This is a genomic window from Vibrio sp. A37, from assembly GCF_059777565.1.
Map to the genome: position 1 here is coordinate 1 of NZ_JBLNLI010000012.1, position 57,671 is coordinate 57,671.

58 protein-coding genes (1 of these 58 running past the window's edge) are annotated in these 57,671 nt (G+C 42.2%); 47 read left to right on the forward strand and 11 right to left on the reverse strand.

Translation table 11 applies throughout. The features are described 5' to 3' along the window. The 13 genes from ACM2FC_RS17830 to ACM2FC_RS17890 form a co-directional block, all read left to right on the forward strand. A partial coding sequence (locus ACM2FC_RS17830) for a FimV/HubP family polar landmark protein (RefSeq protein WP_498482337.1) occupies nt 1-1,574 on the forward strand: 1,574 nt, incomplete at its 5' end. 147 nt (nt 1,575-1,721) lie between these two features. Next, on the forward strand, nt 1,722-2,510 hold the full coding sequence (gene truA / locus ACM2FC_RS17835; protein WP_498482338.1) for a tRNA pseudouridine(38-40) synthase TruA: 789 nt from the start codon (nt 1,722-1,724) through the stop codon (nt 2,508-2,510). A gap of 298 nt (nt 2,511-2,808) precedes the next feature. Beyond that, nucleotides 2,809-3,735 carry an acetyl-CoA carboxylase, carboxyltransferase subunit beta gene (accD, locus tag ACM2FC_RS17840; protein ID WP_498482339.1) on the forward strand — a complete coding sequence of 309 codons (927 nt, stop codon included), beginning with the start codon at nt 2,809-2,811 and terminating at the stop codon, nt 3,733-3,735. Between the two features lie 46 nt (nt 3,736-3,781). Beyond that, on the forward strand, nt 3,782-5,047 hold the full coding sequence (gene folC, locus ACM2FC_RS17845; protein ID WP_498482341.1) for a bifunctional tetrahydrofolate synthase/dihydrofolate synthase: 1,266 nt from the start codon (nt 3,782-3,784) through the stop codon (nt 5,045-5,047). Next, the gene (locus tag ACM2FC_RS17850) at nt 5,048-5,596 is read left to right on the forward strand and encodes an SPOR domain-containing protein (protein ID WP_498482342.1); all 549 of its coding nucleotides are present in this window, start codon (nt 5,048-5,050) and stop codon (nt 5,594-5,596) included. A 60-nt stretch (nt 5,597-5,656) separates the two neighbouring features. Further along, the gene (locus tag ACM2FC_RS17855) at nt 5,657-6,148 is read left to right on the forward strand and encodes a CvpA family protein (RefSeq protein WP_498482343.1); all 492 of its coding nucleotides are present in this window, start codon (nt 5,657-5,659) and stop codon (nt 6,146-6,148) included. A gap of 36 nt (nt 6,149-6,184) precedes the next feature. Continuing rightward, entirely contained in the window at nt 6,185-7,699 is a 1,515-nt protein-coding gene (purF, locus tag ACM2FC_RS17860; protein WP_498482344.1) for an amidophosphoribosyltransferase, read from the forward strand. Nucleotides 7,700-7,937: 238 nt separating this feature from the next. Next, nucleotides 7,938-8,168: a FeoA family protein gene (locus ACM2FC_RS17865; protein WP_498482345.1), complete on the forward strand. Its 231-nt coding sequence runs from the start codon at nt 7,938-7,940 to the stop codon at nt 8,166-8,168. Next, nucleotides 8,165-10,438: a Fe(2+) transporter permease subunit FeoB gene (feoB, locus tag ACM2FC_RS17870; RefSeq protein WP_498482346.1), complete on the forward strand. Its 2,274-nt coding sequence runs from the start codon at nt 8,165-8,167 to the stop codon at nt 10,436-10,438. The genes ACM2FC_RS17865 and feoB (ACM2FC_RS17870) overlap by 4 nt, the downstream gene beginning before the upstream one ends. After that, a complete protein-coding gene (locus tag ACM2FC_RS17875; RefSeq protein ID WP_498482347.1) occupies nt 10,435-10,665 on the forward strand; it encodes a FeoC-like transcriptional regulator in 231 nt (76 codons plus the stop codon). Before feoB (ACM2FC_RS17870) ends, ACM2FC_RS17875 begins: the two co-directional genes overlap by 4 nt. Before the next feature lie 557 nt (nt 10,666-11,222). Next, nucleotides 11,223-11,453, forward strand: a complete 231-nt coding sequence (locus tag ACM2FC_RS17880; RefSeq protein ID WP_498482348.1) for a FeoA domain-containing protein — start codon at nt 11,223-11,225, stop codon at nt 11,451-11,453. A 2-nt stretch (nt 11,454-11,455) separates the two neighbouring features. Continuing rightward, entirely contained in the window at nt 11,456-13,780 is a 2,325-nt protein-coding gene (gene feoB, locus ACM2FC_RS17885; RefSeq protein ID WP_498482349.1) for a Fe(2+) transporter permease subunit FeoB, read from the forward strand. Between the two features lie 9 nt (nt 13,781-13,789). Then, nucleotides 13,790-14,050, forward strand: a complete 261-nt coding sequence (locus ACM2FC_RS17890; RefSeq protein ID WP_498482350.1) for a FeoC-like transcriptional regulator — start codon at nt 13,790-13,792, stop codon at nt 14,048-14,050. Between the two features lie 480 nt (nt 14,051-14,530). Here ACM2FC_RS17890 and ACM2FC_RS17895 read toward each other — a convergent pair whose 3' ends face one another. The 3 genes from ACM2FC_RS17895 to ACM2FC_RS17905 all read right to left on the reverse strand — a co-directional run bounded on the left by ACM2FC_RS17895 (nt 14,531) and on the right by ACM2FC_RS17905 (nt 16,215). Then, nucleotides 14,531-14,698, reverse strand: coding sequence for a hypothetical protein (locus ACM2FC_RS17895; RefSeq protein WP_498482351.1), 168 nt, complete (start codon nt 14,696-14,698; stop codon nt 14,531-14,533). A 646-nt stretch (nt 14,699-15,344) separates the two neighbouring features. Beyond that, complete coding sequence (locus tag ACM2FC_RS17900; RefSeq protein WP_498482352.1) at nt 15,345-15,725, reverse strand: VOC family protein; 381 nt, start codon at nt 15,723-15,725, stop codon at nt 15,345-15,347. Nucleotides 15,726-15,792: 67 nt separating this feature from the next. Further along, nucleotides 15,793-16,215 (reverse strand): PACE efflux transporter, encoded by a 423-nt coding sequence (locus ACM2FC_RS17905; RefSeq protein WP_498482353.1) that lies wholly within the window; start codon nt 16,213-16,215, stop codon nt 15,793-15,795. A gap of 84 nt (nt 16,216-16,299) precedes the next feature. Between ACM2FC_RS17905 and ACM2FC_RS17910 the strand changes: the two genes are divergently transcribed. Then, the gene (locus tag ACM2FC_RS17910; protein ID WP_498482354.1) at nt 16,300-17,175 is read left to right on the forward strand and encodes a LysR family transcriptional regulator; all 876 of its coding nucleotides are present in this window, start codon (nt 16,300-16,302) and stop codon (nt 17,173-17,175) included. Between the two features lie 393 nt (nt 17,176-17,568). Here the strand turns inward: ACM2FC_RS17910 and ACM2FC_RS17915 are convergent, their stop codons facing one another. Then, a complete protein-coding gene (locus ACM2FC_RS17915; protein WP_498482355.1) occupies nt 17,569-17,946 on the reverse strand; it encodes a carboxymuconolactone decarboxylase family protein in 378 nt (125 codons plus the stop codon). A gap of 116 nt (nt 17,947-18,062) precedes the next feature. Between ACM2FC_RS17915 and ACM2FC_RS17920 the strand changes: the two genes are divergently transcribed. From ACM2FC_RS17920 to fabA, 4 genes are all read left to right on the forward strand, one after another. Beyond that, entirely contained in the window at nt 18,063-18,947 is an 885-nt protein-coding gene (locus ACM2FC_RS17920; protein WP_498482356.1) for a LysR family transcriptional regulator, read from the forward strand. Between the two features lie 277 nt (nt 18,948-19,224). Further along, entirely contained in the window at nt 19,225-19,485 is a 261-nt protein-coding gene (locus ACM2FC_RS17925; RefSeq protein WP_498482357.1) for a hypothetical protein, read from the forward strand. 105 nt (nt 19,486-19,590) lie between these two features. Further along, on the forward strand, nt 19,591-20,040 hold the full coding sequence (locus ACM2FC_RS17930; RefSeq protein ID WP_498482444.1) for a helix-turn-helix domain-containing protein: 450 nt from the start codon (nt 19,591-19,593) through the stop codon (nt 20,038-20,040). A gap of 42 nt (nt 20,041-20,082) precedes the next feature. Next, nucleotides 20,083-20,568: a bifunctional 3-hydroxydecanoyl-ACP dehydratase/trans-2-decenoyl-ACP isomerase gene (gene fabA, locus ACM2FC_RS17935; protein WP_498482358.1), complete on the forward strand. Its 486-nt coding sequence runs from the start codon at nt 20,083-20,085 to the stop codon at nt 20,566-20,568. 470 nt (nt 20,569-21,038) lie between these two features. On the opposite strand, the gene ACM2FC_RS17940 is transcribed toward fabA, so the two are convergent. Then, nucleotides 21,039-21,623: a TetR/AcrR family transcriptional regulator gene (locus ACM2FC_RS17940; RefSeq protein ID WP_498482359.1), complete on the reverse strand. Its 585-nt coding sequence runs from the start codon at nt 21,621-21,623 to the stop codon at nt 21,039-21,041. 148 nt (nt 21,624-21,771) lie between these two features. Here ACM2FC_RS17940 and ACM2FC_RS17945 point away from each other — a divergent pair, with 148 nt between their 5' ends. The 5 genes from ACM2FC_RS17945 (at nt 21,772) to ACM2FC_RS17965 (ending at nt 27,221) form a co-directional block, all read left to right on the forward strand. After that, a complete protein-coding gene (locus ACM2FC_RS17945) occupies nt 21,772-22,809 on the forward strand; it encodes an alkene reductase (RefSeq protein WP_498482360.1) in 1,038 nt (345 codons plus the stop codon). Nucleotides 22,810-22,908: 99 nt separating this feature from the next. Beyond that, nucleotides 22,909-24,135 carry a multidrug effflux MFS transporter gene (locus ACM2FC_RS17950; protein WP_498482361.1) on the forward strand — a complete coding sequence of 409 codons (1,227 nt, stop codon included), beginning with the start codon at nt 22,909-22,911 and terminating at the stop codon, nt 24,133-24,135. A gap of 51 nt (nt 24,136-24,186) precedes the next feature. Then, nucleotides 24,187-25,086: an alpha/beta hydrolase gene (locus ACM2FC_RS17955; protein WP_498482362.1), complete on the forward strand. Its 900-nt coding sequence runs from the start codon at nt 24,187-24,189 to the stop codon at nt 25,084-25,086. Nucleotides 25,087-25,786: 700 nt separating this feature from the next. Next, nucleotides 25,787-26,788, forward strand: a complete 1,002-nt coding sequence (kdgT, locus tag ACM2FC_RS17960; RefSeq protein ID WP_498482363.1) for a 2-keto-3-deoxygluconate transporter — start codon at nt 25,787-25,789, stop codon at nt 26,786-26,788. Continuing rightward, on the forward strand, nt 26,781-27,221 hold the full coding sequence (locus ACM2FC_RS17965; protein WP_498482364.1) for a hypothetical protein: 441 nt from the start codon (nt 26,781-26,783) through the stop codon (nt 27,219-27,221). Before kdgT ends, ACM2FC_RS17965 begins: the two co-directional genes overlap by 8 nt. A gap of 65 nt (nt 27,222-27,286) precedes the next feature. On the opposite strand, the gene argS is transcribed toward ACM2FC_RS17965, so the two are convergent. Further along, the gene (gene argS / locus ACM2FC_RS17970) at nt 27,287-29,020 is read right to left on the reverse strand and encodes an arginine--tRNA ligase (RefSeq protein WP_498482366.1); all 1,734 of its coding nucleotides are present in this window, start codon (nt 29,018-29,020) and stop codon (nt 27,287-27,289) included. Nucleotides 29,021-29,214: 194 nt separating this feature from the next. Between argS and ACM2FC_RS17975 the strand changes: the two genes are divergently transcribed. Then, nucleotides 29,215-29,811, forward strand: a complete 597-nt coding sequence (locus ACM2FC_RS17975) for a VOC family protein (RefSeq protein ID WP_498482367.1) — start codon at nt 29,215-29,217, stop codon at nt 29,809-29,811. A 14-nt stretch (nt 29,812-29,825) separates the two neighbouring features. On the opposite strand, the gene ACM2FC_RS17980 is transcribed toward ACM2FC_RS17975, so the two are convergent. Beyond that, entirely contained in the window at nt 29,826-32,600 is a 2,775-nt protein-coding gene (locus ACM2FC_RS17980; RefSeq protein ID WP_498482368.1) for an insulinase family protein, read from the reverse strand. Between the two features lie 243 nt (nt 32,601-32,843). Here ACM2FC_RS17980 and sixA point away from each other — a divergent pair, with 243 nt between their 5' ends. The 23 genes from sixA (at nt 32,844) to ACM2FC_RS18095 (ending at nt 54,378) form a co-directional block, all read left to right on the forward strand. After that, complete coding sequence (gene sixA, locus ACM2FC_RS17985; protein ID WP_498482369.1) at nt 32,844-33,308, forward strand: phosphohistidine phosphatase SixA; 465 nt, start codon at nt 32,844-32,846, stop codon at nt 33,306-33,308. A gap of 137 nt (nt 33,309-33,445) precedes the next feature. Further along, nucleotides 33,446-35,539: a flagellar biosynthesis protein FlhA gene (flhA, locus tag ACM2FC_RS17990; protein ID WP_498482370.1), complete on the forward strand. Its 2,094-nt coding sequence runs from the start codon at nt 33,446-33,448 to the stop codon at nt 35,537-35,539. A 53-nt stretch (nt 35,540-35,592) separates the two neighbouring features. Then, nucleotides 35,593-37,104, forward strand: coding sequence for a flagellar biosynthesis GTPase FlhF (gene flhF / locus ACM2FC_RS17995; RefSeq protein ID WP_498482371.1), 1,512 nt, complete (start codon nt 35,593-35,595; stop codon nt 37,102-37,104). Nucleotides 37,105-37,117: 13 nt separating this feature from the next. Next, complete coding sequence (locus ACM2FC_RS18000) at nt 37,118-38,005, forward strand: MinD/ParA family protein (protein ID WP_498482372.1); 888 nt, start codon at nt 37,118-37,120, stop codon at nt 38,003-38,005. Next, nucleotides 37,998-38,732, forward strand: coding sequence for an RNA polymerase sigma factor FliA (locus tag ACM2FC_RS18005; protein ID WP_498482373.1), 735 nt, complete (start codon nt 37,998-38,000; stop codon nt 38,730-38,732). Before ACM2FC_RS18000 ends, ACM2FC_RS18005 begins: the two co-directional genes overlap by 8 nt. 44 nt (nt 38,733-38,776) lie before the next feature. Beyond that, nucleotides 38,777-39,145, forward strand: coding sequence for a chemotaxis response regulator CheY (gene cheY / locus ACM2FC_RS18010; protein WP_237363578.1), 369 nt, complete (start codon nt 38,777-38,779; stop codon nt 39,143-39,145). A gap of 51 nt (nt 39,146-39,196) precedes the next feature. After that, a complete protein-coding gene (locus tag ACM2FC_RS18015) occupies nt 39,197-39,916 on the forward strand; it encodes a protein phosphatase CheZ (protein WP_498482374.1) in 720 nt (239 codons plus the stop codon). Nucleotides 39,917-39,925: 9 nt separating this feature from the next. Beyond that, nucleotides 39,926-42,211: a chemotaxis protein CheA gene (locus ACM2FC_RS18020; RefSeq protein ID WP_498482375.1), complete on the forward strand. Its 2,286-nt coding sequence runs from the start codon at nt 39,926-39,928 to the stop codon at nt 42,209-42,211. A gap of 34 nt (nt 42,212-42,245) precedes the next feature. Continuing rightward, a complete protein-coding gene (locus tag ACM2FC_RS18025) occupies nt 42,246-43,364 on the forward strand; it encodes a protein-glutamate methylesterase/protein-glutamine glutaminase (protein ID WP_498482376.1) in 1,119 nt (372 codons plus the stop codon). A 10-nt stretch (nt 43,365-43,374) separates the two neighbouring features. Continuing rightward, entirely contained in the window at nt 43,375-44,154 is a 780-nt protein-coding gene (locus ACM2FC_RS18030; protein ID WP_498482377.1) for a ParA family protein, read from the forward strand. After that, entirely contained in the window at nt 44,144-45,190 is a 1,047-nt protein-coding gene (locus ACM2FC_RS18035) for a chemotaxis protein CheW (RefSeq protein WP_498482378.1), read from the forward strand. Before ACM2FC_RS18030 ends, ACM2FC_RS18035 begins: the two co-directional genes overlap by 11 nt. Before the next feature lie 33 nt (nt 45,191-45,223). Beyond that, nucleotides 45,224-45,718, forward strand: a complete 495-nt coding sequence (locus ACM2FC_RS18040; RefSeq protein WP_498482379.1) for a chemotaxis protein CheW — start codon at nt 45,224-45,226, stop codon at nt 45,716-45,718. Then, the gene (locus ACM2FC_RS18045; protein ID WP_498482380.1) at nt 45,718-46,212 is read left to right on the forward strand and encodes a DUF2802 domain-containing protein; all 495 of its coding nucleotides are present in this window, start codon (nt 45,718-45,720) and stop codon (nt 46,210-46,212) included. Before ACM2FC_RS18040 ends, ACM2FC_RS18045 begins: the two co-directional genes overlap by 1 nt. A gap of 184 nt (nt 46,213-46,396) precedes the next feature. Continuing rightward, nucleotides 46,397-47,017: a cytochrome c biogenesis heme-transporting ATPase CcmA gene (gene ccmA / locus ACM2FC_RS18050; RefSeq protein ID WP_498482381.1), complete on the forward strand. Its 621-nt coding sequence runs from the start codon at nt 46,397-46,399 to the stop codon at nt 47,015-47,017. Between the two features lie 2 nt (nt 47,018-47,019). Beyond that, nucleotides 47,020-47,688, forward strand: a complete 669-nt coding sequence (gene ccmB, locus ACM2FC_RS18055; RefSeq protein ID WP_498482382.1) for a heme exporter protein CcmB — start codon at nt 47,020-47,022, stop codon at nt 47,686-47,688. Nucleotides 47,689-47,825: 137 nt separating this feature from the next. Then, nucleotides 47,826-48,581, forward strand: coding sequence for a heme ABC transporter permease (locus ACM2FC_RS18060; protein ID WP_498482383.1), 756 nt, complete (start codon nt 47,826-47,828; stop codon nt 48,579-48,581). Further along, a complete protein-coding gene (ccmD, locus tag ACM2FC_RS18065) occupies nt 48,581-48,787 on the forward strand; it encodes a heme exporter protein CcmD (protein WP_498482384.1) in 207 nt (68 codons plus the stop codon). The genes ACM2FC_RS18060 and ccmD overlap by 1 nt, the downstream gene beginning before the upstream one ends. Beyond that, nucleotides 48,784-49,269: a cytochrome c maturation protein CcmE gene (ccmE, locus tag ACM2FC_RS18070; protein WP_498482385.1), complete on the forward strand. Its 486-nt coding sequence runs from the start codon at nt 48,784-48,786 to the stop codon at nt 49,267-49,269. The genes ccmD and ccmE overlap by 4 nt, the downstream gene beginning before the upstream one ends. Continuing rightward, nucleotides 49,266-51,239, forward strand: a complete 1,974-nt coding sequence (locus ACM2FC_RS18075; protein WP_498482386.1) for a heme lyase CcmF/NrfE family subunit — start codon at nt 49,266-49,268, stop codon at nt 51,237-51,239. The genes ccmE and ACM2FC_RS18075 overlap by 4 nt, the downstream gene beginning before the upstream one ends. A 3-nt stretch (nt 51,240-51,242) precedes the next feature. Continuing rightward, the gene (locus tag ACM2FC_RS18080; RefSeq protein ID WP_498482388.1) at nt 51,243-51,797 is read left to right on the forward strand and encodes a DsbE family thiol:disulfide interchange protein; all 555 of its coding nucleotides are present in this window, start codon (nt 51,243-51,245) and stop codon (nt 51,795-51,797) included. Then, entirely contained in the window at nt 51,794-52,270 is a 477-nt protein-coding gene (locus tag ACM2FC_RS18085; RefSeq protein ID WP_498482389.1) for a cytochrome c-type biogenesis protein, read from the forward strand. Before ACM2FC_RS18080 ends, ACM2FC_RS18085 begins: the two co-directional genes overlap by 4 nt. Next, on the forward strand, nt 52,270-53,493 hold the full coding sequence (gene ccmI, locus ACM2FC_RS18090) for a c-type cytochrome biogenesis protein CcmI (protein WP_498482390.1): 1,224 nt from the start codon (nt 52,270-52,272) through the stop codon (nt 53,491-53,493). The genes ACM2FC_RS18085 and ccmI overlap by 1 nt, the downstream gene beginning before the upstream one ends. Nucleotides 53,494-53,586: 93 nt before the next feature. Beyond that, nucleotides 53,587-54,378 (forward strand): MlaA family lipoprotein, encoded by a 792-nt coding sequence (locus ACM2FC_RS18095; protein ID WP_498482391.1) that lies wholly within the window; start codon nt 53,587-53,589, stop codon nt 54,376-54,378. A gap of 65 nt (nt 54,379-54,443) precedes the next feature. Here ACM2FC_RS18095 and ACM2FC_RS18100 read toward each other — a convergent pair whose 3' ends face one another. The 4 genes from ACM2FC_RS18100 to ACM2FC_RS18115 form a co-directional block, all read right to left on the reverse strand. Further along, nucleotides 54,444-55,694, reverse strand: coding sequence for an outer membrane protein transport protein (locus tag ACM2FC_RS18100; RefSeq protein WP_498482392.1), 1,251 nt, complete (start codon nt 55,692-55,694; stop codon nt 54,444-54,446). A gap of 242 nt (nt 55,695-55,936) precedes the next feature. Beyond that, complete coding sequence (locus ACM2FC_RS18105) at nt 55,937-56,665, reverse strand: DUF3379 domain-containing protein (RefSeq protein WP_498482393.1); 729 nt, start codon at nt 56,663-56,665, stop codon at nt 55,937-55,939. After that, nucleotides 56,658-57,230 carry a sigma-70 family RNA polymerase sigma factor gene (locus ACM2FC_RS18110; RefSeq protein WP_498482394.1) on the reverse strand — a complete coding sequence of 191 codons (573 nt, stop codon included), beginning with the start codon at nt 57,228-57,230 and terminating at the stop codon, nt 56,658-56,660. The genes ACM2FC_RS18105 and ACM2FC_RS18110 overlap by 8 nt, the downstream gene beginning before the upstream one ends. 439 nt (nt 57,231-57,669) lie before the next feature. Continuing rightward, nucleotides 57,670-57,671: a 2-nt sliver of a hypothetical protein gene (locus tag ACM2FC_RS18115; protein WP_498482395.1), read on the reverse strand. 529 nt of this gene lie beyond the right edge of the window; a 2-nt sliver of its 531-nt coding sequence is all that appears in the window; its start codon lies beyond the right edge, outside the window; the stop codon is cut by the window's right edge — 2 of its three bases fall inside, at nt 57,670-57,671.

Genomic DNA, 57,671 nt, shown 5'->3' on the forward strand with positions numbered 1-57,671 from the left:
CAAGCCTTTCGATGGAAGAGCCTTTAAGCGACGAGTTGTCAGAAGAGGATGTGTCCGAGCTGGATGCTCCTATTATTGACGAAGAAGTAGCGCTCGAGCCAGAAACCGAAGAAGGGTTAAATCTAGACGATATTGACGCTGACGATCTTCAACAACCAGAAGTGGGTGAAATTGACGTCGATGAAGCTGACTTCGATTCACCGGAGTTGGATGAAACTGGTGACATAGAATCTGAGTTATCAATTGAAGAGCCTTCGGGTGAAGAGCTCACAGATGAAGATTTGATTGCTGAATTTGAGTCATCTGTCTCTGGTGAAGATGCGCCAATAGAGCCTGAAGGTGGTAGTGATGTCGATCCTGATGTTACAAATCTAGAGCAACCTCAAGAAAGTTTTATAGAAGCTGATGAAATCGAGCCTAAATTACCAGAGTTAGACGAAACTGAGCTTCCTGAGTATAACGAAGAAGATGCGATTGCTGATGCATTTTCCGATGCTTCCAATGAGCCTGATTTAACCTCTGAAAAAGAGGAACTTTCATTACTGTCAGGTGAAGAGCCACTGCCTGAAACAACACCTATTGAGTTAGCGGAAACCGAGCTTCCAGAATATAGCGAGGAAGACGCCTTAGCAGATTCTGAACCACAAGATGATCAAGAGGTTGGAGATCTTGAAGCTGACTTTAAGTTAGAAAGTATTGAGCTTCCGGGAATGGAGGAAATAGAGCCTCCAGAACCTACACTTTCACCTGAAGAGGCATTTGAGTCAGATGTGTCTGCTTTATTGAGCGAAGGTGAGGAAGAGTTTGCGGGTGCAGTAGAACAAGGCATCGATACTGGCTCAGACAGAGCGCTGGAAGATACGATAAGAAACGCGCTTTCTGCCGAAGATACCGAGATTACAGAAAGTGAACCAAGTCGTGTAGATGTTCTTGATATTGCGTCGGCAAATGAGCTTGACGAGAAGACCCTACATGATCTGCTATCTGAACCTTCGTCAGATTCACAACAGGATTTCGCGATAGATGCTCCTGCTGACGAAGACTCAGCATATAGTGCAGGACTTGATCTCGATTCAATGTTAGAAGTTGGCGGTGAGGATTGGAATGGCTTTAGCCTCTCTGAAGAGCAGCAAGCGACTATTTCAGATGATATTCCAGATGATGAACAAAATGTTTGGGATGAGCAAAACCAACCAGAGCAAGCCAAAGCGTTAGATGAGAATTGGGAAAGTCAGCAAGAACTAGATGATCTTCCAGCTGATTCCGAAGGTTATAGAACCATTGATGAGCTGATGGCTGAAGTAGAGGAAGAAGAAAGTGCCGAGCCAGAGGACGAAGAGTTAAGTTTGCATGACGTTGGATTGAACGAATTCCCAGATGTTATCGGTGAAATAGACACGACAGACGTCGATGCAAACTCTGAAGCGGCTGGTAAATTGGATTTAGCTAAGATCTATATCGAAATGAATGATCCCAAAGGCGCTAGAAGCTTATTAGAAGAAGCGATTGTTGATGGTAGCGATGAGATTCGCCAAGAAGCGAAAAACTTAATTGACTCACTTAAAAATAGCTAGTGAATAAATATGTTAACGATGCCCAAGCAACCTAGAGGTTGTTTGGGCATAAAATTATGTATCGAATTGCAAACGAATTAAGCAAAATTGGCATCGTATGTGGTTTTAGGTATATACTTCTCGCCCTGTTTTTTATGAGTGCGCAAAATGAGAATAGCGTTGGGTATTGAGTACGATGGTACTCGTTACTTTGGATGGCAGAGGCAAAAAGAAGTCCGCAGCGTGCAGCAAGAGCTAGAAAAAGCGCTGAGCGTTGTTGCAAACCATGAAATAGAAGTTCAATGTGCAGGCCGAACAGATGCGGGTGTGCATGGTACTGGGCAGGTTGTTCACTTTGATTCGAACGCAATTCGCAAACCTGTTGCTTGGACAATGGGAGTTAATGCGAATCTACCGAGTGATATAGCCGTGCGATGGAGCACTGAAGTTCCTGATGAGTTCCATGCTCGTTTTTCAGCTACAGCTCGTCGCTATCGTTACATCATATTTAATAGCAAACTTCGTCCTGCTATTTTGGGTAGTGGAGTAAGCCATTATCATGGTGATTTAGACGCAGAAAAAATGCATTTAGCAGGTCAGTATCTGTTAGGTGAGAACGATTTTACATCTTTTAGAGCAGTGCATTGCCAGTCACGGAGTCCTTGGCGTAATATTATGCATCTTAAAGTGACTCGACATGGTCAATACGTTGTGATTGATATTAAAGCGAACGCGTTCGTTCACCATATGGTACGAAACATCGCGGGTAGCTTAATAGTAGTGGGTAAGGGAGAACAACCTGCAGAATGGATTCAATGGTTACTACAACAAAAAGATAGAAAGCTAGCTGGTGCTACTGCTAAAGCTGAAGGTCTATATCTGGTTGATGTGGATTATCCAGATGAATTCGGTTTGCCGAACGTTCCTCTTGGCCCACTATTTTTGTTAGATAATTAATCCTTAGTGTAGGTATATAAAACAGACACTTTTTGTATGGTAAATATTTCACTTTAAAAAAGTTACAATACTCCTGACACAAAGTTATTTCTGTTTTATTAAACCAAGGTTAAGCTAATCTAACCTAAAAAGAATTGCTCCATGTGAGTATGTTTGGTGCGAGACAATAAGTTTTTAACATAGGTACAACCAGTTTTTTGTCTACAGGTTGACTTATATATGCTTTAATCCTCTCCGCATTAATGTCGAATTAGTTTCTCTCGCACAGTTGCGAGAGATTTGAAAGAAAAGGTCTTCCATGAGTTGGCTTGAGAAAATTTTAGAGAAAAGTAACCTAGTTAGTTCACGTAAAGCGTCTATTCCAGAAGGTATCTGGACTAAATGTACCTCTTGTGAACAGGTTCTATACCACGCTGAGTTAGAGCGTAACCTAGAAGTGTGTCCAAAATGTGACCATCACATGCGAATGAAAGCGCGTCGTCGTTTGGAAACATTTTTAGACGAAGGTAACCGCACCGAAATCGCTGATGAACTTGAGCCAGTAGATAAGCTAAAGTTTAAAGATTCAAAACGTTACAAAGAGCGTATTGCAACTGCACAAAAGAATAGTGGTGAGAAAGATGCTCTAGTTGTAATGAAAGGCGAACTGTTAGGTTTACCTGTCGTAGCGTGTGCATTTGAATTCTCTTTTATGGGCGGTTCAATGGGCTCAGTGGTCGGCGCTCGTTTTGTTCGTGCTGTCGAAGCTGCAATTGAGAAAAACTGTGGTTTAGTTTGTTTTTCTGCAAGTGGTGGCGCTCGCATGCAAGAAGCGCTCATGTCCCTAATGCAGATGGCAAAAACCAGTGCAGCACTAGAACGTCTATCAGCGAAAGGCTTGCCATTTATTTCGGTAATGACTGACCCAACAATGGGTGGTGTATCAGCGAGCTTAGCCATGTTGGGTGATATCAACATTGGTGAGCCAAACGCATTAATTGGTTTTGCTGGCCGTCGAGTTATCGAGCAAACCGTACGCGAAGATTTGCCAGAAGGTTTCCAACGCAGTGAGTTTTTGCTTGAGCATGGTGCAATCGATATGATTGTTGATCGCCGTGAAATGCGTCAAAGAATTGGAAGCTTGCTAGCGAAAATGACCAATAAAAGGTCACCTTTGGTTGTTTCTATGAACGATGCACCAAATGAACCTTCTTATTCTGTACCAGAACCTAACGAAAAAGGGTAAAGTAGACACTAACGTATAACCTACTAAAATTTTTGGTTAAAGTTAGATGACAAACTCTTCTATTCCTAATGCCACATCGCCTCTATCGGTGTGGCTTGAATACCTATCAAATATTCACTCCAGTGCTATCGATCTTGGATTAGAGCGAGCAGAGATTGTAGCAAGACATGCCAACTTGACCCATCCAGGGAAAAAAGTCATTACCGTTGCTGGAACAAACGGCAAAGGTTCTACGTGCGCAATAATGGAAGCGATTCTATTAGAAGCAGGCTACCGAGTTGGGGTCTACAGCTCTCCTCACCTTATTCGCTATAACGAACGTGTTCGTATTGATGGCAAAGAATTACCCGATGAAGAACATGCTAGGGCCTTTGACTTCATTGAAACTCAGCGAGAGCAAGTTAGCTTGAGCTATTTTGAATATGGCACTTTAGCGGCTCTTTACCTTTTTAAAGACTATGATGTCGATGTAGTGCTTCTAGAAGTCGGCCTTGGTGGCAGACTCGACGCAACAAACGTGGTTGATCATGATGTATCAGTGATTACTAGTCTGGCTATCGACCATGTGGATTGGCTTGGCGATGACATCAACGTTATTGGGTTTGAAAAAGCCGGAATTTTTCGTTCAGGAAAACCAGCGATTTGCGGTCAGCCGAAACCGCCGGGCACAGTACCAGCTCATGCTGATGACATCGGTGCTGAATTTTATCAGGTCGAAATTCAATACGATTATAAAGTCGTCGGTGAAGGCAGATGGCGCTGGAATAGCGGCTCATTTATTATTGAAGACTTACCAATACCAAGCTTGCCTTTGCAGAATGCTGCAACCGCATTAATGGCTTTAGGTGCTTCTGAGCTAGAGATCAGTGATGTAGATGTCGTCAATGGTTTATCCAAAGCAACACTGCCAGGCAGAATGCAACTTATTAGCGAAAATCCGACCATTATATTGGATGTCGCGCACAACCCCCATTCAGCAAAATATCTCAGTGAAGAAGTTCAAAGTCGCTACCCAAATAAAACCGTTCATGTTGTCGTCGCGATGCTTGAAGACAAGGATATCTCCTCAACATTGTCTGAGCTTTCTCATGTTGCTAATAAATGGTATCCCGCGTCGCTGGAAGGGCCTCGTGCAGCAACTGCACTAGACTTGTGCCAGCATTTGTCAGAGGAAGTTGAGCGATATGACGATCCTGTGGCTGCATTTGAAGCCGCGTTGACAAAGGCAACTGCAGATGAAGTCATTATTGTTGTCGGTTCATTTTTCACTGTCGGTATGGTTTTAGAGCATTGGGAAGCAAAAGGAAAATAAATGGCTAGCAAGTTTCAAAATCGGCTGGTGGGTACAATTATACTGGTTGCTATTGGTGTCATTGTATTGCCCGATTTTTTGGATGGAAAGAAAACCCACTATCAAGATGATATTGCCAGCATTCCAATTAAGCCAACAACGAGTAGTGATAGCGAAAACTACAAAATCGTCAATCCGGTTCAAGATACAGCGAGTCTTCCAAAACAGCCTGTTGAGGTGACTGTGACCTCGAACCATACAACAGTCGTTGAAGGGAAGTCTGATTCCGTCGCTGTAGAGGTTAAACATGTTGCAGACAAAGCTAAATTTAAAGGCAATGCTTGGATAATCCAGTTGATGGCTTTAAAAAATGCTGATAATGCCGCAAATGTGGTAAAAGACCTACAAAAAAGAGGGTATCAGGCCCATAGTAAAAAGGAAAATGGATTTACAAGGGTAATTATTGGACCAAATATTTCTAAGCAAAAGCTAGAAAGAGAAATAGTAGAGCTAGAGAAGATCACTGGCTCAAAAGGTCGATTGCTTAAATTTAATCCATTAAACCCATAAGAAAACGTTTGCGTCGCGCATTTTTCTGTTAAAATGCGCGCCAACTTAAGATGAGAACTCATGAATTGGTTAGATATTGTCATTTTAAGTGTGATCGGCTTGTCGGCTGTGATCAGTTTAATACGTGGTTTCGCGAAAGAAGCGTTGTCATTAGTGATTTGGATTGGGGCTTTTTTTATTGCCAGTGAGTACTACGCAAAGTTAGCCGTTTACTTCACCAACATTCAAGACCAAGCCATTCGAAACGGCGCTGCGATAGCTGCACTATTTATTGCGACATTGATTGTCGGTGCAATAGTTAATTATGTGATCAGTCAGTTGGTTCAAAAAACAGGTTTGTCAGGAACAGATAGAGTATTAGGTGTCGTATTTGGAGCAGCAAGAGGTGTCTTAGTGGTCTCAGCGATACTATTCTTTATGGATGCTTTTACCAACGCATCACATATGGTTTGGTGGAAAGAATCGATACTTGTTCCTCAATTTAGCCATATCATTGCACCGTTTTTTGAGCATTTACAAGCGTCATCAAGTTTCTTATCTGGCGCTGCCTAGTAGCGCCAGCCATTGTCGAATATCGAGGGTTAAGACATGTGTGGTATTGTTGGAATCGTGGGTACATCGCCTGTAAACCAGTCAATTTATGATGCATTGACGGTATTACAGCATCGTGGCCAAGATGCCGCTGGTATTTGTACCATAGAAAGCAATCGTTTTCGTTTGCGTAAAGCAAACGGCTTAGTTAAGGATGTGTTTGAAGCAAAACACATGCAACGCCTCCAAGGTACCGTTGGGATCGGGCATGTTCGTTACCCAACTGCGGGTAGCTCAAGTGCTTCGGAAGCTCAACCTTTTTATGTCAACTCTCCATTTGGAATCACTCTAGCGCACAACGGTAATCTGACCAACGCTCACGAAGTTCGTGAAAAGCTGTTTGATAAGGACCGTCGCCACTTGAACACGACTTCAGATTCTGAGGTATTGCTGAACGTATTGGCTCATGAAATCGATACGGTGAAAGGCAATGTGACATCTGAAGATGTATTTAGAGCGGTAACCAATGTACATCGTGCAATTAAAGGAGCGTACGCTGTAGTTGCAATGATCATTGGTCATGGTTTGATTGCATTTCGCGATCCAAATGGTATTCGTCCACTGTGTTTGGGTAAGCGCGAAGTAGAAGGTCGCACTGAATATATGGTTGCCTCTGAGTCTGTGGCGTTAGATGCTGTTGGTTTTGATTTTGTTCGAGATGTCGCTCCAGGTGAAGCGATTTATGCGACATTTGAAGGCGAACTTTTCACCAAGCAATGCGCTGATAACCCAGCATTGAACCCATGCATATTCGAATTTGTTTACTTTGCTCGCCCAGATTCATTCATCGATAAAATTTCTGTTTATAGTGCGCGCGTCGAAATGGGTAAGAAGCTTGGTCAACGTATTCGAGATGACTTTAGCCACCTAGATATCGATGTTGTGATTCCAATTCCAGAGACATCTTGCGATATTGCGCTGCAAATTGCCCAGCTAATCGATAAGCCTTATCGCCAAGGCTTTGTAAAAAACCGTTATGTTGGTCGCACCTTTATCATGCCAGGACAGCAGCAACGTAAGAAATCAGTTAGACGCAAACTCAATGCGATTCGCTCTGAGTTTAAAGATAAGAATGTACTTCTCGTTGATGATTCTATTGTCCGTGGTACCACTTCAGAGCAAATCATTGAAATGGCAAGGGATTCGGGGGCGAAAAAGGTATTTATGGTGTCAGCTGCACCAGAAATTCGTTTCCCGAATGTTTACGGTATCGATATGCCTAGTGCAAATGAGCTGATTGCTCACGGTCGTGACAACGAACAAATCCGTAAACAGATAGGTGCTGATGAGCTGATTTTCCAATCTTTAGAAGATCTCGTCGAGGCGGTTGGTCTAGGTAACACTGAAATCAGCAAGTTTGAAACATCGGTATTTAATGGCGAGTATGTCACTGGTGATATCGATCAGAAATATTTAGAGTTCTTAGAATCTCTGCGCAATGACGATGCAAAAGTTCAAAGAGAAATCAAACAAGAGTTAGCAAATCTAGAGCTGCATAACGAAGGCTCTTAAACTTCAATTTCAATGTATTCAAACTCAAAGCTCCCTAACTGGGGGCTTTTTATTATTGCTTTATTGTAACTTAACTTAGTAGATCTCGACCTTCCTCACTTTTTGCTGCGAATTATATTTCCACTCAATCGATACCTATAAATTTTTTGATATTACGCAATACAAAGTGCGATAAGAGGGTATACTATCCGCTAATCGAAATAATAACATTTCTCATTAACAATAATATTTACCTCTTATGAAGCTATCACAATTACAGCAAGGGCAATGCGCCACAATTCAAGGATTCGATCAGTTAACTAATGAAGTTCGCAAGAAGTTAATGATCATGGGAATGCTGCCAAACACAGAAGTTACACTAGTCAGAAAGGCTCCCATGGGTGATCCACTACAAGTTGAAGTTCGAGGCGTATCTATTGCGGTACGTAATTCAATCGCAGAATCAATTTTAGTTGGGGAGCCAAAATGAAATATAACATTTTAACTGTTGGTAACCCAAATAGCGGTAAAACAACGCTTTTTAACGGCTTAACTGGCGCTAAACAGCAAGTTGGTAACTGGGCTGGCGTCACAGTAGAAAAGAAAACCGGCCGATACCACCATGCTGGTGACGATTTCTATCTCACCGATTTGCCGGGTATATATGCTCTAGACAGTGGTAATGATGCCAATAGTATGGATGAGTCTATTGCTTCCAGAGCCGTCCTTAGTCATGAAGCCGATCTTATTATCAACGTTGTGGACGCGACGAGTCTAGAGCGTAGCTTATATATGACTTTGCAGCTTCGAGAGCTAGGCCGCCCAATGGTCGTGATCCTTAATAAGATGGATGCGCTTAAAAGAGAGCGTCAAAGTGTCGATATTAAGAAATTGAGCAAGCAGCTAGGTTGTCCCGTTTACTCTTTGTCGGCAAACAATAGGCAGCAAGTCACGGCACTTAAAGAAAAATTGCACAAAGATTTGGTACAAGGCATTGCCCTAGAAGAATTTAGTTTAGACTATGGCGAGACTTTAGAAGCTGGCGTGCAAGACCTAACGCCAGTCTTTTCAGAGCAGTCATGTGTGTTGCCTAGAGCTCTAGCGATACGTGCATTAGAAAATGATAGTTTAGTGATCAATATATTAAACGAAGAGAAAAGAAATACCATTCACCGAGTTCGTTCTGCAATAGAACTCGATATTGACCTTCAGGTTGCAGATACCAAATATACTTATCTTCACCAACTGTGTTTGAAAGTGCGTAAGACAGATGGCAAGTTGAGTCGCAACTTCACTCAGAAAGCCGATAAAATTATTTTGAATAAGTGGGTCGGCATACCATTTTTCTTCTTTGTCATGTACTTGATGTTCATGTTCTCTATCAATATTGGTAGTGCGTTTATTGATTTCTTCGACATCAGCTTTGGGGCTCTGCTAGTTGATGGAGGACACCATTTACTTGATGGTGTTCTACCTGTTTGGTTAGTGACGATATTGGCGGATGGTTTAGGTGGCGGTATTCAAACAGTCGCTACTTTTATACCGGTTATTGCGTGCCTGTATTTATTCTTAGCGTGTCTAGAAAGTTCGGGGTATATGTCCCGCGCAGCATTTGTGCTTGATAAAGTGATGCAAAAAATTGGTCTGCCGGGCAAAGCGTTTGTACCATTGGTACTAGGCTTTGGCTGTAATGTTCCCGCTATTATGGCAACCAGAACGCTTGACCAAGAGCGAGAGCGCAAACTTGCAGCGTCTATGGCGCCGTTTATGTCATGTGGAGCAAGGTTGCCAGTCTACGCGTTATTCGCAGCTGCGTTTTTTCCAAGCTCTGGTCAGAATGTGGTATTTGCACTGTATTTGTTGGGTATTGTCGCGGCCGTATTTACGGGCTTAATTCTGAAAAAAACTATTTATCCGGGCTCTAGTGACACGCTAGTCATGGAAATGCCTGACTATGAGATCCCGACACTGCAAAATGTTTTGATTAAGACATGGCAAAAGCTAAAGCGTTTTGTACTCGGGGCAGGTAAAACTATCGTTGTTGTGGTTATGATTTTAAGCTTTCTAAATTCAGTGGGCACTGATGGTAGTTTCGGTAATGAAGACAGTGATAACTCTGTTTTGTCTAAAGTTGCTCAAGTGGTGACTCCTGCTTTTAAACCTATTGGTATTAACAAAGATAACTGGCAAGCAACAGTGGGTATCATCACTGGCATTTTTGCTAAGGAAGCGGTTGTGGGAACATTAAACAACCTTTACACCACCGAAAAATCTGATGATGAAGAGTATGATTTATTGGGGAGTTTAAAAGAAGCGCTTCAATCTATTCCGGATAATTTGGCGGCACTCAACTACTCTGACCCACTTGGCATTGAAGTTGGAGATCTTAAAAATGCGGATGAAGTCGCTCAGGAGCAGGAAGTAGATACCTCTATCTTTGGTAATCTTCAATCGAACTTTGTGACTGGTAGTGCTGCGTTCTCATATCTTATTTTCATTTTATTGTATACGCCGTGTGTCGCTGCAATGGGCGCTTATGTTAGAGAGTTTGGTAAAAAATACGCTCGTTTTATCGCTGTTTGGACAATGGGATTGGCTTATATGGGAGCAACTCTGTTTTACCAAGCAACCAGAGTGACTGAGCAGCCTGTAGAAAGCCTAGCTTGGATAGTAGGAATAGTGTTGGTAGGAGTGTTGGTATACCAAGCGCTCAAACGAAAAGCCAATCAGCAAAAAGCATATAGGGAAAGCCTCGCATGATATTGTCAGAGCTAATGTCATATGTAGAATCGAGTGGAACGGCAACACGCTCTCAGTTGGCCAAACACTTTGGTATGAGTGAAGACGGTGTCGATGCTATGATGAATGTCTGGGTCGAGAAGGGCAAAGTTACACGCGCTATCGATACCAACCAACATCGAAAGGTTACTAGGGTCCGTTATAGAATGGTAGATGACTGCGGAATATCGCTAAACGTGACAATGTAAGACACAGCCTTCAGTTTACATATCTCAATTAAAGCTCCCTTTTGGGAGCTTTTGTCTTTTTGGTGAGTAGTACTAGAGCAGAGCGTGTTGAACTTTTGATTGTAAATTTATTGATATCGCGCAATACGATATCGCAATGTGCATTGTAATATTTGGATACAAATAATAACGGTTCTCATTAGCATGTTTGTACGCCAAGTAGGTTAATCAAGGCGAAATATCTGAGATTTAGGAATTTTTGATATATTTTTCAATCAAATGGGCAGTTAAACCATTCTTATCAGTTATCGATATGAATGGTATTGTCAGGGAAAGGTCAACAAGAGACTTTTTTCGTGACAAAAGGTTAATGATAAGTAGAATGAGAACTGTTCTTATTAGTGGTATTTAATTGTTACATTGCGTTTTGTATTCAATGTTGTTCACACCTCACATTTAGTGCGGATTGATAATTAAAGTTGTGTTCAGCTTCACATTGAAGATTTTAATAAGGCGCATCATGTTATTCATTCTAAAGACAGCAACATATAAAGCTGTCTGACACTTCAGAGGTTGATATGTCTGCGGTACAGCCTGGTCAATATTACATTGTTGATAAATATACAAAAGAAATGAGTCTTGATTTCCGTCAGCGCCTAATGGCTATGGGGATGATTCCTGGCTCTACCTTCCAAGTTATTCGTAAGGCACCCCTAGGTGATCCGATAGAAATTGAAGTAAAAGGCTTTTTACTAAGTTTACGACAAAAAGAGTTATCGCTGCTAAACATCTCTCCAAAGGCTCAATGATCATGTCTACACCTCGAAAAATTGCATTGCTAGGGAATCCTAACAGTGGAAAAACGACTTTATTTAATTTGCTCACGGGCGCTAAGCAGCGCACAGGAAACTGGTCTGGTGTTACGGTAGATCGTAAAGAAGGCGATTTTAAAATTGACAGCCAGCCAGTGACCGCAGTTGATTTACCAGGAACCTATACCCTTGCCTCAGTAACTGCAAAAGGTGGTTTGGATGAGCGTATTGCTTGCCAGTACATTTTGAGCGAAGAAGCTGATGTTATCGTTAATATTGTTGATGCTGCTAACCTAGAAAGAAATCTTTATCTAACACTTCAACTACTGGAAATGAAAGTTCCGGTCGTTGTTGCGTTAAATATGATCGATTCTGCTAAGAAGAAAAATATCCATATTGATGCAGAAAAGTTGTCGGAAACGCTCGGCTGTCCGGTTATTCCAATGGTTACGACTCGTAAGCAAGGTATAAAGGAGCTGAAAGAAGCGATTCTCGAGCAGTGTCATACTCCTACCATTAACTCATTTGTAGTTGATTATCCGACAAAGGTAGTCCAAGCACAGAAACACCTTAGCGAAGAGATTCTGCAATGTGCTCCCAATTTACAACGTGCAAATTGGTTAAGTTTACGTATTCTGGAAAACGATCTTCTTAGCCGTGACATGATTGTGGAAGCAGACCGAAGTGGACAATTGGAAAACCTGACTTCTCAATATGTTCAATCTTTCGAGGATGCAGATCTCGAAGTCGCGGACGCTCGATATCAGGCTATCAGCCAAATTTACCAACAATCGGTAGAAAATCGAGTTGCGACAAAAGATAAGCTGACTCAAGTTGTGGATAGTATCGTCTTAAATAAATATTTAGGCTTACCGATATTTTTATTGGTGATGTACTTCATGTTTGTCGTCTCTATCAATATAGGCGGCGGCCTGCAACCTATATTCGATGAAGGCTCTGCCGCTATCTTTATCAACGGCACAACGTGGCTTGGTCATTTCATCGGTTTGCCTGCAGCGTTAACCGCGATTCTTGCTCAAGGTATCGGTGGTGGTATCAATACAATTCTGCCGTTTGTACCGCAAATTGGATTGATGTTTTTATACCTTTCTCTACTAGAAGATTCGGGGTATATGGCGCGAGCGGCTTTTGTTATTGATCGCTTTATGCAAGCAATCGGTTTACCGGGTAAATCTTTCGTACCGTTAATTGTTGGTTTTGGCTGTAATATTCCCACGGTTATGGCAACTCGCACATTAGATACACCACGCGATCGTATCATGACGAGTATGATGGCTCCGTTTATGACTTGTGGTGCACGCCTAGCGATTTTTGGTGTATTTGCGGCAGCATTTTTCCATGGTGTCGGCAGTTTTGTGGTCTTCTCACTTTATTTACTTGGCATCGTTGTAGCCGTGTTAACCGGTTTGTTGCTTAAGAAAACCTTGCTTACTGGTGAACCGCATCCATTTGTCATGGAGATGCCGGTTTATCACTTGCCAAACCCATTTACCGCTCTGATATTAACTTGGAGCAGACTGAAAAGATTCTTGTTCAAAGCGGGCAAAATTATCATACCAGTTTGTGCTATTGTTCTTGGACTGAATAGTGTCACTTTCTCTGGGCAGGTGATTAACCCAGGCGATCAGCAACAATCAGCGCTGGCGGAAATCGGCAAAACAGTGACCCCAATTTTTGAGCCAATGGGCGTTCAGAAAGATAACTGGCCCGCAACTGTTGGCCTATTTACTGGCTTCCTAGCGAAGGAAGTGGTGATTGGTACTTTGAACTCGCTTTATACAGCGCAAGCGGCAGATAGCCAACCATTTGACTATAAGAACTTCGACTTAGGCGCAGAATTAAAACAAGCACTAGATGATACTTGGAGTGGCTTGAAAGACAGTGTTTCCATTGATACTTGGATAAACCCAATTGAGGCAGGGCAGGCTGATGCTTCAATGGGGACATCAGCGATGGGGCATATGCGTCTACTATTCGGAACCGCTTTTGCTGCCTATGCATACCTAATCTTTGTCTTACTTTACGTGCCGTGTGTTGCGACTGTCGGAGCCATTGCTCGTGAAGTAGGGCGGAATTGGGCCAACCTCTCTACCATATGGGGATTACTGGTAGCTTACGCTGTTGCAGTCATTTTTTATCAAGCAGCCACGATTGTGGAACATCCTAGCTCGAGTATAGGCTGGATAGTAGGGATGCTAGCACTCATCTTTGCATTCCTTTTCGGACTAAGAAAGTATAGTAAAACGGGTGTCGACTGGGAGCTCCCAGACGTTTCCGCGACGAACACCAGTTGCTGTGGCTAGGAGGTGATGATGAATTCTTTACTAGGGTTACGTAACTACATTCGCAAGCATCACCAAGCGACATTGACTGATTTGCAGCGTCACTTCGAGGGTAGTAGCCAGATGCTAGACGTTTTGTTATGCGAGCTCGAAGCGCGAGGAAAAATAACAAAATCTGACACCCCAGTCGGATCGTGTAGCCAAAAAACTTGCAAAGGGTGCAGTGAAGGCCAAATCGATACTCTCTATCGTTGGTATGACGCAGAGTTGGCTGTCTGTATGGTGAACTAAGCGAACAGACTGTTAACCTTAATTGAAGCGTTCAATGTTAGTCGACATTGAACGCTTTTTCATTTTTACTATTCGAATTACAACTAGTTGTAGCGTCTCGCGAATATAACCACTCAGACCCAAATTATTCTGAGTACAGGCAGTTCTCTTAGGGTGCTGTCTCCCAAGTTGGTACTCGCAGGGTAGTCAATACCTTATTTTCGAATCAGGCTTAAGCTGTAAAACATTACTTCTCGTGAAGTAAACTCAAAAAGTACCGATGTAAACCTGAAGTATAAGCTGAAATTGCCCCAAAAACGTTTCAGTCTGGCTAGCCCAAGGTGTCTCATGAGCTAGGGTTAGCCTTCGAAAAAGTAATTCGAATAGCGTGCATTGAAACGAATATTTTTATGACGGTAAAATGTAGGCTGCGGTCACTAAAAGATAGCCAGTAACAGTATCACAACTCTGTGTTGTGATTTTTACTTCTGCATGTTCAGCTTACGCTTCAAGCAACAAAGACTTGAACGAAGGATCTGCAGTCTCAACTGTTGCCCAAGTATAATCACTTGTGCACGTTGTTGCTTTTTGAGCTTGGGGGAAGCCTGCTGCTAACTGTATTCCAAAAGTACCTGATGGGGAGGTGTAAACACTCGAAATGTACCCCATATCAGCTGCAGCACACTCTAATAGTGCATGCCATATTGTTCAAGATATGAATGAGATGAAATTTTGATGAAGGGGCTGAAAGACTCATGCCCCGTTTCCATTTTCATAAAATAGCCAACTTAGACATTAAAAGCTGACGCTCTCTTAGAAGCTCTGAATGTTTTTAGAAACGCTGTAAAGTAAAAGCTTAATTGCACGCGATAGTATCTGATTCGTCCTTATAATTTACCTTAGACTAACGGCTGGGGATTCAGGTGAGTCTTTGTACATAGTGGTCAACCGTGCACGCATTACCCGTGATTGGGTCTTTGGTTTTATATCGTCTATCACGGCGGCACTTTATAACAACAGATTACGTTTGCTCATATAGGTTGATGGGCTGAATCGATTGAGTAGAGAGCTCAAAGATCTGATTGGGTAAATTCAGCAAAATGCCACGATACGCATTAGGGTAAAGTGGCATTATAAATCAGCAATATAGCCTGCTAATCATGGTTCATCTAGACTCAATAAAACGGATAAGCACCTGAAATTACGTGAGAATATTTTCGACAACGTTGTAGTGTTATAACTTTCTGCACCCCGGGATATGCCCGAGGGAATCTAATATAACAGCACCAAGATATAACTTCATTTGTGTCAACACTCAGCTATTTAAATCATAATCTACAGTTGTTATTTCTAGAATATGCCCATCAAGGTCTCTAAAGTAGACACCTCTACCGTTGTAGTAGTGATTAATTTTTCCGTCGTCGATGATTTGATGACCCGCACCATATACAATGTCTTCGTCTTTGATTCGAGAGAATATCTCATCAAATTGCTCATCATTTACTTTGAATGCATAGTGGTTAAATGTGAAATTTTCTTGATTCATAAAGTCCAGCGTCAAAGTATCGTTTACCCTAACTACGGCAAAACCATCCCACTCCTTCAAGAACTCAAACCCAAATATTCTTTCGTAAAACTTCGCTGCTTCTACCTTCTGTTTAGAAGGAACGACGGTATGATTAAGTGTAATCTGCATAAGTAATCTCCTTATATATTAATTTTAATAAACTACTGCTAGATATCGCTCTAATGCTTGAAGGCTTTTATACCGTTATATCCTTTTGCGATAGACTCTGCTTTATGACGTCATAGCTCCAGTTAAATATGACAGCGTAGATAAAGAAAAATGTAATAGCTCCGATATCCATCCAAAACACGGTCCAGAAATCTAAATCGAGCGCATACATAATTGCAGGAAATGATGTGACCACCATACCTAATTCAAAGCCCAACCCATGAACAAGGCGAATCAGAAAGCTGCGAGAGGCTCGATCATCGCTAGCAATGTGATCGAACATAACGTTATATACATAGTTCCACGCCATCGCGACCAATGACAGTGTTATAGATAGATATATCATGTTGCTGGTCGAGCCACCCGTCATCAGTATGGCGATCGGCACGAATAGTATGAAGGCAAATACCTCAAACAGAACCATATGTAGGATGCGTTCTTTGTTGCTCATTTGGGGCTCTCCGAAAGTTGACTTGCAGTAAATAGTATCTTTATTTATTATCAAACAAAGTTAGTAACTATCACTTTTGCTTATATGTATAATTTGGAACACCTTAAAATGGTGATAAGATCATCGGAACTGGGTTCTTTTTCTGCATGTGCTCGAAGCATGGGTAAGGCTCAATCCGCGGTAAGTCAGGGGATCTCTAATCTAGAGATTGATCTCGATATTCAGCTATTTGATAGAACAGCCAGAAAACCCACTTTGACGAAAGAAGGGAATCGATTTTATAAATACGCAAAAGCCATTCTAGACCAAGCGACTGAGCTTGATAGTGTGGTAAAGTCCATGCAAAAAAGTGAGGAACCAGTCCTCAAGCTAAGTTTTGACAATGCTCTATTTACCCCAAAACTGTCCGAAGTTTTAGCGGATTTCTCTGATAAATTTCGTCATACTGAATTACAAATCTTCCCTCTTCCTAGCAAGCAGATAGCCTCTAGTGTTCTAAAAGGAGAATTAGATATTGGCGTGATGTTTTCTGAGCTCACTTTCCAACATGACATCGAGATGTATTTCATCGGAAATGTAGATTTTTGGGTTGTATGTCACCCTAGTCACCCTCTAGCTCAGAAGAAGTCGATGACACTAAGCCAATTAAAAGCATTTAAACAAATTGGATTTAAGAATATCGATGATGACGGGCTTCTCCAGTTGTCAGCAATGTCTCCAGATGTGTGGTGGTGCAGTGATTTTGGATTGATTATAAAGATGGTAAAAGAGCGGATTGGGTGGGCGTATGTTCCTTCACACACTGTAGAAAATGATGTGATGTCTAAAGAATTGATAAAGCTCAACATTGTTAACGACCATATACCTTGGAATTTGCCTATCGATATCGTAAGACCAAAGGGAGCAATCGACGGTGTGGCTTGCCAGTATTTATTCAAAGAGCTTGAAGGAATTGTCTAGAGAACTATCTTTATTTCTACACATATCTTATGTTTTTTGTCATGAATAAGCGTAAGCAAGGAAATATTAGGGATATTAGTTGAACGAGCTTTAGTATATCTAAACCTATTGGTTGGTAATTGTAGTGGCCTAAAAACAAGAAGCCCGAACCTACTTTGTTTAAAAATTACATTGGAGCTTTTATCGTCGTAAGATACGACAGAATTGCTTGGTGATCACAAAGTTTTGATGAAGGGGCCAACGAGGTGTTGCCCCTAAGCTATTTACGATTTTAGCTCGACAGTATTTGCCGAGCTAAGGTTTGCCCTTAAAAAAGTAACTTGAAACTGCGCGTTGGTGTAGAAGAGCTCTTGATATTTAATTGATATGAAATAGCTAGGTTCTTTCTAGTATTTACACTTGTTTTATAAAAATGTCTTCCGCGACTCTAAACGCATTACTCGCGTTTGCCATACCCGCGTAAATACTCATTTGTAGGATAACTTCTACAATTTCTTGTCTGCTGCATCCAACCTTTAATGCAGCTTCTATATGCGCACTTAACTGTGGAACAACGTGACCTAAAGTTACACAAGAAGCAATAATTACCAATTCTCGTGTCTTTATATCTATGCCTTTTCTACTTGCGATTTCCCCAAAAGACCATTCGATAGTCATGTCAACAAATTCGGGACAAATATCATTCAGTTCTTTGACCATAGCTTCACCCACGTGCCCTCCATGAATGTCTCTTAGAGTTTTACAACCTAGTTCGTAACGTACTTTATCCATAATGATCTCCAACTGATTAACTTGAAAACCATTGTACTTATTGACATATAATTCAGAATACTCATTATTATCAATGCACTTTTGCTAAATATGCAATTATAAAATGGGAACTTGAGATGTCTAATCTGAGTGATATTGAAGTGTTCTGTGCAATCGTTAAAGCTCAAAACTTAAGCGGTGCAGCCAATGAACTTCGTATTTCTCCTTCTATTGTAACTAGGCGACTTGCCCGGTTAGAGCAATACTTAAAGGTACGACTATTTGAAAGAACTACCCGTACTCTTAACATTACCGAAGCAGGACAAAGGTATTACGATTCAGTTCACGATATTCTCCTATCCTTGAAAGCGGTGGAAAATGATATTAGAACAAGCAATGAGCAAGTAGTTGGTACGCTAAAAATAGGTTTGCCAGTCTCCATTAGTAACCGCTACATTTGTACGAACCTACATAAGTTTTTGGCCCAATATCCTGCTCTAAATGTACAAATCGCAAACGGAAATCATTTACTGAATTTACTAGAAAACGGTTTTAGCTGTGTCTTGCATTGTGGCCCACTGCCGGATATGTCGTATTACTATAAAAAGATTACCACGTGGGAAAAAGTCCTATGTGCCTCTCCAGAGTATCTATCCACACATGGAACACCTAACAACCTTGAAGAGCTTAGGGAACATAACTGTCTAGACCACCTTGATAATTTAAGCCGCACTTGGGTCTTTAATGTTGAAGGGAATAATTGTTCTGTTTTAGTTGATGGTAATTTATCAGTGGATAGCAGTATCGATTTATGCCGACTTGCAGTATGTGGACTCGGTGTTGCGTATTTACCCAGTTTTTCTATCAAGCATGAACTAAACACCGGCCAATTAGTGCCAATATTACAAGAGTTCACTGACACTAAATTTGACATGTTTGTCGTTTATCCCTCAAAACAGTATCTACACAGGAAAACTCAGGTTTTTATTGAGTTTATATCAGAGTTATTGAATCAGGCTTAGAAAAGCGCCTCACAATAGTATCTGTTGTCGGAGTACATTAAAGTTTGAGCAGCTAGTAATTCTCTGTCTAGTTTTAAGAGTGGCTCTTACCTTTAGAGGTTGTGCTGTTGCAAATTGGTATTTAATTTGGGGCAAACTCATATTTGCCTCTCAACGTATCAGGAAAATAATCCGCTCTATACTTTTCTCTGTGGCTTGTCCTAGGTATATTCATGTGTGAAGGTGATTCAGTGAGAAATTAGATACATGCATTGCCTTGTGAGCTGGAGACATGTAAGTGAAATCAATTAATGATCTATATAAACCATTTCAACCAACACTAACTAACTCTGGTTTAAAGAGTTTTGGACTGTCACTCGAACAGGCACCTGCGTCAAAAGCATTGAGTGGTATAGTGCATTCTTATTTACAGATCACAACAACAAAACCGACGCCTTATCCAATAATTCCCGATGGTACTCAAGCATTTTTCATGTCACCTTTTGGAATTAAAATTGGAGTGATTAATCAGCATGCATTTGATCTGCAATTATTGTAGCGAGGGCAGTATTTTGGCGTGCGATTTAACCCTGGAGCGTTGCGATGCTTTCTAGATATAGACTTATCGGAATTTTCAGAGCAAATTGTAAACACAGACCAACTTGTGCCCTCACACTTTGATGAGCTTTGTGAGGCTATCTATCTAACTAACAACTTTCATGAACGAACAGCTACTTGCGAACGCTGGTTACTACACAGGTTTACGTCAAAGCTTTCTGTCAAATTTAGTCACGCACTTTCTTTGATATATCGATATTTTGGTACTTACAAAATCAGTGATCTCGCGCGAGATATTGGTTGTAGCGACCGTCATTTAAATCGTATATTTCAACTGAATACAGGATTAAGTACAAAGGCATTTATGCAAATTATTAGGTTGCAACATGCGTGTAAACAGCTATATACCCTGCAAAACAGTTCTTCAGGTATGGCGCTAGATCTAGGCTACTTCGACCAATCCCACCTTTTAAACAACTTCAAGAAACACTTTTCAACTAGCCCAAACATTTTTTTTAAGCGCTTTAGGTCCGATTTATACAATAGCCAAGCTTAATGGTAAGTAATACTGTTCTCCAACTTATAGTTGGAGTTCTAAATGCAATTTTCAAACGAAGAAATATTGGCGATGTCGGATGGTAACTTTTTTGGTCTAGGAAATGCTCAGTTACCAAGCTCTTTAATGCTTATGATTGATAAAGTTAGTCATATTTCCAGCAGTGGTGGTCGGTTTAACAAAGGTCAACTCGATGCTGATCTTAAAATCGATCCTAAGCATTGGTTTTTTGATTGCCACTTTAAGGGAGATCCTGTGATGCCGGGTTGTTTAGGTCTTGATGCGTTATGGCAGTTACTTGGCGTTTTCCTTGGTTGGTCTGGATTATCAGGAAAGGGGCGAGCACTAGGAGTGGGTCAAGTTAAATTCACAGGACAAATATACCCTGATGCAGGTGAAATTCAGTACCAGTTACACATCAAGCGTGTATTTACGAAACCTATGCCGTTAGGAGTTGCCGATGGCCAAGTGATCCATAATGGCAATATTATTTACCAAGCAACGGATCTGAAAGTTGGTCTAATATAACGGGCGATTCAATAGTGAATTATAATTTCTAGTCGCTTTAATGGTTTTTAGATTCTATCGAAAAGCCACCTAAGTAAGCCCAAGTGCTCGTTATTGGGCTTGTTTTGCTTAAAGTAACAAGGATTTGCCCCAAAAGTTGCTTAGAGAAATACTCTCCTCGGCACTTTGAAATCACACCTTTACCATACTAAAAGTTATTCAAAATCAGTGGCTCTGACCTATAGAACTGGTTTGATTTTTAATCTAAGAATTAAGCTAATTACTCAAAGTTGGAAAACTAAATAAAGAGACTAAATCATAGGCTGACGTAAAGTAACTTTTAGCTCTAAATCGACGTTATCTGAATGAAAAGTAGAACGGGCTACAACTTGCAAACGCTATGACGATGGTCTTGTTTTCAACGACAAAGCATTTTCGTTCATAGATCTTGAAAGCTGTTGTTATTCAGCAAACGGACAAGAGATACTTAGCTATGGAAACTCCTTGAGACAATTTAATATTGTACTACTTAACCTTCTTAGAGTCCCGGTTTCTGGCTTCGTGAGTGAAAAAGTTCGTAGGCCATAAATATTCATGACTAAAAATTGAGCCAGTTCTGTACTATTTCTTGAGCTTGGGATTTCTCCATTCTGCAGTGCAACAGTGAATTGTTCTTCAAACATAGATTGCCACTCTTTTAACATATTGCGTGCAATAGTCTCAATTTCAATATCGTGTTGAGAAAGCTCGCTTAGTGCTTTTTGTAGTAAGCAATCCTTAATGTGTTCTTGCTCACACTCTTCTACGACCTGATCGAGATATAGCTGGACACCATTTAATACTGAGTTTGAAGATGTAAAAAAGTGAGAAAATTCTTCACGACGTTCAGTGCGATATAAGTCTAAAGCAGCAAGTAACAAACCTCTTTTATTTTCGAATGCACAGTAAATTGAACCTGGATGTAAACCTGTAGCTTTTTTTAAATCCTGCATGCTTGTTTTGTTAAAGCCTTTTTCAATAAACACTCCCATCGCAGCTCTTAAAACCAGCTCGCGATCAAACTCAGCACTTCGCATAACTTTGTATTCCTTTGAGATGTATGATTTTTTTGTTCAAGGCGAAATTTCAGCCATTCTTGAATCGTCGTTCAAAAAAATTCTTGAATGTTCATTCAAATTCATTTACTTTTTTGAACGACGATTCAAGAATGAAAAGGATAATATCATGGAAAACCTGTTTGAGCCTATAGCACTCAGCGAAAGTATCACACTAAAAAACAGAATCATTATGGCTCCACTCACTCGTTTTATGGCAGATGATGACCTGATTCCTACTCAAAAAATGGCGGATTATTACGCTCGAAGAGCGGCAACAGGCTTGATAATTACTGAAGCCGTGATCATCCGACCAGATGCACAGGGGTACCCAAATACACCGGGTTTATACGCTCAGGAACAAATTGAAGGGTGGAGATTGGTGACCGATGCTGTCCATAAAAATCAAGGGAAAATATTTGCTCAGCTTTGGCATACTGGACGTCTTGCCCATCCTCACTTTTTTGGCGGTGAAACCGTTGCTCCTTCAGCAATTGCTTTTGAAGGCTCAGTCCCACGTATGCGTGAGTTATCATACGTTGTTCCAAAAGCGTTGTCGGAACAAGATATGGCTCAACTTGTTAAAGATTTTGCTCAAGCAGCGTCAAACGCTATTGAGGCCGGCTTTGATGGTGTAGAAATTCACGGTGCCAACGGGTATTTGATAGACCAATTTCTGCACTATAGCAGTAATGTTCGTACTGATGACTACGGCGTTAGCCCAGAAAATATGTCTCGATTTCCACTTCAAGTTATTGATGCTGTTATTGAACGTATCGGCGGGGATAGAACTGGACTTAGATTATCTCCTGGAACTTACATTCACCTAGATACCGATAAACGTGATAGAGAAGTGTTCGATTATTTTTTATCGGAAATTGATACGCGTGAGCTAGCCTATATCCATGGTGGAATTATTGATGACAAGATGGAGTTTGATTACTTGGGGGGCACGACCTCTCAATATTTGCGTCGTCATTCCAATAAAATTCTTATCGGTGTGGGTGGTTACGATGCAGCCTCCGGTAGTACCGCTATTGCGAACAATAAATTTGACCTCTTAGCGATAGGTAGACCACTTATTGCAAATCCCGACTATATAGAGAGAGTGAAATCAGGAAGAGAATTATTGGAGTACTCAGAAGAAATGCTTAATGAGCTTGTATAGATAATCTTTCCGAAAGCCGCAGAGTACTCTCTACGGCTTTTTGTTAAGTCAAATAACTTCATAGAACCTAATGGAAAAATTAAAATGTGAGGGATTACAATGGCGCAATCTCAGTATAATGAGCGCACTATACGCTTCTTAGTTTTTTTCATCTTTCTTGCTGCTGCGATGGAAACAGATATTTATTTACCTTCCTTTCCCGATATGATGCTTTCATACGCAACCAATGAGTCGATGATTCAAAGAGTATTAAGCTTTAACTTTTTAGGTGTATGTTTAGCTTCGTTAATTTACGGTCCAGCATCCGATTCCTTTGGTCGTAAAAAAGTACTCAATATAGGCTACTTTTTGTTTATCACTGCGAGTTTCGGCTGTACGTATTCTAATACAATAGAGATGCTACTGTTCTGGAGATTTATACAAGGCTTTGGGAGTGCTGCCTGTATGATTGTTGGCGCTGCTATAGTGTTTGACTTGTATAGAGAAGAAAAAGCAGCAAAATTGATAGGAGAGCTTAACAGCTTAGTTGTTAGTGTTATTGCATTCGCTCCTATGGTTGGTGGGTGGATAAACAATCAAATGGGCTTTCACTACAATTTTCTATTGATTGCAGCGTTAGCGTTGACGTCAGGGGTGATCTGCTTCATTAAACTTCCAGAATCACTAGCGAGGGAAAAACGAAAACCTTTTCTAATAAAAGAAGTTGCAATTAATTACCTTACCGTTCTTAAAAGTAGTGAGTTTTGGTCAAATACAATGGTAACCACAATGATGTTTGCGGGTTATATAGTATTTGTTTCGAATATGTCATTGATATTTGTTGATAAACTTGGGGTAAGTAAAACAATATTCCCTTATTACCAATTTAGCATTCTAGCTTCATTCGTTATAGCAAGCGTAAACAGTGGTCGGCTGATAAAATGGATTGGCTTTAATTCAATGAAAAATATAGGTTATATAATTTTAACGCTGGCAACTGTAGTTATGTGGGTTATGCCAGTCAACTGGCAACAAACCCCACTAATTGTTACGACAGCTATGTCGTTTTACGCATTGGGCGCAGGTATTTGTATCGGAATATTTTTCACTCGATCTATGGAAGCCGTTCCAAATCAAACCGGAGTGAGTGCATCTCTAGTGACAGTGATAAGGCTTGCTTTAGGAGCGTTATTAGTGGGAATCAGCAGTGATATGTATGATGGAACAATGACAACCGTTGTTGAAGTCATCGCATATTGCACGATAACAAGTGTTCTTGTTTATGTGACTAATGAAATTATTAAGTTAAAGAAATCTAGCAAACGCTCTAGTGTTACAAATACTTAAAAGAGCCTGAATAATCCGTTAAAAAACAATAGTACAAAAAAGGAAGTGATAATGCTTGTTTGGAAAATTTTTTTATTGGTTTTTATAGTATTTAGTATCGGGGTAACAGTGTATTTTATTTACCCTCATTTTAAATTAGTAAAAGCGTATTTTTTCTCTTCTCCTCCAACAGTAAAAGGTCATGTACAAAGGCATTGTGCGTCTAATGGTGTACCTTTTTATGTTTATCTGCCGTTAGAGTATAACCAAAACCCAAATAAAGAGTTCCCGCTTATTGTGCATTTACACGGTGCCTTACCCATGATGTCACAGGAAAAAGCAGAACGGGTTGCGAAGGCTGATGTACAAGGGTTAGCAAAGGGAATTGAAACATTAGTATTGGAAAATAAAATGGAGTCACATATTATTATCGCCCCTTACGATGGCAATGGGGGTTCAATGTGGTCTGATTCATTCGACGAAGCCATCACTGCGGAGATGACATTAATACAAGAAATTCTACCTTGGGTAGAGACCAACCTAAGAGTACTTAAAGGTAGAGAAAACCGGACACTGCAAGGGTTTTCTATGGGAGGGTTTGGTTCTATGAAAGTAGGTTTTAAATTTCCAGACAAATTTGGACGGCTAATTTCATGGGATGGAGCTATCCATAGTTGGGAAACACTTTCTACCAAACGACCAAAGATAGTAGAACAAATGTTTGAATCTGAAAGCGACTTTAATGACCACTCTCCATGGACATACTCTCAAAAGTGGGCAACTAATGGTTTACGTGAGCCAATAGATTTACATTTCTTTACTGGCACTATGGCCACACCTTCTGAATATACGAATGCATTTCTCTCTCATTTGCAAGATTTAGATATTTCCTTCAAACACTATCAAACCAACTGTTCACATAACCCGTTCAGTTTGTTTAGCCCAGAGCGTATTGCTATGGCTTATAAATAGGGAGGGCTTTGGCCTAAAGCGTGTTGGTTTAGGTTTAAGCTTATAGGCTGACTCAAATTAGTAGCGAAACGTTTGGAAGGGGTTATAAAAACACTTCTGAGGTGTGGCTTATGAATATGTTCGCCTTATATTCATAAGCCTATGCTGCGTCTCTATGTATGAAGCAGGAAAAATTTATCAAATTCAGATGTTCGTTTGATAAAGTTAGAACAGAGATAAGTGAAGAACTTTAAAGACAGCCTTCGCTACAATTTTCCCCAAATCTTTCTAATATCACAAAAGCCATTTGAGGTATCCGTCCTAAATGACTTTTGTCCAAAAACGCGTTAGAAAAAGCTGATTTTGGCTGTGATCACCAAGCCATTCTGTCCCACTTGCAGATGCTAAAAAGTTCCAATGTAATTATTAAATAAAGTGAGTCCAAACACGTGTTCGTTGGTCAAACCCTAAATAAGTTCTTACTTAATTCGGGCCCAAAACTAGAATATTGTCGAGCCTGAGTGGTCATATTCGTGGGTTGTTATAACTAGTCTTGCTATTTCTTCTCTCATTTGCAAAAAATAATCTTACCTTTCAATCTCCTTTTATGTGAGCCAAGGCGCATAATATAAAGCGGTATATTTGGTATTTTTAGATTTAATAATATTGTATTACAAAAATATATTCGTATTGCAACTAAAAGAGTCTAAGGCTAGATACCATGAAAATAAAAGAGAAGTTCATAGATAAAATTCCAGGGGGGATGATGCTGGTGCCGCTCCTTATTGGCGCATTTGTTAATACAGTCGCGCCGGGCGCTGGAGAGTACTTTGGCTCGTTTACCAATGGCATCATGAATGGTGTTGTACCCATCTTATCAGTGTGGTTTTTCTGTATTGGTGCATCCATTTCATTTAATGCGACAGGTACCGTTTTGAGGAAGTCAGGCGTACTTGTTGTTACGAAGCTTCTCACTGCATGGGCTGTTGCGATCATTGCGAGCCGTTTTTTGCCAGCGGACGGGATAATGACCGGTTTTTTTGCTGGCTTTTCAGTATTGACCTTGGTCGCTGCAATGGATATGACTAACGGCGGGCTTTATGCGTCCATCATGGAGCAATACGGGACCAAAGAAGAGGCGGGTGCTTTTATTCTTACTTCTATAGAGTCGGGGCCCTTGATGACGATGATAATCCTCGGTACTTCCGGCATTGCTAGCTTTGAATCTCACACTTTATTAGGGGCGGTGATTCCATTCATCGTTGGGTTTGTTCTAGGAAACTTAGACCCTGATTTAAAGGAATTCTTCTCGAAAGGTATGCAATTACTTATTCCATTTTTTGGTTTTGCGCTTGGAAATCAAATCAGCTTCGGAGTCTTAGCGGATACTGGATTAGCGGGCATTTTCTTAGGGCTACTAGTTATTGTGGTGACAGGTCTCCCACTTATTTTTGCCGACAGAATTATCGGTAAAGGTGACGGTACGGCTGGAGTGGCAGCGAGTAGTACCGCTGGAGCGGCAGTAGCGACTCCTCTGCTTGTTGCTAGTGCTGCTCCTCAGTTTAAAGAAATCGCGCCTATGGCGAGTGCTCTGGTTGCTACGAGTATGCTGGTGACAGCGATTTTGGTTCCGATAATTACAGGTGTTTACTCCAACTGGATAAAGAAACGCGAAAACAAACAAAGCAATGAAGAGCAAAAAGTAGAGGTACAGTGTGGATAAAAAACAGTTAGCAGAAAAAGCCATTGAGCATACGCTTCCAGCTATAGACAAACTTTTTACGGTAGCAAAACGAAATCATTGTCATATTGTAATCATGGACCCTAGTTACATGCCTTGGGAGAAAGAGTTTTCTGACGCAATACTTCTCGAACACTCAGTAGGCTCTACTGACGATTGGGAAGTAGAGTTTGATAAAGTAGCAAGATCAAAAGCGCAGCAAGCATGGAGACACTCAAAGCCAAATTCATACTTACGGAATGACCACCCAACCTCTTTGAGAGAAGAAGATGTAAAGTTCTACGGTTCTTTTGTTTATGGCAATATTGTTGTGGCGTGTAGTGGCTTAGAGCAGCATTTTGATGTGTTGATTAGTGGTTGGGTTGCGTTGGCATTTGAGCAGTTGGCAGTTCATCAACTGGAATCAGAAAGTTAGCTATTAAGACCAATCAGAAATAAAAATAGGAGAGGTTTGCGCCTCTCCTATTTTATTGGGAGCTATTACATACGCTCTAGGGTATCGATACCTAGCAGCGATAGACCTAGCTTAATGGTTTTCGCCGTCAATGCTGCCATTTTTAGGCGGCTATTTCTGACTTCTTCGCTGTCGGCAACTAGGATAGGGCATGCTTCGTAGAAGCTGGAGAATTGACCCGCAAGCTCAAAGAGATAAGTACATAGTAGGTGTGGTTGACCTTCCCGAGCCACTGATTGAACCGCTTCTTCAAACTGAAGCAGCTTCGCAACGAGTGCTTTTTCTTTCTCTTCATTGATGATTATCTCACCAGAAACGTCATCCATCGACACGCCTGCTTTAGCGAAGATAGAAGCAACGCGAGTGTATGCGTACTGCATGTATGGCGCTGTGTTACCTTCAAACGCTAGCATGTTATCCCAGTCGAATACGTAGTCCGTTGTACGGTGTTTTGATAGATCTGCATACTTAACAGCAGCGGTTGCAACTGCTTTGGCGATTTGTGCTTTTTCACCTTCGCTTAAATCTGGGTTCTTAGATTCAATTAGTTTGCTTGCTCGCTCATCGGCTTCATCCAATAGATCGGCTAGACGAACAGTACCACCTGCGCGAGTCTTAAATGGACGGCCATCTTTTCCTAGCATCATGCCAAATGCATGGTGCTCTAGTGAAACTTCTTCTGGTACATAACCTGCTTTGCGAACGATAGTCCAAGCTTGCATTAGGTGTTGATGCTGGCGAGAATCGATAAAGTAAAGTACGCGGTCAGCGCCTAGTTTTTCGTAACGGTATTTCGCACAAGCGATGTCTGTCGTCGTGTAGAGGAAGCCGCCATCACGTTTCTGGATAATAACGCCCATAGGCTCGCCATCTTTGTTTTTGTATTCATCTAAGAATACAACCATAGCGCCGTCATCTTCTTGTGCTAGGCCTTTCTCTTTAAGGTCAGCAACGATACCAGGTAGCATGTCGTTATACATGCTTTCGCCCATGATGTTGTCATTTGTCAGAGATACATTTAAGCGATCATAGTTGCGTTGGTTTTGAACCATGGTGACTTCAACCAATTTCTTCCACATGTCGACACAGAATTCATCACCACTTTGCAGTTTGACCACATAGTTACGCGCTTTCTCTGCAAACTCTTCGTCTTCATCATAGAGAACTTTGGATTCACGATAGAACGCTTCTAAATCGGAAAGCTCCATTGATACTTCAGTGTTGGACTGTTCTTTACGCTCTAAGTTAGCGATAAGCATGCCGAACTGAGTTCCCCAATCGCCGATGTGGTTAGCGCGAATAACATTGTGGCCCAAGAATTCAAGGGTTCTCACAACAGCATCGCCAATAATAGTAGAGCGAAGGTGGCCAACGTGCATTTCTTTCGCAACGTTTGGTGCAGAATAGTCTGCAACGATAGTTTGCTCTTTTTCAGCAGCAACACTTAGACGGGGATCGGCCAGTGCTTTTTCAGCTTGCTCAGCAACAAATTTTGTATCTAAGAAAATGTTGATAAAACCTGGACCAGCAATTTCAGTTTTGCTAGCAATGCCTTCTAAATCCAAAGCATCAATGACTTTTTGAGCAAATTCACGTGGATTAGTACCAAGCTTTTTCGCTGCACCCATCACACCGTTGGCTTGATAATCACCAAACTGAGGTTTTGCTGATTGTCGGACTGCTGCAGGTGTTCCAGCAGGTGCTCCGGCAGCTTCTAGTGCTTGTGATACTTTGTCGTTAATTAATGCTTGGATATTCACTCATGTTTCTCCGAATTCTCTGGAATGCTAAGCTCTGGGCACATACAAAGTGTTGCGCCCTGACTTTTTCATAATCTGCGGCCAATAATATCAATTTTATTGATGAGCTTGTAGAGAATTAAAAGGGATTTTTTCTACTAATTTGCCCGGCTCTGTTACTATTACGCGAAAATCAACACATTGAGTAGTCCAATATGTCTGCATTGCTTACCAACGCCAATCTAATGCCCGAGCAATTAAAGTCAAACTTCGCGAGTTTTATGCAAAAAATTATTCAACTTAGCGATTTGCTAAAGATTGATACACGTCAGTTTCAGGCTGATCATATTGCTTTTAGGGTTAATGACGAAAAACTGGCACAGTTAGCGAAAAGTGAATGGAGCAAACAGGCGACGATGTTGTCCGAAACGCAAATTAATGGCAGACCAATCTACGTATTGGAATTCGATGCACCATTATTATTTGGCTCTTGGAAAATAGAGTGTTTAGAGCTCCCGTTCCCTGCAGTAAATAAGAAACATCCAGTTGAAGGATGGGAGCATGTCGAGTTTGTTGTGCCTTCTAAGGCTGAATCGGCAGAAGAGTACCTAGTTGACTTAAAGGCTCGGTTTCCTAATTTTGCTTGTCAGTACAATCAAATTAAAGAGAAGGGTATAACGGTAAAATTGTCGAGCCCTAAAGGCGAAGGGGAGCGTTTAAACAATCCAACCGTTGCATTTAAGTGGAATAACGTCTGTATCAAACTACACCCTCACCCTTTAAAGAAAATTATCGAATCAGAACAAAATTAGAGCGTGTTTATGCTCTAGCCTAAGTCATAGTCCTTGGGTCTTAGTTGAAATTCTTGAATTGAGCCAACTTCTCTACCAATATCGAGTTTGTCTAATTCAGCATGCGCTTTGCCTTGAGTGTGCAGAATTAGGCGATTCGCTGTTCTCGGCTTGAGCTCATTAACAACGAAACGAATCATGTCGCTTCTGCTTAAGCTTTTTAGCTCTTCCAATACTTTATCGCGGTGGTTAAAGTGCATATCCTTGTTGCCAATCGCAACCCATAACCGTTGTGCTCTACTACGCAAAGTTTTGTCTGGGATTGATATTTGATTCCAAAGCCCGCGCTTACTGCTATGCCACTCGTATTCACTCAGCTCCAACAACACCATGTAAAAAGCATTTAAAAACTCATCTATCGAGCGAATGAGTTCAGCTGGTGCAGCATTAGGTGATTGAACATACAATACTAATCCTGGATGTCGGTTTAATGGCATATTCCCAGTCCCAACCATATAACCGAGCTGTTGTTTGGTACGTATTTCATGAAAAAATATTGCTGACATTAAGTGGTTCGCCAGTGAGTAAAGCGCGACACTATGTGGGTCAATATTTTCTGATTGGTAATAAATGACGATAGCCGAATCGTTCTGATTGCACTGAACTTCGTGCTGGAAAGTGCCATTTTTCCCAAGCATAACAAGTGGACGAAATGCTTCTTCATACTTTTGGTTGGGTACTCGAAGTGCATCCTTTAGCCCTTCGCCAAGCTGAAGGGCTTCGTCGGAAGTCCAGTCGCCAAAGACAAACATTTCAACTTGCAACTCAGCCAATATGTAATCAACAAAAGACGGTAGCTCTGCAACATCTATTGTTTCCAGCTGTTCAATAAGTGTGTGATAAGGAGGGTTGTTAGGTTGTAGTAAACCTGTCATAGCGTTGAAAAGCTGTGAAACTGGTCGATCTTTAGCAGCATTTCGCCATCTACGCAGTAACTGCTCTTTAATTAAGTTAAAGCGGTGTTCTTTGAAGTCTCGTTTACCGAAGCGATTTATGATGAGGTTTGTTAGCTCAGCCTGCTTACGCGCAAAACCTGAAATTGTTAGCGTAACCCCACCTTGATGCGCGTATAGGTTGTAACCCATCCCCGCAATTTCCGCTTGATACGTATCGTCACTCAATGAGTCGAGAAACATCTCTACACATAGTCGTGTTTTGACAATATTTCTTGGGTTTGCAACAGCGACTGGGCTGTCTATCGCAATATAGATAACGCCTTTAGGAACTCTAAATTTGTCATCTTGTAAGTGCCATAAGCGAAACCCAGCTTGGTCTTCGATGATTTCTGGAATGGACTGTGCGGTATTCAGCTCCTTTGGCTCAAAGTTATATGAGATAAAAGGGTTTTTTTCGGGTAAAGAAAAATTTAGATGGCTTGGTTGGGTGAAAAAGCTTTTGGTCTCATCTGTGATCTTTTGCACTGAATATGGAGTGAAATACCACTTTGCCGTTTTGTCGTAATGTTGATCTTTTGCGACGACGGTTATACGCAAGTTATCAGGAGTAAAATATTTCGCTAACTCTATAAGGTTTTGCTGTTGGTATTCCTCCATCATGTAATCGCCATAGAGGAGGTATTCCGGATCATAGTGTTGCATGTTGACGGAAAGATGGCTGGCCAGCTCTATCGGACGGAAGGCTTCTTGGTAGCGAAAAGCAGATTCTAAAACCGCTTTTTTTTCTTCATAGCGCCATGACTCCATTCCGTCATCCAATATCATTTGAATGTAATCAAAGATAGCTTGAGTAATATCGTTGATGTGATTTAGGCCGCGAGGCTCAAGAGTGCAACTGATGGTAAATTCGCGATAGTTGCTACCACTGACTCCACCTCCAGCAGAAAGAGATATCACCCATCCACGTTCTTTTAGTGCAGCCATCAAGCTGCCAGTTCCCTCATAACCGACTAAATGGGCAAAGTACGATAGGGGTTTCGTACGGTAGCTATTTTTTTGGTTGTCCAACGGAAAAGTTAGGATAAGTTTGCGGATCTCTTTAATTGGTTCCACATAAATGGTGATTCCAGTATTTTCTGGAGTGACATAAGGAGTGGTTATTGTCTTATTGATTAAGATTAAGTTCTTGACTTCACTAAATTTTTCTTCAGCCCAAATTTGCATTTCATCTAAAGAATGATTTCCGACCATAGTTAAAGTCATTAAATCGGCGGAGTATTGCTGAGAGTAAAACTCGACAATTTCATCTCGAATTGAATGGCCATCGCGATCGCATAGCGTTTCTGTATTTCCGACGGAAAATTTCGAGTAGGGATGGTGCTGGTTAATGGTTTCTTTTTGTACTTGGTACAAACGACGTGAGTCTTCATTGAGCTTTAATTTGTATTCAGATTCAATAGCCTTACGCTCTTTTTCTAAAGCTTCTGAGTTAAATAGTGGTGCGATAAAAAAGCGGCTAAACCTATCAAGACTCTTTTCAAATGCATTGGCAGCCACATCAAAGAAAAAACTTGAATGCTCGGTACCTGTCCATGCGTTGTTGGTGCCACCTTGTTGGCTGATATAAGATTGAAACTCTCCCGTTTCTGGGTATTTATCTGTGCCCAGAAATAACATATGCTCAACGAAGTGAGCGAGTCCTTCACGTTCTATTGGGTCATCAAAGTGACCAACATTGACAGTGAGAGCCGCTGAGGATTTTCGTGCTGCATTATCGGAGACTAACAACACCCTGAGCGCATTGTCTAAGGTGACGTATCGATAGCTATTATTATCATTGGGGCTTATGCGCACAATTTATCTCCGGAGAAAGTCTTATTTAATTATGGTGGTGAAGTATTCCACCGCAACTAATCTATGTAGAATTAGTAGATAAGTTCGATTTTACTTAGATTATTAGAATTTGTATTAGTAGATTGTTATTAAACTCTGAACCTTTAGCAAGACCAATTGATATAATTGTGCTATATGAGAACTCAAACCTATATGACAGGTTCACTTTGAGGTGAATCAGACATACGTATTTAGGATTGCGAAATGAAGATTTTTATTATGCGTCACGGAGAAGCTGAGAACTTGGCACCAACTGACGCAGAGCGAGCATTGACAGAGCGTGGTAGGAATGATTCGGTTTCTGTTGCTAGAGCCGGAGTAAAGAATGGCTTTAAGCAAGTTGATTTAGCGTTAGTGAGCCCTTATCTGAGAGCTCAGCAGACTTGGCAGGCGATTTCTCCTTTACTGGATTGCGCTAAACAAACCACATGTGATGATATCACTCCATATGGTGAATCAAGTGACGTGCTTGAGTATGTGCTTGCGTTATGCGAAGTGAATAAACTCGACACAATTCTGTTGGTTTCTCACTTGCCTCTTGTAGGTTTTCTGACATCTGAATTTGTGCCAACAATCGCACCGCCAATGTTTACGACTTCTGGATTAGCGTGTATAGATTTTGACCCAAAAACTCGAAAGGGTGAACTGCTATGGCATATTCATAGGTAGGTTCAGGCTAGTCGTGCTTTGTAGAGGTACAGCAATGGCTATGCATATAGCCATTTATTTGACATATTTAATGGACTGATAATTGCATTCATAGGCTAACTTATTAAAAGTTTGGATAATTTAATACAAACTCGCTTATGAAATTCTCCTTGCCATTTGCAGATAAACTGCCACCAATTTCGCAACGAGCAATGCCTGCGATCGGAGCTCCGATCATGGTTTTAGCGACATTGGCGATGGTAGTTTTACCAATTCCCGCTTTTCTTCTCGACTTATTTTTCTCATTTAATATTGCGTTGGCAATGGTCATTCTTTTGGTGACCGTATACACCAGACGACCACTCGATTTCGCTGCTTTTCCAACGGTGTTACTGATTTCTACACTGCTTCGTTTAGCCTTAAACGTAGCGTCTACACGTGTGGTTTTATTGTACGGTCATGAAGGTCCCGGTGCCGCAGGTAAGGTTATTGAATCCTTTGGTAGCGTTGTTATTGGCGGCAACTACGCAGTCGGCTTAGTTGTGTTTTTAATTTTAATGATCATTAACTTTATGGTTGTCACCAAAGGTGCTGGGCGTATTTCAGAAGTCAGCGCCAGATTTACGTTAGATGCTTTGCCCGGCAAGCAGATGGCGATTGATGCTGATCTCAATGCTGGATTGATTGACCAAGAGCAAGCGAGAACGCGGCGTTTTGAAGTGACCAAGGAAGCGGACTTCTATGGTTCAATGGATGGTGCATCAAAATTTGTAAAAGGGGATGCGATTGCAGGGATATTAATCCTATTTATTAACATCATTGGCGGCCTTTCTATCGGGATGTTGCAGTATGACTTGAGTTTTGGTGAAGCCATACGAATCTATACGTTACTTACTATTGGTGACGGCTTGGTTGCGCAAATTCCATCGCTACTTTTGTCCATTGGCGCAGCGATTATGGTCACTCGCCAAAACACCGATGAAGACATGGGTCAGCAAGTTGTCTTTCAAATGTTTGACAACCCTAAAGCGCTTATTATCACGGCGTGTATTCTCGGAGTTCTCGGGGTAGTTCCTGGGATGCCTCATTTCGCATTCTTGTTGTTAGCCTTAATTGCTGGTGGGCTATCGTATTGGCTTATTCGTAAACAGAAAAAAGCGGCGGAAGAACCAAGTACTCCTGTCGCTGCAGAAACTGAAGCTGCACCTCAAAAAGAACTGTCATGGGAAGACGTTCAACCGGTTGATATTATTGGGCTTGAAGTTGGCTACCGCTTGATACCTTTGGTGGATAGAGAGCAAGGTGGAGAGTTGCTTGAGCGGGTAAAAGGAGTACGAAAAAAACTATCGCAAGATTTTGGCTTTTTGATCCCAGCGGTTCATATTCGAGATAATTTAGAACTTACCCCAAATAGTTACAGAATTACGCTAATGGGGGTTGCAGTCGGTGAAGCTGAAATACGTCCTGATCAAGAACTTGCTATTAATCCGGGACAAGTTTATGGAATGATAGAAGGCGAACAGACCGTCGATCCTGCATTTGGTCTTGAAGCTGTATGGATTCGTGAAGAACAACGAGAACATGCGCAGGCACTGGGTTATACGGTTGTTGACTCCTCAACAGTATTGGCCACTCACCTCAGTCAGTTGCTTACAAATAATGCGTCTCAACTTCTTGGCCATGAGGAAGTGCAGAACCTGCTGGAAATGTTGGGTAGGAGCGCACCTAAACTTATTGAAAACTTTGTACCTGACCAATTGTCACTGGGTGTAGTGGTTAAAGTTCTACAAAATTTACTTAATGAAGCCATTCCAATTCGAGATATCCGCACCATCATTCAAACCCTGTCGGAGTATGCAAGCAAAAGTCAAGAACCTGACATACTAACGGCGGCAGCCCGAATCTCGTTGAAGCGATTAATTGTTCAAGAAATCAATGGTATAGAGCCAGAGCTTCCTGTGATTACACTTATTCCTGAGCTGGAACAAATATTGCATCAGACTATGCAAGCAGCAGGAGGAGAATCCGCTGGTATTGAACCTGGGCTTGCAGAAAGGCTTCAATCATCATTAAGCCAAGCAACTCAAGAGCAAGAGCTCAAAGGTGAACCAGCGGTGTTATTGACATCAGGGGTATTGCGTTCGACGTTAGCTAAATTCGTAAAAAATACGATTCCTTCGCTACGAGTACTATCCTATCAAGAAATACCTGATGAAAAGCAAATTAGGATAGTACAGGCGGTGGGTAACTAGTGGCTAGCCTATCTAGACTCTCCTATCGAGCAACGTAGAAATGGATATTTATTTTGAAAATCAAACGCTTTTTTGCCAAGGATACGCGCACAGTTTTGCTCCAAGTTAAAGAGGAGTTAGGCTCTGACGCTGTAATTATGTCAAACAAGAAGGTTGCTGGTGGTGTTGAAATCGTCGCAGCAGTTGATGGTGAGCAAGTTGCGAGTAAGGTGGAGCCGAGCAGGCAGCAGTCATCTAATTCGGTGAGTCGACCTCGAAAAGCGCCACAAGCTCAGAACCAGTATTCTGCTCCTCCTAAAGCGACCCAAGCCCGGCAACTGGATGGTGATCGAGTTAGCCTGCAGAGTAAATCCCAATCTTCACCGTCAATGACAAAACGTTTCGCTTCCATGCTGAATCAGTACTCGCAAAATGGGCAATCCTCTGAGCATGAAGGAAATCTCGATGAACAAGATTCGCTCTCAGCCCTGATGGAGCGACAAGCAAGTGCTAGATCGGCTGATAATGGCAGCACGAAAATAAAAGAGGATTCACCACTTGCGCGGCTAATCGCAGAAGAGAGAAGTACAGCTGAACGACCGTATACCCCCAGACTTGACCCCACCCGATATGATCGCAATCAAAAGCAAGAGTCAGAAATAAGTCATGAAGAATTAGAGGAAATGCGCGAAGAGATGACTTCTATTCGTCGTTTGCTAGAACATCAAGTTTCTGGGTTAATGTGGCAAGAAGTGGAAAGGCGGGAGCCGCTTCGAGCAATGTTAATCAAACGGTTAGAAAGAATGGGCTTATCTCTTGACCTTGCTGACCAGTTAGCTTGTTATATCCCAGAGGACACCCCGCCGCCCAAGGCGTGGAAAGCGTTGTTAGGGTTGGTTTCAGATCAGATTCCTATCGCAAAAAAGGATATCTTAAAGCGAGGTGGGGTGGTTGCACTACTAGGCCCGACTGGAGTTGGCAAAACCACGACTATCGCCAAGCTAGCAGCTCGTGCTGCAATGGAATATGGCTCAGATAATGTGGCTTTAGTGACGACCGATACTTATCGTATTGGAGCCCATGAACAGCTTTCAATTTACGGCAGAATTATGGGTTGCCCTGTTAAAGTCGCTAAAGATTCCAAAGAGTTAGCCGATGTGATCTATCAGTTGCGAAATCGAAAGCTAGTTTTGGTTGATACAGCAGGAATGGGGCAGAGGGACGTTCGGTTATCCGAGCAACTTGATACCTTGATGCAAGAAAGCGGAGAAGTTATCCATAGTTACCTTGTTCTACCTGCAACAGCTCAAAGAAAAGTACTGCAAGAAACGATAGAGCACTTCAGAAGAATTCCTTTGTCAGGGTGTATTATGACCAAACTGGATGAGTCTCTGAGCCTAGGGGAATTTCTCAGTGTTGTAGTGCAAAACGCATTGCCAGTCGCTTACATTGCGAATGGTCAGCGCGTTCCGGAAGATATTGTAATAGCTCAGCCTAAATATATGGTGGCGAAAGCAAATGAATTGCTAGAAAAGTCGACTGAAAACGAACCTCATTATTGGAACAGTGAAGTTGAAGGGTTCTAACCGGCATAAAATTATGACAAACAATATGATACAAGACCAAGCAAGCGGACTGCGACGTTTAACTCAACCATCTCTTACCAAAGTAATTTCCGTTACTGGAGGAAAAGGTGGTGTAGGAAAATCAAATGTAACTTTGGGTTTAGCCATTTGTATGGCAAAGCAAGGCAAGAAAGTGATGGTTCTTGATGCCGACTTAGGCCTTGCGAATATCGATGTCATGCTCGGAATTAGACCAAAAAGAAACTTAGGGCATGTTCTAGAAGGTGAGTGTGAGCTGGGTGATGCGATTGTAGAGGGCCCTTTTGGCATCAAAATCATACCAGCGACCTCTGGAACCCAAGCTATGACAGAGCTTAGCCACGCTCAGCATGTGGGGTTAATACGGGCATTTGGTAGTTTAGAAGATGAAATGGACGTGTTGCTTGTTGACACTGCAGCGGGCATTTCAGACATGGTGGTGAGTTTTTCTCGGGCAGCTCAAGATGTGGTTGTCGTAGTGTGTGATGAGCCGACTTCGATCACAGATGCATATGCTTTGATCAAATTATTGAGCAAAGACCATCAAGTTCAGAGATTTAAAATTGTCGCAAACATGGTCAGGAGCTATCGTGAAGGTAGGGAATTGTTTGCAAAGTTGACCTTAGTCACAGAGCGATTCTTGAATGTAAGCTTAGAACTCGTAGCATGTATCCCGTTAGATGATAAAGTTCGACAAGCCGTTAAAAAACAAAAAATTGTCGTAGATGCTTTCCCTCGTTCTCCCGCTTCTCTGGCGATCGGATCATTGGCAAATAAGGCACTAACATGGCCAATTCCGAACACACCGAGTGGACATCTTGAGTTCTTTGTAGAACGCTTACTTAATAGGACTGAGACCTTAGAGGAACCTTTTGGTGAATAAAGCGCTGACTTATGACCAATATGCAAAACAAGGAAACCAAAGAGCATTTCTAGAGAAATACTCGGTATTGGTTCGGCGGATAGCACACCACTTACTTGGGCGTTTGCCTCCAAGTGTTCAGGTAGACGATTTGATTCAAGCAGGCATGATAGGCCTGCTTGAAGCGCAAAAGAACTATGACAGCACTAAAGGTGCAAGTTTCGATACTTATGCAGGCATTCGAATACGAGGTGCTATGCTTGATGATATCCGGCGTGGAGATTGGGTTCCTCGATCAGTTCACAAAAACAATCGGGAAATAAGTCAAGCAATCTCTATACTTGAAGGAGAGCTGAATAGAGATCCGACCGATGCAGAGGTTGCTGCGCATTTAGAAATGACTCTTGAGCAGTACCATGGCGCACTCACGGATATCAACTGCTCAAGGCTTGTAGGTATCGAAGATCTCGGCGTTTCTGATGATGCAATATCGCCGGCAGAGGAAGAAGAGGATAGTTCTCCGTTTAAAGGGGTGGCGGACGAATCTTTTCGCACCTCTTTGATTGAGGCAATTAAAGCATTACCTGAGCGTGAATCTCTGGTTCTTTCGCTTTATTACGATGAAGAGTTAAACTTAAAGGAAATTGGTGAGGTAATTGGAGTTAGCGAGTCTCGTGTTAGCCAGATACTAAGCCAATCAATGCAGCGTCTACGCACGAAGTTGAGTGCTTGGACTGAACATGACTAAAAACACTGATATCAAACTCAGTGGAGGCAATTTTGAATAAAAACATGAAGATCCTTATTGTTGATGACTTTTCAACAATGCGCCGTATTGTGAAAAACCTACTTCGTGATTTGGGGTTTAATAATACCTCAGAGGCCGACGATGGTTTGACGGCATTGCCAATGCTTAAAAAGGGTGAATTCGATTTTGTTGTTACAGACTGGAATATGCCAGGTATGCAGGGAATCGATTTGCTCAAGAATATTCGAGCAGACGATGAGCTGAAACACTTACCGGTGTTGATGATTACGGCGGAAGCAAAGCGCGAGCAGATTATTGAAGCCGCTCAAGCAGGTGTTAATGGTTATATAGTCAAGCCGTTTACAGCGGCAACTCTCAAAGAGAAGTTAGATAAAATATTTGAGCGTTTATAGCCCGGCTTGCTGACCGAATAAATTTAATACGCGCGGAAAGGCCAATTAAGGATGATTTCATTAGAACAGGCAAAACAGCTAGTCGAGCTGTTAGAAAATGAAAAACAACAAGAAGCGGACTCGCTTGTGACGGAGATTTACGAAAGTACGATTTCTAGTCCAATGCTTCAAGAAATAGGGACGTTGACTCGTGATCTGCACGAATCTCTCAAACAGTTCAGCCTTGACGAAAGAATGAACGAAATTGCTAACGACGAAATTCCCGATGCGAGAGATCGCCTTCAATATGTAATAGATAAAACAGAAGTTGCAGCGAACAAAACTATGGACGCTGTCGACAGGTGTATGCCCATTGCAGACAATTTGCACGAAGGGCTTTTAAAAGTACGTCCTCAATGGAATGAACTAATGAAAGGGCGTATTGAATTAGCAGAATTTAAGGCTTTATGTCATCGAATAGACGGGCTGCTAGGGCAGGTAGAAGGAGATAGCTCGGAACTAAGAGGGCAGTTGACAGAAATTCTTATGGCTCAAGACTTCCAAGACTTGACCGGTCAAATTATAAGGCAGGTCATTACCTTAGTAAATGAAGTGGAAGGACGATTAGTTGAAATACTAACCGTATTTGGAGCGAGCCAACTGGAAGAATCGGCAGGGAAGAAAAAAGCTTCTACTGATGCAGAGGGACCTATCCTCAATGCTCACGAAAGAGCCGATGCGGTTTCATCACAAGACGAAGTCGATGACTTGCTGTCAAGTCTTGGTTTTTAAGGGAAGTGTATGAGCTACGATTTAGACGAAGACATTCTTCAGGATTTCTTAGTTGAAGCAGGTGAAATTCTTGAGTTGCTATCCGAGCAGTTAGTAGAACTAGAGAACAATCCGGAAGACAAAGATCTACTTAATGCGATTTTCCGTGGATTCCACACTGTTAAAGGTGGAGCTGGATTTTTAGCTTTAACTGAACTCGTCGATACTTGTCATGGTGCAGAGAACGTGTTTGATATTCTCCGCAATGGACAAAGATCAGTGACGGCGGGGCTAATGGATACTATGCTGCAAGCACTCGATACTGTTAATGAACAGTTTCAAGCGGTGCAAGACAGAGAAGAGTTGACTCCTGCTGACCCCGCGTTGCTAGAAGAGCTGCACAGATTATGTAAGCCTGAATCAGAAGATGAGGCAGATACAGAGGAAGTCGCGGAAATAGAGCAAGTTGAAGAACCGTCTGAACCCGTAGCAGAACAGGCTGAACCAGAGCCAGAACCTCCGTCGCAAAGTGCTCCAGAAGCGAGTCAAGCTGATCCAAATTCAATTGATGAAATCACACAAGATGAATTTGAACAGCTTCTTGATGAACTTCACGGTCAAGGTACTGCTCCTGGCAAAGAAGCTGACGCAAAGTCTGCTCCAGCAGCATCCACACCACCCCCAGTCGCAGCTGCTGATCCTGACAGCGACATTACGGATGATGAATTTGAAAAACTGTTAGATGAATTGCACGGATCTGGTAAAGGCCCTTCTGTTGAAGGGGCTACCCCACCTCCTCAACCGCCAAAAGAGAAGCCGCCTGCAGCGTCGAAAGCGAAACCAGCGGCCAAGGCCGAAGATGACGGTTTAATGACGGATGATGAGTTTGAACAATTACTTGATGATTTGCATGGTTCAGGAAAAGGTCCTTCTGATGAAGAATTAGCTGCGGCGACGAAACCTGCTCCAGAGCCCGCGAAGAAAGCGCCAGCACCGAAACCAAAAGCTGAGGCAAAACCGGCAGCACAGAAAGCTCCCGCGGCGAAAGCTGCGCCGGCTAAAGCCCCTGCTAAGGAGAGTGCTAAGCCCCCAGCCAAAGCAGATGCAGCTCCACCAGCTCAAGCGAAGAAAACCCAAGCGGAAGCAACGGTTCGTGTTGATACTTCAACGCTCGATATCATTATGAATATGGTCGGTGAACTAGTTTTGGTGAGAAACCGATTATTAAGCCTTGGCCTTAATAGTAATGATGAAGAAATGTCTAAGGCTGTTTCGAATCTAGATGTGGTGACAGCTGATTTGCAAGGCGCGGTAATGAAAACGCGCATGCAACCAATTAAGAAAGTATTTGGCCGTTTCCCTAGGGTTGTACGTGACCTAGCACGAAGCTTGAATAAAGAAATTAACCTTGAAATGCGGGGGGAAGATACCGATCTAGATAAAAACCTCGTAGAAGCACTAGCGGATCCTTTGATTCACTTGGTTCGAAACTCTGTTGACCACGGTATAGAGATGCCTGCTGATCGCGTTGCCGCAGGAAAACCAAGAGGAGGTAAGGTCATATTGTCTGCGGCACAAGAAGGAGATCATATTGAGCTATCCATCGTTGATGATGGTGGTGGAATGGATCCAAATAAACTACGCAGTATTGCAGTGAATCGTGGTGTCATGGATGAAGATGCTGCGTCGAGATTGACGGACAAAGAGTGCTTCAATCTTATCTTTATGCCCGGATTTTCAAGTAAAGAGCAAATCTCAGATATATCAGGTCGTGGTGTAGGTATGGATGTGGTGAAAACTGCAATTAACACACTAAATGGCTCGATTGATATTGATTCTGAAATGGGTAAAGGAACTAAAATAACCATCAAGGTTCCTTTAACCTTAGCTATCTTGCCAACCTTGATGGTCGGTGTTGCTGGCAACCCATTTGCTCTTCCATTAGCAAGTGTTAATGAGATATTCCACTTGGATTTAAGCAGAACAAATGTGGTTGATGGTCAATTGACTATTATCGTTCGTGAAAAATCGATTCCTCTGTTTTATCTACAAAATTGGCTTGCTCCTCAAGCAGGGCTGGTCGAAGCACGCAAAGGCCATGGACATGTGGTTATAGTGCAACTAGGTAGCCAACGAGTCGGATTTGTTGTTGATACACTCATAGGGCAAGAAGAGGTGGTGATTAAGCCACTAGACAATTTGTTGCAAGGCACTCCTGGGATGGCGGGAGCGACTATAACCAGTGATGGGCATATTGCGTTGATTTTAGATGTACCAGACTTACTTAAGCAGTACGCCGCAGCGTCTAGAGTGTAGATTAGTTCGTTAGATCGTATAAAGAAGGAATTATATGGCGATTGGAGTGTTGGTTGTTGATGATTCAAGTTTTTTTCGTCGCCGAGTGAGTGAGATCATTAACTCTGAATCGCGTCTGGAAGTGATAGGTGTTGCCACAAATGGTAAAGAGGCCGTTGAAAAAGCGATAGAGCTGAAACCAGACGTTATCACGATGGATATCGAGATGCCCGTAATGGATGGCATTACGGCAGTAAAGAAAATTATGGCCCAGTCTCCTGTGCCTATCTTGATGTTTTCTTCTCTTACTCACGAAGGCGCAAAAGCAACATTAGATGCACTCGATGCTGGGGCGCTAGACTTCCTACCGAAGAAATTTGAGGACATTGCGAGGAATCGAGATGAAGCGACGTCCTTACTTCAGCAAAGAGTTATTCAAATTGCAAACAAACGAAGAAGTTTGCGTAGGCCTATCACTACCGCTAGAGCTCCTGCTTCAACTAAAGCTCCTATGACATCCAAGCCCTCGGGTGGAGCGGCAGTTCCTACACCGTCAAAACAGAGCGCATCGAGATCGCGATTTCGTTCTTCAGGCAAAAGTTACAAACTGACTGCAATAGGCACTTCGACAGGTGGGCCGGTTGCGTTGCAAAAGATCCTGACGAAGTTACCGGCCAATTATCCTCACCCAATTGTTTTAATTCAGCATATGCCAGCAACTTTTACTGCAGCATTTGCGAGCCGATTAAATTCGTTATGCAAAATAGAAGTTAGAGAAGCTCAAGATGGAGATATTTTGCGCCCAGGTGTGGCTTATTTAGCTCCAGGCGGAAAACAAATGATGTTTGATGGTAGGCCAGGTTCTACTAAACTCAAAGTCATCGATGGTGGCGAAAAAATGAACTATAAACCGTGCGTTGATGTGACTTTTGGCTCAGCAGCGAAGATATTTTCAGACAAAGTATTGTCGATGGTATTGACAGGTATGGGAGCAGACGGAAGGGAAGGTGCTCGCATGCTACAGTCTGCAGGAGCGACGATTTGGGCACAAGATGAAGAGAGCTGTGTTGTATACGGAATGCCCCAAGCAGTAGCCAAGGCCGGAATATCATCTGAGGATTTACCTTTAGAGCGCATCGCAGAACGTATGTTGGTTGAAGTAGGCCTAACATAGGGGTACAGCAATGATTGTATGGAGTGTTGCAAATCAGAAGGGTGGAGTAGGTAAGACAACGACTACTATCACTTTAGCGGGTTTGCTCAGTAAGCAGGGAAAGCGGGTTCTTTTGGTGGACACAGATCCACATGCTTCTCTAACTACCTATCTAGGTTATGACCCGGATAGTGTATCAAAAAGTTTGTTTGATCTTTTTCAATTGAAGGAATTTTCAACTGAACTTATCACCCCACTAATTTGTGATTCAAATGTGGAGGGAATTGACCTTATTCCAGCGCATATGTCTCTTGCTACGTTAGATAGGGTGATGGGGAATCGAAGTGGAATGGGGCTAATTCTCAAACGTTCTCTCGAGTGTTTGAGTGAGGTTTATGACTATGTATTGATTGACTGCCCGCCAATATTAGGGGTCATGATGGTCAATGCTCTAGCCGCTAGCGATCGTATATTAATCCCCGTGCAAACCGAGTTTTTGGCCATGAAAGGTTTGGAGAGAATGATAAGAACTCTCGCTATTATGCAGAAATCGAGAAATCAGCCTTTTAAGGTCACGATTGTGCCGACTATGTATGACAAGCGTACTAATGCGTCCCTTCAAACCCTCAGCCAGTTGAAAAAAGATTATCCGGAACAAGTATGGAAGTCTGCGGTTCCAATCGATACTAAGTTTCGTGACGCTAGTTTAAAACACCTTCCCGTTTCTCATTTTGCTGCTGGAAGTCGTGGTGTATTCGCCTATAAACAACTACTCATTTTTTTAGAGAGGTCTGCATTTGATGAGCAATGACTCTGACTCTTTATTGTCAAGTGAACAAGCTCTAGATGACTATTTCTCAGCACTTTTGGATGAGGATACCGCTATCGCTGTTAAAGAGAGGCCAATAAAAGCAATTGAACCAGTAGATAGCTACGAACCTAAGCCTCAACTTATACCAGAGAACAGCTTTTATGAAGTTCCTCAAAATGAACCTGAGGTACCAAACCTACAAGATGTTGAAAGACTTTTAGAGCAGTTAGAAACAGAGAATATTGTCGATAAGCTCAATCTAGAAGAAATTCTGGAAAAAAATACTGAACAGATAGCGGTAAGCAAGCAGCAATCCGAGCTGACAGTAGAGGCTACTGTAGAAGCAGAGTCGATAGAAGATCAAGAACAAATAGAAGCTGAAGCATTTGATCAAGCTATTGATGAAACTGCAGAAGTGCCACAAGTCGATATCATTGAGCAAACCGATGAAGAAGTGGCTGTGGTTGAGGTGGCTGAAGAAACTACCACCGAAGTTAGTGAAAGCAAGGGAGCGACAGAATCTGCAGTTGAGTTAGAGACTCAAGCGGGTGATGGCGCTGTGCAAGAGTGGCACAGCACGGTACGCGACGAAGACTTTCAGGTGTTGTATTTTGAAGTTAATGCCATCACTTTTGCAGTGCCTCTTGATGAATTGGGTGGAATACACAAATTAAGTGAACTCAATAACTTGATAGGTCGTCCAGATTGGTATTTGGGACTGCAGACCAATAACGACAACCAGTTGGATGTAGTGGATACTGCGCGTTGGGTGATGGCAGAAAAGCTTCAGGACGAGAGTTACAAAGATGGCTATCAGTATATTGTTATGTTGGGAAGCAGCATGTGGGGTCTTGCCAGTACTGAGTTGAAAGGCACGGAAATTCTCAACTCTGACAAAATTCGTTGGCGTGAACAAGCAGGAAAGCGCCCTTGGCTTGCAGGAATGGTAAAAGAAAAAATGTGCGCTTTAATACACGTTGAAGCATTGATAGCTATGCTTAATGCAGGGCTTGATGTAAAAGCGCTCGAAAATTAGGAAAATGTCGGCAGCGACAAGAGAGGGAAAGGTATGTCTCAAACAAGTGAAGTAGAAGTAAGGAAAGATCAATCCAATGACGAAGTGCTTCAGTGGGTGACGTTCCAGTTAGAAGAAGAAACTTACGGTATAAACGTGATGCAAGTTCGGGAAGTTTTGCGCTATACAGAAATTGCTCCAGTACCGGGTGCACCTAATTATGTACTTGGGATCATTAACCTCCGTGGTAATGTCGTTACGGTTATTGATACTCGCTCTAGGTTTGGTCTAAGTGAAGGCGAAATTACCGATAATACCCGCATTATCGTTATTGAATCTGAGAGACAAGTTATTGGTATTCTCGTTGACAGTGTTGCAGAGGTGGTATATTTGCGCTCGTCAGAGATCGATACTACACCGAGTGTTGGTACCGACGAAAGTGCGAAGTTTATCCAAGGTGTAAGCAACCGGGATGGCAAATTACTTATACTCGTCGACCTCAACAAGCTTCTTACTGAAGAAGAGTGGGATGAAATGGCACATTTGTAATGGATATTTCGCTTATCACAAGTACTCCGGTGATTGCTGGAGTAGCTGTCTTGATATTATTGCTGCTTGTTGTAGCGATATATAAGCTTAAAGGTCGGATTGCCTCTGCCACTGAAGCAAGCCGTCAGCAAGTTCGTTCTTTAGATAAAGAATTGAAAAAGTCTAACAAGCAGTTGTTAGAAGTGCGCTCGGTTGTCGTTGGGCTCGGCCAACGTGTGAGTGAACAACAGGAAATAATCCATCATTTAAATGAGCGCTTGGTAGAATTAGAGCAAGAAGATAATGATAGTCGGCTGTACTCTCGAGCGACGAAAATGGTTCGTTTGGGTGCTGATGTTGAAGAGTTGATTGAGGAGTGTGAACTTCCTAAAGCTGAAGCTGAGCTCATGATGTCTCTGCAAAAAAAAATTGCTGGTCAGGAAAAAATTCCTCCCCTTGAAAGTAGCCCAGAACGATCAAACAAAATTCGTAAAAGAGCAGCAGGTCGAAAGTAGTGTGTATCCGCCTGCTGACTAAACCTTGTCCCCTCAAGATCCCCAATTTAATATAAATTCACAATGATATAACAATCATTAATATATTCTTACCTTGTTTCGTGATTAAGCACGATAGTTGATGACTGTAGTCCCGTATGGGCTGTGATAAACTATCAGCTCTAATCTTGCGACGTAATGGAATATGTTAGACGTAAAAAAGCTCACTGTGGTACGTGATGATAGAGTACTATTTGATTCACTTTCATTCACCATTGAACCCGGAGAAATAGTTCAAGTTGAAGGTCGTAACGGAGCAGGTAAAACCACTCTGTTGAGAGCGGTCGCGGGCTTAGGTGATTATGATTCCGGTGACGTTTATTGGGATCAAGAGCCAGTAAAAGTTGTTAATGACATATACCATTCAGAGCTGATTTTTTTAGGTCATCAGACTGGGATAAAAAAAGACCTGACAGCGTATGAAAACTTGCGCTTTTTCCTATCCATTCACTCTTCTCGCCAGGTAAATAAACAGCAAATTTTTAGCGCCTTAACTCGAGTCGGACTAGCTGGACGCGAAGATGTGCAGGTTGCTCAATTGTCTGCAGGGCAACAACGACGTGTTGCGTTAGCAAGATTATGGCTGAGTTCACAAAAGCTATGGATTTTGGACGAACCTTTAACGGCGATTGATAAGCAAGGCGTTAAGGTTCTAGAGTCTCTATTTTTAGCGCATGCAGAGAGTGGAGGTATGGTGTTATTAACCACGCACCAAGACATGTTTACCGACAATAGCAGTCTTAGAAAGATTAAGTTGGGAGAGTAAGCATGATCTCGGCTATGTTTACCATCGTACAAAGAGAATTGCTGATTGCTTATCGTAGGCAAGCGGATATATTTAACCCACTTTGGTTTTTCATCATAGTAATCACGCTCTTCCCGCTCGGCATTGGTCCAGAGCCCAATCTTCTGGCGCGAATTGCACCCGGTATAGTTTGGGTAGCCGCGTTGCTCGCTTCTTTGCTTTCTCTTGAAAGACTCTTTCGAGATGATTTTCAAGATGGGTCTTTAGAGCAAATGATGTTGATGCCAGTTCCTTTGCCGATGGTTGCTATCGCAAAAGTCTTTGCCCATTGGTTGTTAACGGGGCTGCCCTTACTGATCATTAGCCCCTTACTCTCCATATTACTTTCTTTAGATTCTAATACTTGGTTTGCAGTGGTACTAACTCTGCTAATTGGTACGCCGACTCTGGGCTTTATTGGGGCTATCGGTGTGGCTTTAACGGTCGGACTACAAAAAGGTGGCGTTCTGCTTAGTTTGTTGGTGCTGCCTCTTTATGTGCCAGTTTTAATATTCGCAACGTCTGCAATTGAAGCGGCATCGTTAGGTATGGGTTATAGCGGTCAGCTAGCGGTTTTAGGAGCGATGTTAGTGGGCTCTGTAACACTAACACCGTTCGCGATAGCGGCCGCACTCAAGGTAAGTGTGAACTAGTGTGAATTCTGGACGGTTAATTGCGACAGAATTTTAATGGATAACGTATTTTAATAGTAAATAGAACGGATTCTCTGACTAAAAAACTATGACTACAAATGGTCGGACTATCCAAGGAATGATAGTGAGTAATTGCAATGTGGAAATGGCTTCACCCGTACGCTAAACCGGAATCGACTTATCAACTATGTGGAAGACTTTTACCTTGGTTTTCAGTGCTAGCGCTGCTTTGTCTTAGCATAGGAACGATTTGGGGGCTAGCTTTTGCGCCTACGGACTATCAGCAAGGTGATAGTTTTCGAATCATTTATATCCATGTACCTGCGGCGATTTGGTCTATGGGCGTATATATGTCAATGGCGATAGCGGCTTTTATCGGTATGGTTTGGCAGCTGCGTATTTCTGACTTAGCCGCTTCGGCGATGGCTCCAATAGGAGCGGTATTTACATTTATCGCATTGCTTACTGGCTCTATATGGGGAAAACCCATGTGGGGAACTTGGTGGGTGTGGGATGCTCGTCTGACGTCAGAACTAATCTTGTTATTTTTATACTTGGGTGTCATTGCTCTGTATCACGCCTTTGATGACCAAAAGACGGGCGCTAAAGCCGCCGGAATTTTGGCATTAGTTGGAGTGGTGAACATTCCAATTATTCACTATTCGGTTGAGTGGTGGAATACCCTTCATCAAGGGGCGACCATCACTAAGTTTGATAAACCTTCTATTGATAGCGACATGCTTTGGCCGCTTTTACTCAATATTTTCGGTTTTGCCTTTTTCTTCGCTTCAGTCACGTTAATTCGTTTGCGCAGCGAGATTTTAAACAAAGAAAGTCACCGACCATGGGTTGAGAAATTGGCTATCGAAAAATTTAGCGAGGTGAGCAAATAATGCATTTTCAATCTTTAAGTGACTTTCTGAATATGGGGGGTTACGCCGTCTACGTATGGAGTGCTTTTGGTATTACTTTTGGTGCTTTGCTGCTGTTGCTTCTTTCAAGTGTTCGTCAGCAAAACAGAGTCTTAAAGCTGGTTAAAAACAAGCAAGACCGATTAGCGAGAATTGAAGCAGCAAAAGATTTGGAGAATACGTTATGAACCCAAGGAGAAAAAAACGCTTAGGCATTGTATTGTCTTTGCTAGTAGGGGTAGGAGCCACGGTCGGTTTAATTCTTTATGCCTTAAGCCAGAATATGGACTTATTCTACACTCCCACTGAGCTGGTGGATGGCAAGCCAGATGGGACAAAACCAGAGGTTGGTCAGCGACTTCGAATCGGAGGAATGGTTGTTGCTGGGTCAGTAAAACGTGATCCTAGCTCTCTTTTAGTGAGCTTCCAGCTACGTGATGTTGGCCCTGTTGTTACTGTCACGTACAACGGTATCTTGCCAGATCTATTTCGCGAAGGACAAGGTATTGTCGCCCAAGGAGTGCTGAAAAACGCAACTACAGTGGAAGCGTTCGAAGTACTGGCGAAACATGATGAAGAGTATATGCCTCCGGAAGTAGCCGAGGCGATGAAAAAAAACCATCAACCTCTTAAATACACACAACAACAAACCCAAGGAAGTGCTCAATGATTGCTGAAGTAGGTCAATTTGCATTGATCGTAGCGTTGTCAATGGCGTTACTGCTGAGCGTATTACCTTTGATAGGAGCGTCAAAAAATAATAGCGTCTTAATGGCCACCGCGAGGCCATTATCGTTTGGAATGTTTGCACTTATTTTGTTGTCATTTTGTATATTGCTTTGGTCGTTTTACAGCAATGACTTTACCTTGCAATATGTCGCGAGCAATTCCAATAGCCAATTGCCTTGGTATTATCGTTTGACCGCAGTATGGGGTGCGCATGAAGGCTCCCTTTTGCTTTGGGTGTTAATCCAAGCGGGCTGGACGGTTGCCGTTGCTATTTTCAGTCGTGGAATGCCTCAAGAGTCAGTTGCTCGCGTACTGGCTATTATGGGGTTAATTAGTGTCGGCTTTCTATTATTTATTATTGTCACTTCCAGCCCGTTTATTCGAACTCTTCCTTTCTTTCCGGTTGACGGCCGAGACTTAAATCCACTCCTTCAAGACCCGGGATTAATTATTCATCCACCTATGTTGTATATGGGCTATGTGGGCTTTTCTGTTGCATTTTCTTTTGCAATTGCTTCGTTAATGACTGGGCGTTTGGACACGGCGTGGGCGCGTTGGTCTCGACCTTGGACCACCGCGGCTTGGTTATTTTTGACACTTGGTATTGCATTAGGTTCATGGTGGGCCTATTACGAACTTGGCTGGGGTGGCTGGTGGTTCTGGGATCCCGTTGAAAACGCCTCCTTTATGCCTTGGTTGGCTGGTACCGCTTTAATGCATTCTTTAGCCGTAACCGAGAAGCGTGGAACGTTTAAAGCGTGGACAGTATTGCTTGCGATTTCTGCTTTCTCTTTAAGCCTGCTCGGTACCTTCTTGGTTCGCTCGGGCATTTTAGTTTCAGTGCATGCGTTTGCTTCCGACCCTGCTAGGGGTATGTTTATTCTCGCTTTCTTAGTGTTGGTTATTGGTGGTTCGTTACTTCTTTTCGCACTAAAAGGCAGCGCGGTTCGTGTGCGGGGTAACTTTAACCTAGTTTCTAGGGAGAACGCCTTACTTGGTAATAATGTGATTTTAATAGCGGCTCTTGTCGTGGTTCTGATCGGAACTCTTCTACCACTTGTTCACAAGCAGCTTGGTTTAGGCTCTGTGTCCATTGGTGCGCCGTTCTTTAATACGCTGTTTGCTTGGTTGATGGTGCCTTTTGCATTGCTACTCGGCATTGGTCCTCTAATTCGTTGGAAAAGAGACGATTTATCTAAGCTGGTAAAACCGTCGATTGTTTCAGCAGCCATTGCTTTTTTAGGTGGATTGGCATTTGTCTATTTGCTTGCCGAGAGCTTCACCTTCATGGCGTATTTAGGCTGGATAATGGCGCTGTGGATTATCAGTATGCATGGCTTTGAACTTTATGAGCGAGCGACTCATAGACACACATTTTGGCAAGGGGTTAAAAAACTCCAGCGTAGCCATTGGTCAATGATGCTTGGTCATATCGGTCTAGCGGTGACAGTGATTGGTATCGCCATGGTGCAAAACTATAGTATTGAGCGTGATGTTCGATTAGCTCCGGGTGAGCACTTTGAAATAGAAGGCTACGATTTCTACTTTGCTGGTTTGAGCAATCATGATGGTCCAAACTACGATGGTTATATTGCTGAGTTTAATGTGACTCGTGATGGTAAACCGATTAATACTCTCCATGCCGAAAAGCGTTTTTATCGTACCGCACGGTCAATGATGACTGAAGCAGCAATCGACCGTGGTTTCACTCGTGATTTATATGTTGCGATGGGTGAGCGATTGGATGATGGCAGGTCTTGGGCTGTTCGTATTTATTACAAGCCGTTTGTTCGTTGGATATGGGCTGGAGCCTTGTTTATGACCTTCGGCGGTATATTGGCCATCAGTGATAAGCGATATCGCTTCAGAAAGTCCGCTGCTAGAGTTCGCGTTCAAGAGCAGGAGGCATAACTGATGAATAAGAAGATACTGTTTATTCCTCTGATTGCTTTTTTAGCATTGGTGGCCGTTTTTGCCGTGCAATTAGTGCGAAACTCCGATGGTGACGATCCTACCAAATTGGAATCTGTTTTGGTCGGTAAGCCTGTACCAAGTTTTCGTTTAGAAGATTTAGCAGAGCCGGGCAAGCTTTATGATCAAAGTATTTTTAAAGGCGAGCCCATGCTATTAAATGTTTGGGCAACATGGTGTCCAACCTGCTATTCCGAGCACCAGTACCTGAATGAACTGGCTGGTCAGGGCGTCAAAATTATTGGTCTTGATTACAAAGATCAAAGAGATAAAGCAATTAACTGGCTGAATAAGCTTGGTAACCCTTACCTGATTAGTTTGTATGATGGCAATGGAATGCTGGGGCTTGATTTAGGTGTATACGGCGCGCCAGAGACCTTCTTTATTGATGCTAATGGCATCATACGTTATCGCCACATCGGCGATGTCAATCCGAAGAATTGGAAGCAAACGTTGCAGCCAATTTACGAGCAAATGAAAGCAGAGGCTAAATCATGAAAAAACTATTAATGATTGTGCTGGCGACGTTTGCTTTTTCCTTTGTTGCCAGTGCAGCGATAGAAGTTTACGACTTTGACAACCAGCAGCAAGAGAAGCAGTTTCAAGAGCTTAGTAACACATTGCGCTGCCCGAAATGTCAAAATAACACCATTGCGGATTCCAATGCTGGTCTTGCGCAGGACTTAAGGCAGAAGGTCTATGAAATGACTAAAGAGGGGCAATCCAAGCAACAAATCGTCGATTATATGATTGCACGTTATGGTAATTTCGTGACTTACAATCCGCCATTTAATTGGTCAACGGCGATACTTTGGGTTGGCCCTGGGCTAGTGCTTTTGATTGGCTTTAGTTTAATTATTTTACGAAGTCGAAAAGTACAAAAAGCATCAACTGATACAGAATGGAATGAAGATAAGGAGTCGCAGCTTAACGCTCTTCTTAACAAAAAACAGCAAGGAGACGATGAGTAATGACAGTATTTTGGTTTGCTACGGTAGCAATTATTCTGTTTAGCTGCCTCATCGTTGCTATCCCTTTGATGAGAAACAATGTTCGGGGTGAGAAAGCGTTAAGGGATGAGCTAAACAAGGCGCTCTACAAAGACAGATTAGGTGAGCTCAGCCAGGAAGAGGAGGCTGGTCTTGTTGTTGATCAGAAAGAGCTGGTTAGCGATTTAAAACAATCTTTACTGGATGATATCCCAGAAAGCCAGAAAGGCAATAATCATTCTAAGTTGTCACCTAAAATGATTCTGATTTCATCCATGTTGTTTGTCGTGGTTGCTTCCTATGGCATGTATATGGCAGTGGGTGGCTTCAAACAAGTACAAGATTGGCAGCAAGTGACGGCTCGTTTACCAGAGCTCTCGAAAAAGTTGATGACGGAATCAAGTCAGCCGATGACTGAACAAGAGCTAAAAGATTTAACCCTAGCTTTACGTACTCGACTTTATTATCAGCCTGGAGATGCCATGGGTTGGCTATTGCTAGGCAAAATAGGTATCGCGAATCGAGATGCAAATACGGCGGTTGAAGCGATGCAGCGTGCATACAAAATGAATGCGACCAGCCCGACGATTCAATTAGCTTATGCACAGGCATTGATGATGTCGCAGGATGAACACGATCAGAATACGGCGCGAAAAATGCTGGAAGGTTTGGTTCAACAGGGTTATGCAAACCTACAAGTGCTTTCCTTAATCGCTTTCGATGCGTTTGAAAATCAACAATACCGGCGTGCAATTGAATATTGGCAACAGATGCAGCGTCTTGTGAGCCCAGAGGATGAACGCTATGGTATGCTAGAAAGAAGTATCGCGTTGGCGCAAAAGCAGATGTCTGGAGAGAAAGTGGTACATGGCGCTTCAGTACCCGTTACAATTTCCCTTGGCAAAGGGGTCAACGTTAATCCAAATTCGGTTTTGATTGTATCGGTGCACACAGCTGACGGTGCACCAATGCCGGTTGCAGCTGCGCGCTATCCTGCCAATCAATTTCCTTTGAGTGTTACGCTCGATGATAGCAATAGCATGATTCAAGGTAGGAAAATATCTGACTTAGATAAACTGATCGTGAAAGCTAGAATTGATACAGATGGCAATGTATCGACGAAAAAAGGCGATTGGTATGGTGAAAGTGAGGTTGTAAATTTGGGGCAGCCTATTAATATACTAATAGATAGACAGTTTAAATAGATGCTGTATACCAAGTAACTTAAAGGTTTTTCAGAACATTCTGAAGTTTGTAGGCCGGTTTATTAACCGGTCTTTGTTTTATGGAAAAGTATAATGAAGACTCGACGATCCAAAGTGTGGCTTTTGCTGCTCTTTGTTTTTACGCTTTCTGGCTGCGCAAGTGGGCCAGATAAAAAGTCAGAAGACTCAACAAATCAAACAGCGACATCAGGAAACCACGTGAGTGATCCGCTTGAAGGGTTTAACCGCGAGATGTGGAATATTAACTACCATTATCTAGACCCTTATGTCGTACGACCTGTTTCTCTCGCATATGTACACCATGTTCCCTCGCCAATTCGTACAGGTATTTCTAATTTCTTATCGAACTTAGATGAACCGTCTAGCATGATTAATAGTTTGTTGATGGGCAATGGCAAACAAGCATTGGCTCACTTTAACCGTTTTTGGATCAACTCGACCATAGGATTGTTAGGCCTAATTGATATAGCTGGTGAAGCGGGTATTACCAATTATGGTGATCGAAGCTTTGGTGATGTGGTGGGTCACTATGGGGTGGGTAATGGTCCGTATGTAATGGTACCCGGCTACGGTCCGTGGACCGTGAGAGAATCCGCCGACTACGCCGATGACTTATATGCGCCACTTTCCTTACTCAATATTTGGGCAGCGATAGGTAAATGGGCATTGCAAGGAATGGAATCTCGCGCAGCATTAGTTTCTCAAGAACCAATGATTAACAACTCGCCAGATCCGTATGCACTCACTCGTGATATGTACATCCAGCACCAAAACTTTAAAGCGGAAGTGACGCCACCGAAGCCAAAAGATACTGCTGAAGATGATGCACTTATCGATCAGTATATGGACGGCAGTTATCAATAATTCTGCTGAGGAATGACAAAAGGGCTGATAATTCAGCCCTTTTAGCATCTAATACAAATTTCTGTTTAGAAAGTTCGGCTATATTGGAGGCCCATTAGGATAGCGTTGGCATGGGTTACCCCATTGAGTGTTGAGAGCACAGAATTGCCGCTTGTTGTGGTTTCAGTTACATTTACATCTTTACCTAGTAAATATGTGAAACCAAAGTCTACGTTGGATTCTTCATCAATATGGTAGGTGAATCCAGTAGAGAACCATTGTCTATCAGAATCAGGTACTGATATTGAGGTTATATTGTCTTGCGCACTAGTATCGTACATATAACCTGCACGCAGTGTCCAGGTGGTACTTAAGTAATAAGTACCGCCGATGGCATAGTGCCAGCCGTCTTGCCAGTCATATTGTTTCACAACACCTACCGAACTTGAGTCGAGACTGTCAAACTCGCTCCAGTTAATCCATTGGATACTATAGTGAACAGCAAACTCTTGATTCAGGCGATGGTAACCCGAAAACTCCGCCATATCGGGAAGTTTTAGTGTAACTTCGTCATCTGGATAGCTGGTATCGCCGTAGGTGTTATCTCCTTTCGCTTTAATATCTGGCTGGTAGTGGTAGGAAAAGCCAAATCTATTTTTGTCATTCAGTTCGTAAACTGTACCAACATTAAAGCCAAGCCCAAATCCATCTGCGTCAATGTTTGCTACTGTTGTTGGGTAGATAGGAACGGCAGCCCTTAAAGCATCACTTGAGGTGCGTTTTAGTTTTCCATACCCATACACTATGTCTAGACCAGCACCAAAACTCCAATGTTCATCGACTCGATACGAGCCTGCTAAACCAAGATTCAAAGTTTTAATTTCGGTAAAACCACCATATTCAGAAGCTGCAAATGAATTATCGAAGTCGGTCTTAGTACCAAAGTTCGAATAGACATCTACGCCCCAAGCAAATTTATCGTTTATCGGCACGATAAGATGGATATTTGGTGCGATAGTAGTGTCACCAGCGTTATCGTAATTTGAAGAAGCAGTATATCCACCTGCCACAGAATACGTCGCATCCTTAACCTCAATCTGCGAAGTAATTGATTCAAAACCCATTGAAAACGCCGTTTTATCAAACAGTGCCATAGCTGCTGAATTACGAGCCATAACCGAAGCGTTGTCTGCAATAACAGCGTCACCGGCAAAGGCTCGGCCTAGTCCAGTGGCGGATTGAGCGTTGAGCTGGAATCCAGCAGCGAAAGCTTGCTGAGAAGCAAGGCCGATCGTCACTGCTAGTATCGACTTTTTGTAAACACGTATTTTGTTCATCGAAGCTTTCCTTTTGTTGTTCTGTAAAACTCACCTCTTGATGGGTGATTTTTGAGTAAGTGCTCTGGTTGACTTTAGTATACTTATTAGAGCTCTGACCACTATATCTTTACGTGCTTCATTTAACAAACTGTTAACCTAAATGTAAAAAAACATTAATTGAATAGTGTTTTTAGAGTAATTGCACTAAACAAGTGTTTAAAAAAAGGCCTGAGCGACGTCAGGCCTTTATAGAGTGGGGGTTAGCTCATTGGTAAGAGCATTGCGGAAAGCTTCTTCGCCATTTGATCGACATTTTCTCCTTGTTCACCCACTAGGATTAGGCTGCTTGAACCGACAGGTTCTACAATCCCAGCCATCCCATCTTTGTTAAAATCGATAGTTTTTTGTGATGGTACGTTGGTAATAAATAAGGTAACTTTGCCTTTCTCACCTTGGAATACCATGTGTAAAGCATTCGATTGACCAAACCCACAGTGATTCAAATAAAACACGTGGTAGGGAAATGCTTGGTCGAACTGATAGGCGAAAGGTTGCAACTTAGCGTTAATTTGTTGAGACGTGACTTGTTCATCAAGTTTGTCAACAAATGGCTTCTCTTCAATCACATGCTGAATCGCTGTGCTTTCCAAGCTCGCATGTACTGGTGATACAACAACATTTCCCCACTTAACCTGCCCTACAACGATGCCAACCACAAAAGCAACTGAAGCGGCGATTGCCATTGAGCGCTTGGTGAAGTTAGCTTTAACCACATTGCTATTATTTGATGAGCTTTGATTAAACAAAATCCTGTCGGCTAGATCGTCTGGCACATCGACATTCATCGCTTTTTCAACGATGCTATCCAGCTCTAAAATATCATCAACAAATTTGTTATTTGCATCACTTCTTTGGATCGCCTCTAATATCTCATTGTCCCGATATTTAGGGTCTGACATAATTTGGCGGCGAAATTCTAAATCATCCATTTTGCTGCCCTCTATTGTCTTGTGAATCAAGCATTTCCTTCAGCTGATTACGTGCTCTAAAAAGTCGCGTCATCACGGTGTTTTTGTTTAATTCGAGTATTTCACTGATTTCTTCCCCACTAAAACCGCCAACAACCTGCAAAAAGAGAGGTTCGCGATAATCGACATCAAGCTTCATGATTTGGGCTTGAACCCATTCTGATTGGTGATGAGGATCATCGCTGATTTTGGCTTCGTTACCGTGATCATCAATGTCAACTAAATCGAATTGCTTTCTTTCAAAGCGCCGAGCGTTTTCTCGTCTCAAAATTGTAATGAGCCAAGACTTTGCTGCTTTTTCATCCTGTAAGCTATCAAGAGATTTCCATGCCCGTAAGCATGTTTCCTGTACTAAATCTTCCGCGATACTTTTGTCTTTACATAACCAAAATGCATAGCGGAATAAGTCTCTATGATAGGCTCGAACAAGCGCTTCATATTTTCTTTGTCTGTCCATATTTGAGCGGACCGGACTATTTGGTTTTTTATTTCCAAATATTTTTCCAAATGCCACATGAGCCTCCATTATGCTCGCGAGTGATTTGACTAAAAACTAGGGCCTGTTGTCATCCTAGCCTAAGTCAGAAGGTTGATTTTGGATAATTTGCTCAACTGTGTTGTGAGAGTATCAGTCATGATTAAAAAGCGAGTGATAAATTGATGCTAAACAAAGTTAGCAGCCCTTAACGAGTTTAATCGAACGGAAAATTGATCTACTTCAAAATCTAAATGCAAAGAGAGGTTATAGTACTTCCTGTCATCTGGTTAGTCCTTGTGACTGGCACGTTGAGCAAGATGACACTTCCTTTTGAAGGCTGACTTTACTTTCTCCTAATCAGGAAACTGATTATTTTCAATTGGCGTAAGTTAATTGCTTTATATTTCCGACCACACTATTTAGTGTGGTTTTTTTTATGCCAGAGAAAAGTGCCCGCGCTTAAGAGCGGGCGTATAGAATCTCCAATTT

Bases quoted from the DNA above. Each gene is read 5' to 3' on its own strand.
- ACM2FC_RS18035 (WP_498482378.1), top strand. From the start codon at position 44,144: ATGAGCAATGACTCTGACTCTTTATTGTCAAGTGAACAAGCTCTAGAT.
- ACM2FC_RS18085 (WP_498482389.1), top strand. From the start codon at position 51,794: ATGAAAAAACTATTAATGATTGTGCTGGCGACGTTTGCTTTTTCCTTT.
- ACM2FC_RS18075 (WP_498482386.1), top strand. From the start codon at position 49,266: ATGATTGCTGAAGTAGGTCAATTTGCATTGATCGTAGCGTTGTCAATG.
- ACM2FC_RS18020 (WP_498482375.1), top strand. From the start codon at position 39,926: ATGAGCTACGATTTAGACGAAGACATTCTTCAGGATTTCTTAGTTGAA.
- ACM2FC_RS17900 (WP_498482352.1), bottom strand. From the start codon at position 15,725: ATGCAGATTACACTTAATCATACCGTCGTTCCTTCTAAACAGAAGGTA.
- ACM2FC_RS17940 (WP_498482359.1), bottom strand. From the start codon at position 21,623: ATGCGAAGTGCTGAGTTTGATCGCGAGCTGGTTTTAAGAGCTGCGATG.
- ACM2FC_RS18040 (WP_498482379.1), top strand. From the start codon at position 45,224: ATGTCTCAAACAAGTGAAGTAGAAGTAAGGAAAGATCAATCCAATGAC.
- ACM2FC_RS17915 (WP_498482355.1), bottom strand. From the start codon at position 17,946: ATGGATAAAGTACGTTACGAACTAGGTTGTAAAACTCTAAGAGACATT.
- ACM2FC_RS17895 (WP_498482351.1), bottom strand. From the start codon at position 14,698: ATGGGGTACATTTCGAGTGTTTACACCTCCCCATCAGGTACTTTTGGA.
- ACM2FC_RS18045 (WP_498482380.1), top strand. From the start codon at position 45,718: ATGGATATTTCGCTTATCACAAGTACTCCGGTGATTGCTGGAGTAGCT.
- feoB (WP_498482346.1), top strand. From the start codon at position 8,165: ATGAAATATAACATTTTAACTGTTGGTAACCCAAATAGCGGTAAAACA.
- sixA (WP_498482369.1), top strand. From the start codon at position 32,844: ATGAAGATTTTTATTATGCGTCACGGAGAAGCTGAGAACTTGGCACCA.
- ACM2FC_RS17855 (WP_498482343.1), top strand. From the start codon at position 5,657: ATGAATTGGTTAGATATTGTCATTTTAAGTGTGATCGGCTTGTCGGCT.
- ACM2FC_RS18080 (WP_498482388.1), top strand. From the start codon at position 51,243: ATGAATAAGAAGATACTGTTTATTCCTCTGATTGCTTTTTTAGCATTG.
- ACM2FC_RS17920 (WP_498482356.1), top strand. From the start codon at position 18,063: ATGTCTAATCTGAGTGATATTGAAGTGTTCTGTGCAATCGTTAAAGCT.
- ACM2FC_RS17865 (WP_498482345.1), top strand. From the start codon at position 7,938: ATGAAGCTATCACAATTACAGCAAGGGCAATGCGCCACAATTCAAGGA.
- ccmA (WP_498482381.1), top strand. From the start codon at position 46,397: ATGTTAGACGTAAAAAAGCTCACTGTGGTACGTGATGATAGAGTACTA.
- ACM2FC_RS18025 (WP_498482376.1), top strand. From the start codon at position 42,246: ATGGCGATTGGAGTGTTGGTTGTTGATGATTCAAGTTTTTTTCGTCGC.
- accD (WP_498482339.1), top strand. From the start codon at position 2,809: ATGAGTTGGCTTGAGAAAATTTTAGAGAAAAGTAACCTAGTTAGTTCA.
- ACM2FC_RS17955 (WP_498482362.1), top strand. From the start codon at position 24,187: ATGCTTGTTTGGAAAATTTTTTTATTGGTTTTTATAGTATTTAGTATC.
- ccmD (WP_498482384.1), top strand. From the start codon at position 48,581: ATGCATTTTCAATCTTTAAGTGACTTTCTGAATATGGGGGGTTACGCC.
- ACM2FC_RS18000 (WP_498482372.1), top strand. From the start codon at position 37,118: ATGACAAACAATATGATACAAGACCAAGCAAGCGGACTGCGACGTTTA.
- ACM2FC_RS18060 (WP_498482383.1), top strand. From the start codon at position 47,826: ATGTGGAAATGGCTTCACCCGTACGCTAAACCGGAATCGACTTATCAA.
- ACM2FC_RS17905 (WP_498482353.1), bottom strand. From the start codon at position 16,215: ATGAGCAACAAAGAACGCATCCTACATATGGTTCTGTTTGAGGTATTT.
- kdgT (WP_498482363.1), top strand. From the start codon at position 25,787: ATGAAAATAAAAGAGAAGTTCATAGATAAAATTCCAGGGGGGATGATG.
- fabA (WP_498482358.1), top strand. From the start codon at position 20,083: ATGCAATTTTCAAACGAAGAAATATTGGCGATGTCGGATGGTAACTTT.
- ACM2FC_RS17850 (WP_498482342.1), top strand. From the start codon at position 5,048: ATGGCTAGCAAGTTTCAAAATCGGCTGGTGGGTACAATTATACTGGTT.
- truA (WP_498482338.1), top strand. From the start codon at position 1,722: ATGAGAATAGCGTTGGGTATTGAGTACGATGGTACTCGTTACTTTGGA.
- ACM2FC_RS17950 (WP_498482361.1), top strand. From the start codon at position 22,909: ATGGCGCAATCTCAGTATAATGAGCGCACTATACGCTTCTTAGTTTTT.
- ACM2FC_RS18030 (WP_498482377.1), top strand. From the start codon at position 43,375: ATGATTGTATGGAGTGTTGCAAATCAGAAGGGTGGAGTAGGTAAGACA.
- ACM2FC_RS17975 (WP_498482367.1), top strand. From the start codon at position 29,215: ATGTCTGCATTGCTTACCAACGCCAATCTAATGCCCGAGCAATTAAAG.
- ACM2FC_RS17880 (WP_498482348.1), top strand. From the start codon at position 11,223: ATGTCTGCGGTACAGCCTGGTCAATATTACATTGTTGATAAATATACA.
- ACM2FC_RS18015 (WP_498482374.1), top strand. From the start codon at position 39,197: ATGATTTCATTAGAACAGGCAAAACAGCTAGTCGAGCTGTTAGAAAAT.
- cheY (WP_237363578.1), top strand. From the start codon at position 38,777: ATGAAGATCCTTATTGTTGATGACTTTTCAACAATGCGCCGTATTGTG.
- ccmB (WP_498482382.1), top strand. From the start codon at position 47,020: ATGATCTCGGCTATGTTTACCATCGTACAAAGAGAATTGCTGATTGCT.
- ACM2FC_RS18105 (WP_498482393.1), bottom strand. From the start codon at position 56,665: ATGGATGATTTAGAATTTCGCCGCCAAATTATGTCAGACCCTAAATAT.
- ACM2FC_RS17875 (WP_498482347.1), top strand. From the start codon at position 10,435: ATGATATTGTCAGAGCTAATGTCATATGTAGAATCGAGTGGAACGGCA.
- folC (WP_498482341.1), top strand. From the start codon at position 3,782: ATGACAAACTCTTCTATTCCTAATGCCACATCGCCTCTATCGGTGTGG.
- purF (WP_498482344.1), top strand. From the start codon at position 6,185: ATGTGTGGTATTGTTGGAATCGTGGGTACATCGCCTGTAAACCAGTCA.
- ACM2FC_RS17890 (WP_498482350.1), top strand. From the start codon at position 13,790: ATGAATTCTTTACTAGGGTTACGTAACTACATTCGCAAGCATCACCAA.
- ACM2FC_RS18095 (WP_498482391.1), top strand. From the start codon at position 53,587: ATGAAGACTCGACGATCCAAAGTGTGGCTTTTGCTGCTCTTTGTTTTT.
- ccmI (WP_498482390.1), top strand. From the start codon at position 52,270: ATGACAGTATTTTGGTTTGCTACGGTAGCAATTATTCTGTTTAGCTGC.
- feoB (WP_498482349.1), top strand. From the start codon at position 11,456: ATGTCTACACCTCGAAAAATTGCATTGCTAGGGAATCCTAACAGTGGA.
- ccmE (WP_498482385.1), top strand. From the start codon at position 48,784: ATGAACCCAAGGAGAAAAAAACGCTTAGGCATTGTATTGTCTTTGCTA.
- ACM2FC_RS17945 (WP_498482360.1), top strand. From the start codon at position 21,772: ATGGAAAACCTGTTTGAGCCTATAGCACTCAGCGAAAGTATCACACTA.
- ACM2FC_RS17910 (WP_498482354.1), top strand. From the start codon at position 16,300: ATGTATAATTTGGAACACCTTAAAATGGTGATAAGATCATCGGAACTG.
- ACM2FC_RS18100 (WP_498482392.1), bottom strand. From the start codon at position 55,694: ATGAACAAAATACGTGTTTACAAAAAGTCGATACTAGCAGTGACGATC.
- ACM2FC_RS18110 (WP_498482394.1), bottom strand. From the start codon at position 57,230: ATGGAGGCTCATGTGGCATTTGGAAAAATATTTGGAAATAAAAAACCA.
- flhA (WP_498482370.1), top strand. From the start codon at position 33,446: ATGAAATTCTCCTTGCCATTTGCAGATAAACTGCCACCAATTTCGCAA.